This is a genomic window from Gordonibacter sp. RACS_AR49 (genome assembly GCF_030418435.1).
Lineage (GTDB): Bacteria > Actinomycetota > Coriobacteriia > Coriobacteriales > Eggerthellaceae > Gordonibacter > Gordonibacter urolithinfaciens.
In genome coordinates, this window is record NZ_JAIUDM010000003.1 from 1 (window position 1) to 56739 (window position 56739).

The window sequence follows — 56739 nt, forward strand, 5'->3', positions numbered from 1 at the left end:
GCAATATCCGGTTTTCAAGGTTCCCGCCTCCCCTTCCGGGGGGCCTCGCCGCCTCCCTTCCGGGCGAGCGGCGCAAGGAGATACTTTACCTTCCCGTTGCCATCCTGTCAAGGACTTTTTTTCGAAAACTTTCGGTCCAAGTCCCTCCGGGAGGCCCCGGGCCGCGTCCTCCTCGAAAACGCAGCCCGAATATAATACGCTCCCCGCCGCGGCTTGGCAAGGGGTGTTTCGGGAAAATCTTCGGGACGGGGGCGCCGGGAGGGCGTTTGCGCAGGCGGGGGGCGGGAAAGAAGATCCCGCGGCCTCCCCTTCCCGGGAGGCCGCGGGGCGCGGGCGGGGCGGAAGGGGGGGGATCCGGGGGCCGCGGAGGGGGGCGCGCGGCAAGCCGATGCGGCGGCATCGGGCCTTTGGCGCGCTGCCGCGGCGGCGGGCGGGGCGCAGCAGGATCCCGAAGGGGGGGGTTCCCTACAGCGCTTCCAAAAACGCGGCCACGGCGTCGATCTGGCCCTCGGGGGTCGAGGCGCCGGCGGTGACGCCGACGGCGCCGCAGCCGGCGAGCCAGGCGGGGTCGATCTCGTCGGGCGACTCTATGTGGTGGGTGCGGGGGCAGGCGGCGGCGCAGGCGGGCTTCGGCCTTCGATAATGCAACGGTGGGACTACTTCAAGAGGGCGCGGGAAATAAGGCCCCAGGGATTCACCTATACTAGTAAGGGCAACAAAGAGCGACGCAGGGAAAAGCAAGGCGGGCAAGGGCGCTCCCCGCAGGGAGCATTGGCGGGATAGGAGGTCGGCATGGAGGCACCCGGACAACTTGGCGACGAGCTGGCAGAGCGGGGGCAGGCTCGCAGCGCTGCCCCCGGAGGCCCATACCCCTGCGCGATCCCCCTGCCCCCGCAGGCCGCCTTCGCCCTCGCCGCGCTCGAGGAAGCAGGCTTCGAGGCATGGTGCGTGGGCGGCTTCGTGCGCGATGCGCTGCTCGGGCGGGCGTGCGCCGACGTCGACGTGGCCACCGACGCGCCCTGGCAGGAGGTGCAGCGCGTGTTCGAGGCGGCCGGCTGCCGCACGCACGAGACGGGCACGGCGCACGGCACGCTCACCGTAGTAGTGGAGCAAGAGGCGCTGGAGATCACGACCTACCGGGACGACGGCGCCTACGCGGACGCGCGGCACCCCGAGGCCGTTTCCTTCGTCCGCACCATCGAGGAGGACCTGGCCCGCCGCGACTTCACCATGAACGCGCTGGCCTACCATCCAAAACGCGGCATCCTCGACCCGTACGGAGGCGTGGCGGACCTCGAAGCACGCACGATACGCGCCGTGGGCGACCCCGCTCGCCGCTTCTCCGAGGACGCGCTGCGCATCCTGCGGGCATGTCGGTTCGCCTCGCAGCTGGGGTTCTCCATCGAGCCTGCCACCTACGCCGGCATGATGGCGAACAAGGGCCAGCTTCTGCGCATATCGGCCGAACGGGTGACGCACGAGCTGGAATGCCTGCTCTTGGGCGCGCACGTGCACGACGCCCTCATGGGCACGGTGGACGTGCTGGCCGCGGTGCTGCCCGAGCTGGTGGCGTGCAAGGGCTTCGAGCAGCGCACGCCCTACCATGTATACGACGTGCTCGAGCACACGGCGTTCGTCGTGCAGAACACCCCGCCCTCCCCCCTCGTGCGCTGGGCGGCGCTCTTCCACGATATGGGGAAGCCGGCGGCGTTCTTCCAGGATGCGGACGGCACGGGGCACTTCTACGGCCATGCGAAGATCAGCGTGGAGCTGGCGCGGGCGGCCATGGGGCGGCTCGCGCTCTCGCCGGCCTTCGTCGGGCGCGTGCTGACGTTGGTGAAGCATCACGATGACGTGATAGAGCCCACGCCGAAAGCCGTGAAGCGGGCCCTCGCCCGCCTGGGCGGCGACGTGGGGCTGTTCCGCGCGCTCTGCGACCTGAAGCGCGGCGACGCGCTCGCCCAGGCACCGCGGTGCGCGGGGCGCGTGGAGCTGGCCGACGAGCTCGAAGAGGTGCTGGGCGGGATACTGGAGGCGAACGAGGCCTTCACGCTGAGGAAGCTCGCCGTGGACGGCCGCGACGTGATGGCGGCCGGCGTGCGGCAGGGGCCGGCCGTGGGCGCCGTGCTCGCTGCGGCGCTCGACGCCGTGATCGACGAGCGCGTGCCGAACGAGCGCGCGGCCCTGCTGGCCTTCGCGGCCGACTGGCTCGCCGAGCAGGGCGGCCGGGATGCGGCAGAGGGCACGAAGGACCCGGAACAAGCCGCTGACGAAAAGCGGGCTGCGGGCGCAGGGAGCGGCGCCGGCGACGTGGCAGGCACCTAACGGTTGGCCCACCTGCTTGCAACGGCGCCGCCGGACGGCGCCGGGGCCGCGGCGGGCGCTCCTATACTGACGGGATACCGAGACCCCGATAGGAAGCGAGGCGCCATGGCAACGATGACGCAGGAGCGCACCGAGCGCGAGACGACCCGGCAGGCCCAGCCGGGGGACGCGCCCCAGACCCAGGGCGAGACGCCCACCCCCATGAGCATCACCATCGTGGAGAACGGCCCGTACGTGGTCAACGGCTCCGTGCCGCTGCTCGAGGAGGTCATCACGCCGGTGGGCGGCCATCGCGAGTACCGCGTGCGCCGCACGTTCCCCGCCACGCAAACCTATGCGCTCTGCCGCTGCGGGCGCACGAAGACGCCGCCGTTCTGCGACGGCTCGCACGTCACGGCTGGCTTCGACGGCACCGAGACGGCCAGCCGCGAGCCCTTCGAGGAGCGCGCCGACGTCTACCCCGGCCCAGGCGCGTACCTGCTCGACGACAACCGCTGCGCCTTCGCGCGCTTCTGCCACCGCGAGGACGGCGACGTGTGGACGCTCACCGAGCTCTCGGGCGACGAGCGCTTGAAGGGAGAGGCGATAAAGGCCTCGTCGGACTGCCCCGCCGGGCGGCTCGTGCACTACGACACCGCCGACGGCGCCCCCTACGAGCCCGAGCTGGATCCCGCGATCTCGCTTCTGGAGGACCCCGAGGAGGGCGTGAGCGGCCCGCTGTACGTGCGCGGGGGAATCCCCCTGATCAGCTCCGACGGCAGCACCTACGAGCTGCGCAACCGCTATGCGCTCTGCCGCTGCGGGGCGTCGCGCAACAAGCCGTTCTGCGATGCCATGCACGTGAGCATCGGGTTCTCGGACGGCTTGGACTGACGGAGCGCCGCACGGAAGCGCGGAGCGCCCGCAAGCGCCCTGTCGCAGCCCGGCAACGAGCGCGCCTCCCGACCCGCTGGCGGGCAAGTTCGAAATTTTCAAAAAAAGTTGGGCTGGGGCCTTGACGAAGTCCATGGCTCCCCGTAATATATGCACTCGCGCTTGCGACTGTTGCAACAAGCAACGGAAGCACATCGGTTAGCCGATGGGGTGTCGTCTAATGGCAGGACAGCGGTTTCTGGTACCGTATGTGAGGGTTCGACTCCTTCCACCCCAGCCATTTTTGCGGTATACTGCACAGCGCACTATGTGGCTCCGTCGTCTAGCGGTTTAGGACGCCGCCCTCTCAAGGCGGAGGTCGCCGGTTCGAATCCGGTCGGAGCTACCAAGCAACTTGCAGGCCGGGGCATCAGCCCCGGCCTTTTTGCTATTTCGCCCCGAGGAAAGGGAGGCCGCATGGATCGAGCGAACACGGGCACGGCAACCCCATCGAGCATGGCCGTGCCAGACCCGGCCGATGCCTGCCTGGCGGCGCCCTTCGGCATGCCGGTAGAGCTGCTGCCGAACCTGTACCTGGTGCGCGTGCCGCTGCCGCACAACCCCCTGCGCGCGCTCAACTCCTACCTGATCTTGTCGAAGGACCGCACGACCATCGTCGATGTGGGCTTCAACCACCCCGCCTGCGAGGAGGCGCTCGGCCAGGCGCTCGCCGCCCTGGGACGCACCTGGGACGGCGTGGAGATCGTGCTGACCCATTCGCATCCCGACCACACGGGAAACCTCGACCGCATCTACCGCGACGGCATGCCGGTCTTCGCGAACCTCCACTCGTTCCAAGAGGTGGAGAACCTGCAGGACATGGAGGCCCGCGTGTTCGGCCCCCTGCTGCTGAAGGCAGCCACGCCACACCAGAGCGGCTTGGGCTTCGGAAAGGGCAAGCCTACGCTGCACGTATCGGCCGAGCTGCTGCCCCTGAAGAACCAGCCGGCCGTGACGTTCCTGCACGAGGGCGACGTGCTCCGTGCGGGGTCCTATGCGTTCGAGGTGCTGGAGACGCCCGGGCACGACCCGTGGCACCTCTGCCTCTACGAGCCGTCGCGCAGGATACTGTTGGCAGGCGATCACGTGCTCGAGCGCATCACGCCCTCGATAGCCTCGTGGTTCCCGGCCTACAACGCCCTGGAGGAGTTCCTGGCGAGCTTGGGGAAGGTAAGCAACCTGGACGTCGAGCGGGTGCTGCCGGGCCACGGCGCCGTGTTCGGCGATCTGCGCGGGCGCGCCCTGCACCTCATCAGCCACCACGAGGAACGCCTTCAGGAGATATACGACCTGGTGGCCGAGGGGCACGGGGACGTCGTATCCATCTCGTCGCACGCGAAGTGGCGCTACGACAACTGGCGCTCCTGGCCGCTCGACCAGAAGTTCTTCTCGATGGGCGAGACGATGGCGCACTTGGTGTACCTGGTTTGCGAAGGCAAGCTGAAGCAGACGATCTGCGGCGACGAGTACCGCTTCGAGCTGCCGTAGCCGACGGGGCGCGATACGGCATACGGCGCTGCGAGACAAGGAGCATCCCATGCACATCGACCTGATCATCGAAAGCGAGAACGTGTTCACCGGAACCGGCGCCGCGACGAGGCCCGCCGCCGTCGCCGTTTCAGGCGACCGCATCGTGGCCGTGGGCCCGCGCGCAGACGTGCACGCCTTCGCCCGCGCGCGCAACGAGGGCGCCGCGCCCGAGGTGCGCGACTTCGGCGACGCGCTCGTGGTGCCCGGATTCCACGATTCGCACCTGCACTTCTTCCATTCGGCCGTGTACGCTTCGCCCTTGGCGACCATGTTCCTCGGCGAGAACGAAGCCGACTGCGTCGATCGCATGCGGGCGTTCGCCGCCGAGCGCCCGAACGGCTGGCTGCTGGCGCAGGGATGGCGCGAGTACCGGTGGGATCCCCCCGTGCTTCCCTCGAAGCGCTCGCTCGACGAGGCCTTCCCCGCCCGCCCCGTGGCGCTGTACTCGGGCGACGCCCACACGCTGTGGCTCAACTCGGCGGCGCTGGCCGAGCTGGGGCTCACGCGCGATAGCGTTCCCCCGGCGGGCGGCTCCTACGATCGCGACGAGGCGGGCGAGCTGACCGGCATCGTGCGCGAGGCGGCCGCCATGGAGCTGATGCCGCAGATCATGGGATCGTTCACCGACGAAGAGGTGGCGAGCGCTTACCGCGGGTTCTTCGCGCGGCTGGGCGCGTTCGGCGTGACGAGCGTCTGCGATATGTCGCTCATGGCGCATCCGGGACTCGACTTCATCCGCGACGACGTGCACGCGGCCCTGCTCGAGCGCGGCGAGCTGACCGCGCGCGTGCACCTCTTCCCCACGCTGACGGGCGACATGGGCCGCTTCGAGACGATGCGCGCGCTCTACACGGGGCCGTGTTTGCAGGCCACCGGCTTCAAGCAGTTCTTCGACGGCGTGTCGAGCCAGCACACGGCCTGGGTGACCGAGCCCTACGCGAACGCGCGCGCCGAAGGCGACTGCGGCCGACCCACGGTGGACGCCACCGTGATGCGCTCCTTGGTGCTGGCTGCCGCCAAGCGGGGCTACCCCGTGCGCATCCACACCATCGGCGACGCGGCCATCCACGCCGCACTCGACATCTTCGAGGAGGCGCGGGCGACGTACGGGCCGCTGCCGGAAGGGCGCCGCAACTGCCTCGAGCACCTGGAAAACTTCCTGCCCGAGGATCTCGGCCGTCTGGCCGAGCTGCAGGTGGTGGCCGCGGTGCAGCCGCCGCATATGACGCTCGACCCGGGCGGCCCCGAGCGCGACCTCGGCGAGGGGCGCGTGCCCTACATGTGGCCGCTGCGCACGCTGCTCGACCGCTCCACGGTGCTCGCGTTCGGGACGGACTCGCCCGTGGTGGACGTGAACTCGATGGACGTGCTGTACAGCGCCGTGACGCGCCAGGATCCGGGCACGCACGAGCCTGCGGGCGGATGGCTGCCCGACGAGCGCATCGGAATGGCGGAGGCCCTGCGCGCCTACACGCAGGGCAGCGCCGCGGCGGCGGGGCGCCGGCGCGAGCTGGGCACCCTCGAGACGGGCAAGCTGGCCGACATAGCCGTGCTCGACCGCAACCTGCTGGCTTGCGATCCGGAGGATATCCAGAAGACGAATGTGCTGGCCACGTTCATGGGCGGCCGCTGCGTGTTCGAGCGGTAGGTTCGGGGGAAGGGGACGTTGCCCCCGTCTCCTCGCCTCATTCCCACATATGATCGAGCGGGCCGCTGCCCTTCCCCAAGTCGAGGCCCGAGGCGAGGGCGCCGTGGACGTAGCCTTTCGCGGCGCGCACCGCTTCCTCCATCGGAAGGCCCTTCGCGAGGCCGCAGGCGATGGCCGACGAGAGCGTGCAGCCGGTGCCGTGGGTGTTCTCGGTTTCGATGCGCTCCGCTCGCAACCAGAGCGCCGGTGCGTCCGCATGCGCCACGAGCACGTCGTCGGCGCGCGCGAAGCTGTGACCGCCCTTCACGAGCGCGGCGCCCCGCACCCGTCCGGCCAGCTCGCGAGCCGCACGCTCCATGGACGCGTCGTCGTTCACGGGGAACCCGCACAGCACCTCCGCCTCCGGCATGTTCGGCGTGACCACGTCCGCGAGGGGCAGCAGGCGCGCCTTCAGCGCCTCGACGGCGTCCTCGCTGATGAGCCGCGCGCCGCTCGTGGCCACCATGACGGGATCGACCACGATGTTAGTCGCCCCGTGGCGCTCGAGCGCGTCGGCAACGACCTCGATGATGGCGGCCGACGACACCATGCCCACCTTCACGGCGGCGGGGCGGATGTCCTCGAACACGGCGTCGATCTGCTGGGTCACGAAGGCCGGGTCGACGTCGAGCACGCCGGTCACGCCGAGGGTGTTCTGCGCCGTGAGGGCCGTGAGGGCCGTTTCGGCGAACAGGCGATGCGCGGCGATGGTCTTGATGTCGGCCTGGATCCCTGCGCCCCCGCTGGAATCCGACCCCGCGATGCTGAGCACTGCTTCCATACGCACGTCCTTTCCTCGAGCGACGGCGCGGCTACGCGCCGAGCGCCGCCTGCACCGCCGCACGCAGGCGGCGCGTGGTCGCTTCGATATCGTCGGCCGCGAAGATGGCCGACACCACGGCCGCCCCGTCGGCGCCCGTGCCCGCGAGCGCGGGGATGGTCTGCTCGTTCAGGCCGCCGATGGCCACCACGGGAACGTCGACCGCCGCGCAGATGGCGGCGAGGCCGTCCGTTCCCACGTCGGCGGCGTCCGGCTTCGTCGGCGTGCCGAACACGGCGCCCACGCCCAGGTAGTCGGCCCCGGCGGCCTGGGCGGCCAGCGCCTGCTCCACGGTCTGCACCGACACGCCCACGATGGCGTCCGGCCCGAGCTTCGCGCGCGCGTCAGCGCACGCGGCGTCGTCCTGGCCCACGTGCACGCCGTCGGCGCCGGCGATCCGCGCCGCCTCCACGTCGTCGTTCACGACGAACGGAGCGCCCGCCGCGCGGCAGAGCGGCGCGAGCGCGCGGGCCCGCAGCACCACCTCGGCCCGGGGCGCGTCCTTCTCGCGCAGCTGCACGAAAGTGGCACCGCCCCCCAGCGCCTCCTCGACGCATGTGACGAGCGTGCGCTCCCCCAGCCACGCGCGGTCGGTTACCGCATACAGCGCCAATGCGCGGCGCAGATCCTCACGTGGGAACATCGGCCCTCCTCTCGCTTCCGCCGGCTACACCAGCTCTTCGACCTTCGCGCCCGCCTCGAGCGCGTTGCCATCGAGGTGGTACAGCGCGTCCAAGAGGTAGGTGCGGAACGACCCGTTGCCGTCCAGGCCCCCCATGCGGGTTTGCGCCTGCTGGCCCGCGAGGCCCATGCCGGCGACTGCGGCCACCTGCGACTCCAGAAGCGCGCCCGGGTTCGCCACCGCGTACGCCGTGCACAGGCACGACAGCATGCAGCCGGCGCCCGTGATGCGGCCCATAAGGGGGCTGCCGTTGCGGACGGCGTAGGCGCGATCGGCGTCGGCCACGATGTCGATGGCGCCCGTGATGGCCACGACCGCGCCCGTCTTCGCCGCGAAATCGCGCGCGAACGCCGCGCCGGCCGCCAGGTTGTCCTCGGTCACGGCATCGTCGGAGCACACGTCCACACCGCGCGTGGCCGCCGCGCCACCGGCGAGCGCCTTCATCTCCGACATGTTGCCGCGGATGACGGACACGGCCAGCTTGTCGAGCAAATCGCCCGCCACGCGCGTGCGCAAGGCCGACGCGCCCGCGCCCACCGGATCGAGCACGATGGGATGCCCCAGCTCGCCCGCGCGCTCGCCCGCCGCGAACATGCCCTCGATGGAGCGCTCGTTGAGCGTGCCGATGTTGAGCGTGAGCCCGCCGCAGATGGACGTGATGTCCTCCACGTCGGCAGGCTCGTCGCTCATGATGGGGCTCGCGCCGATGGCCAGAAGCGCGTTCGCGCAGTCGTTCACCGTCACGTAGTTCGTGATGTTGTGCACGAGCGGCGAGCCTGCCCGCACGTTGTCCAAAGCCCTCTTCAAAGCGAATGCCTCCATAGGTTACTCCTTCCCGAGATCGACCGTCAGGCCGTCCATGATCTGATTTACGGTGCGCATCGCGCACATCTCGCCGCACATGGTGCAGGTGCCCTCCGTCGAGGGCGGCGCGCTCTCGAAATACTCCCGCGCACGCGCAGGATCGAGCGCCTCGGCGAACATGCCCTCCCAGTCCACGCGGCGGCGCGCGTCGCTCATGCGGTTGTCGGCATCGCGCGCGCCGGGCACGCCCTTCGCGATGTCGGCCGCGTGTGCGGCGATCTTCGTTGCCACGAGGCCCTCGCGCACGTCGGCGGCGTCGGGCAGGCGCAGGTGCTCGGCCGGCGTGACGTAGCACAGGAAGTCGGCACCCGAGGCCGCGGCCACGGCCCCGCCGATGGCGGCCGTGATATGGTCGTAGCCCGGCGCGATGTCGGTGACGAGCGGCCCGAGCACGTAGAAGGGCGCGTCGTGGCACAGGCGCTTCTCCAGCTTCATGTTGGCGGCGATCTCGTCGAGCGCCATGTGGCCCGGGCCCTCCACCATCACCTGCACGCCCGCATCCCATGCGCGGCGCGTGAGCTTGCCGATCTCGATGAGCTCGGCGATCTGCCCCGCGTCGGTGGCGTCGTAGGTGGACCCAGGGCGCATGGCGTCGCCCAGGCTGATGGTCACGTCGTGCTCGTGCAGGATGGCCAGCACCTCGTCGTAGAACTCGTAGAAGGGGTTCTCGTTACCGGTGGCCTCCATCCAGGCGAAGATAAGCGACCCGCCACGGCTCACGATGTTCGTGAGCCGACCCGTCTCGCGGAAGCTCTCGATAGTGCGGCGGTTCATGCCAGCGTGGACGGTGACGAAGTCCACGCCGTCCTGGGCATGCGCGCGCACCACGTCGAGGAAATCCTCTGCCGTGATGGTGACGAGCGGCTTCTCCAAATAGCCGATGGCGTCGTACATCGGCACGGTGCCGATCATCGCCGGCGACCTCTCCACGAGGGCACGCCGGAACGCGGCCGTCTTGCCGCTGTTCGACAGGTCCATGATGGCCTCGGCGCCCAGTTCAAGAGCCACGTCGACCTTCTTCCATTCCTCGGCCTCGCAGGCGACGTCGCCCGAGATGCCCAGGTTCACGTTCACCTTCGTGCGCAGGCCGCCGCCCACGCCCTCGGGCGAGAGGCTCGCATGGTGGATGTTCGCGGGGATGGCGATGCGTCCGGCCGCCACGCCCTCCCGGATGAACTCGGGATCGCGCCCCTCCTTCTCGGCCACGGTGCGCATGGCCGGCGTGACGGTGCCCGCGCGGGCGTGGTCGATTTGCGTGACCGGTGCAGGATTGCCGCGCGCTGCGGCGCTGATCTGCGTCATAGAGCTCCCTTCGTTGGCATTACCCATGTCAGGTTCCTCGGGTCGAAGCGTGCTTCGGCGCTTCCTCTCAGCCTGCCCGGCCGCGCATGCGGCTTGCAAGCTCCCCGGTATGTCGAGGCCGCCTCGCGGCGGCACGGCGCCAGGCGGTGCCGCTCGGGCGATTATACCGCCCCGCCCTGCGTTTCGCGCGCCGAATCCGCCGGCGAGCTCTACGAACCGTCGATTGCACACAGGCCGAAGATGCCCCACAATGGAGGGAAAACGCGAGGCGGCGAGGAAAACCCATGGACAGCGAACGGAAAAAGCAGCTCAAGCAGGCCTACGGCGAGCGCAGGCCTGCCATGGGCGTTCTGGAGATGCGCTGCCTCGCCACGGGCGAGCGGTTCCTCATCGCCTCGCGCGATCCGCGGGCAACCGAGAACGGCCTGGTCGCCCGCTTCGACGGCGGAAATCACCCCAACAAGCGCCTGCAGGCGCTGTGGAACGAGCACGGCCGCGGGGGATTCGCGTTCGCCCTCGTTGAGGAGCTGGAATACGACGACGCCCATGAAGACCACGCCGAAGAGCTCCAGGCCCTGCTGGAGCTGTACCTGGAGGAGCATCCGGAAGCGAAGCGCGTTTGGAAGTGAGCTGCGCGCCAGAAGCAGAAAACGTGGAGCCGGGTTCGCGCGGACGCGAGAGGAAGCCCGGGCAAGGCTCTTGTGCACAGTTTTTACCGATTCCCCACAACGATGAGCCCCTCAAAACTCTACAGCATCGCTTATCTCCGCGATGAGATTTTCTGATCAGGAGAAACTCTGCAAGAAGAAAACTCTCCAGCGCCATGGGAGAGCCTGCGCGATCATGCTTGGCAAGAATCGGTGATTACTGTGCAACGACGCCCCAAACCCCTCCGGGTCATCCCGAGCGGAGGCGCGCATCGACCCGCGAAACGCCAACGGTGGTTTGAAGCGAGCAGCGCGACCGCGATCGCTCCGCAGTCCGCACTCCACCCTCCGCTCGGCTGTGTCCCCCGCCCCGTCAGGGCAGCGGGTAGAACACGTACAACGTCCCTTCCTCCACGGCGATGCGCGCGGGCTTGCCCACGAGCTCGTTGGACACGCCGCGCGACGTGCGGTTCGACAGGTCCTCGTCGTCGAGGGAGTACAGCATGCCCGTCTCGATGACGCCGCGGGCGCAATCGTTCGCAGAGAACACGGATACCGTGCCGGACTCCAGCAGGGGCAGGTCCATCACGTCGGGGCCGGTGAGCGCGCGCAGGGCGCTGCCCTCGCCCACGGCGGTCACGTAGAACTCCCGCTCGGAGAACTTCGCGAACAGCTGCAGGTTGGCGATGGTGTGGTCGAGCCGCCCGCCCAGGGCCGCATACACCACGAGGTCGTCGTAGTCCCAGGCCACGGCCTTCTCAAGCGCCAGCTCCATATCGCTTTTGTCCTTCTTCACCGGGAAGCGCGACACGCGGCGGCACTTGGGAAGGTAGCCGAGCGAGTCGAAGTCGCCCACCGCCATGTCGGGCTTCACGCCCAGCTCTTCCAGGTAGGCGAAGCCGGCGTCCACGGCGATCACGAACTCGAACATGCCCGCCTCGTAGCGGGCCTTGAAGTCCTCGGCATTGAACTCGGGGGACGCTCCCACGATCGCGCACGTCGCCATCTACCTCGCCCCTTCCGCACATCCGCCTGTCGGAGCCTGGGCCGCGAGCACGGCAAGCCGCTCGCCCTCCAACCGGTGCAGCACGAGCGCGTCGACCCGTTCGGCATCCAAGCGCTCGTAGAATGCAAGCCCCGCCTCGTTCGCGTCGCGGCAGTGCCATGAGAGGCGCCGATAGCCCCGCTCCTCGCAGAGCGCTGCCAGGCGCGCCATGAGCGCCCGGCCCGCACCGGCACCCCGGTACGCCTCGTCCACGAACAGGTCCTCCAGGTACACGCCGCAACCCCCCGTCCACACGGAGAACGCGCGGCAGAAGACCGCGCACCCCACCACGCCGTCGTCCGGATGCTCGGCGACCAGCGCCTCGCCCCCGCCTTCGTCGAACATGCCCCTCACGATATCCGCGGGCGTGGCGGCCACCGCACCTTCGCGCCCCATCGAGGCGGCAAGCCCCTGGGTCAGCCTGAGCAGTGCCGGTGCGTCCCCGCGCGTGGCGAAACGTATGGTGAGTTCCTCGTTCATGGTGCTCCTTACCTCTGCCGGCACGCGGCCCGCCCGCCGGCTGCACGCGGCCGGATCGGTTTTTCGCGCTGCTTCGCTTTTCGCGGGCGCGCGCTGCTTTCGGTTTGCTAGAATACCATATGCGAGCGGGCCAGACGATCGCGCACCTCGGTGTGAGGAAAGTCCGGGCTCCATAGGGCAGGATGCCAGCTAACGGCTGGGCGGGGCGACCCGACGGATCAGTGCCACAGAAAAGAAGACTCCCCCGCGAACACGCGCTTCGGCGCGCGGCAACGGGAGAAAAGCTGAAACGGTGCGGTAAGAGCGCACCAGCGCGCCGGCAACGGCGCGGCTTGGAAAACCCCATCCGGAGCAAGCGCAAATAGGAACGCGACACGGTGGCCCGCCGTACGTTCGGGTTGCGTGCTTGAGGCGTGCGGCGACGCACGTTCGAGATAAATGGTCGTCCAACGACAGAACCCGGCTTATCGGCCCGCTCGCATCTTCCCTTCATACAGCGACCTTTTCCGAGAATTCCCAACTGCCGATAGCGGCGATCAGCAGCGGCTACGCCGGGAACAGCGTGTACGCGGTCCCCTCGGGAGCGGCGCAGGTGCGGATGCTCACGCCGAAGGCGCGCTCGATGGCGCCGGTGGCGAGGACCTCTTCCACCGTGCCGGACGCGGTGGCGCACCCGCGCTCCATGACGAGCAGGCAATCGGAGTACCGCAACGCCAGGTCGAGGTCGTGGATGACCATGACGACGGTCTTGCCCGCCTCGACGTTCAGGCGTCGCACGAGCTCCATCGTCTCGTGGCAGGCGCGGATGTCGAGGTAGGTGGTGGGCTCGTCGAGCACGATGAGGTCGGTGTCCTGCGCCAGCGTCATGGCGATGAACGCGCGCTGACGCTCGCCGCCCGACAGCCGACGCAGCTCGTGCGCGCGGAACCGCGCGACGTTCGCCAGCTCGAGCGCGCGCTCCACCTGCTCGCGGTCCTCGCGCGAGAGCCTCCCCTGATGCGCCTGGTACGGGTAGCGCCCGCACGCCACGAGCGCCTCCACCGTCATCGCCGGCGGGCGGCTGGCCTGCGCCAGCACGGCCACGCGACGCGCACGCTCCTTCGCCTTGAGCGACAGGGTGGCCACGCCGTCGATGCGCACCTCCCCCATCTGCGGGCGCAACAGCCCGTCGATGAGCTTGATCATCGTTGACTTTCCGCAGCCGTTCGGGCCCACGACGCTCGTCACCGCGCCGCGGGGAAACGCGGCGCTCAGCCCCTCGATGAACGGCTCCTTGCCGTAGGAGAACGACACGTCGCGCACCTCGATGGCCGCGGCGTGTCCTGCGTCGGCGCTAATCAAGGGAACCCCTCCTGTTCTTCAAGATGAGGTAGATGAAGAACGGCCCGCCGAGAAACGCCATGAGGATGCCCACGGGCACCTCGTAGGGCGCGAACAGCACGCGCGACAACAGGTCGCACACGACGACGAACGCCGCGCCGCATACGGCGGACAGCGGCAGCACGATGCGGTTGTCGTGCCCGACGAAGAACCGCACGAGGTGCGGGATGATGAGCCCCACGAACCCGAGCAGGCCCGCGAAGCTCACGGCCGCGCCCGCCAGCACGGCGGCGAGGCCGAGCATGGCGAGCCTCGTCGCCCCCACGTTCATGCCAAGCGCATGCGCCGTGTCGTCGCCGAGGGCCATGATGTTGAGCTTGCCCGCCGAGAGCAGCGCCACGACCAGGCCTCCCAGAATGTAGGCCGCCGGCCACGCGAGGTCGTCCATGAGCACGCCGGCCAGGCCTCCCACGAGGAACGCCGACGAGCCGACGTAGGCGTCGGGGTTCACGATGAGGATGGTGTTCATGCCCGCGCCGAACACCGACGTGATGGCGATGCCGGCCAGCACCACGGTGAGCCTCGACGTGCTCGCGCCCAGCGAGATGCCGAAGATGATGAGCGCCGTGGCGAGCGCCCCGAGGAAGGCCGCGAGCGGCGGCAGCCACAGCACGCTGGGGAACACGCTGGCCGCGATCAGCACGAACAGTCCAGCGCCGGAGTTGATGCCGATGATGTTGGGGCTGGCCAGCGGGTTGTCCAGCACGGCCTGGATGATGGCGCCGGCCACGGCCAGCGCCCCTCCCGCCAGAAGCGCCGCCAGCACGCGCGGCAGGCGCACGTTCACGAGGATGCTCTTCGCCGACGCGCTCACGTCGCCGCCGGTCGCCCAGGCCACAAGGTCGCCCAAGCTCACCGACGTCGATCCCACGAGGAACGCCGCCGCCGTCACCGCCGCAAGGACGGCGACGGAAACGACGATGGCGAGCGGCGCCGCCTTCTCACGGTTGAACGGGGTCACCGGACAGCCTTCCGCCTACGCGTACAGCGCGTCGAACAGCACCTGGTAGCTCTCGTCCCAGCGCTCGTTCGGCTTGTACTGGAACAGGTGCGGGTCGAGCGCGACGTAGCGGCCGTTCTGCACCGCGTCGAGGGTCGACCAGGCGGGGTTCGCCGCCGTCTGGTCCTCGAGCGCCTTCATGGCCGCGGCGTCATCGTTGCCCATGGGCACCACGAAGATGAAGTCGGGGTTCATCTCGATGATCGATTCCAGGCTGAAGTCCTTGAGCAGGCTCGGGTTCTCGTCCGCCAGGTTCTTCACGCCGAGGTCGGCCAGCATGGAGCCCGTCATCGTGGAGGACGCCTGCACGCGGGTGCCGCCCGAGAACGTGGTCAGCACGAGGGCCGTAGGCGCCTCGCCGGCGGGCACCTGGGCCGTGATCGCGTCGATGCGATCAGCCGTGGCCTGGGCGTTCTGCTCGTAGAGGTCGTCGCGGCCCGTGATGTCGCAGCAGGTGCGCAGCATGCGCTCGTAGTCGGCGAACGTCGTCACCTGGAAGCACGCAACCGGGATGTTCGACGCGGCGAGGGCCGCCTTGAGGTCGGCCTGGTTCGAGTCGCCGCCGCGGCCGCCCGAGCCGCTCGTCATGATGACGAAATCGGGCTCGAGCGCGATGATGGCCTCGAGGTTCGGGTTCGCGAAGTCGCCCACCTTCTGCACGTTCTCGGATTTCAGGTCGTAGTCCGACAGCGTGAACGCGTCGTCGGAGGCGCCTGCGAGCGTGCCGCCCGCAAGCTCCCACATGCTGGCGAAGCTGCCCATGCACGCCACCACGCGCTGCGGGTTCTCCACGGTCACTTCAGCGCCCGTGTCGTCGGTGAACGTGACCGCGCCGACCTGCGAGGCCTGCCCGGCCTCCGCCTGAGGGGCGCCCGCCTCGGCTTCGGCTTCCGGCTGCGCGGTCGAGCAGCCGGCGAGGATCATCGTCGCGGCCAAGGACGCGGCGACGGCAGTGGGAACGATGCGTTGGGAGATGATGGTCATGAGGGGTCCTTTCGATAGGATGCTGCAGATTCCAGGTCCAGCAAGGTCAGCGAGGCTTTCCGTGGTGCCCGAGATCGTAGGGAGGGCGAGGGTGAAGCGTACTTCGGTACGCGATCCCTCGCACTCGCCGCGAGATCGGGTGCCACGGAAAGCCGCAGCGTCGGCTAGCTGCGCTGTTCGTCAGAACAGCGCAGCCCATGAGCGCAGTAGTCGTCCTGAGCGAGGATATCGCCTTCGTGGTAGTAAGCGGCCCGGGCGCGGCAGCCGCCGCAGCCTTGCGCGTAGTCGCATGTGCCGCACGAGCCGGAATAGGCCTGGGTGCGCAGCTTCTCGAACACGGGGCTCGTCTTCCATATCTCGTCGAAGGGCTGCGCGCGCACGTCGCCCGCCTCCTCGGTCATGTAGGCGCAGGGGCGCACGATGCCCTCGCTGCCGATGACGCAGTACGTGAGGCCCGCCAAACAGCCGCGCTCGAAGCGCGTGTCCACGCCGAGCTGCTTCGCCACGCGCGTGAACTGGGGCGCGCACGTGGGCTTCACGTCGATCGGCACCTCGGCCGCCTTGCGCATGATGTCGTTCAGCAGACGCTCGTTCTCCAACACCTCGAGCGACGTCTCCTGGATGAACTTGCCGCGACCCACCGGGATGAGGAAGAACACGTAGTGCGCGATGGCCCCGATCTCGACAGCGAAGTCGGTGATGGCGCACACCTCGTCGCGGCTCCAATCCACCACGGTGGTGTGCAGCTGGAACGGCAGGCCGGCCTGCTTGCAGGCCTCGATGCCCGCCATGGTGAGGTCGTAGGCGTGCTCCAGCCCGCGGAACTTGTCGTGCTTGGCGGCATCGAGGCTGTCCACCGAGATGCCCATGGCGCAAGCTCCGGCCTCCTTCAGCCGGCGTGCCACCTCGGGCGTGATGAGCGTGCCGTTCGAGCCGAACACGGGTCGCAGCCCGTTGCCGGCCGCGTGCGCCACGAGCTCGTAGATGTCGGGGCGCATGAGCGGCTCGCCGCCCGAGAAGATCATCACCTTGAAGCCCGCGCGGGCGATCTCGTCGATCATCTTCCTTCCCTCGTCGGTCGAGAGCTCCAAGGCGCTGGCCTCCTCGGCATCCTGGTAGCAATGGACGCACTTGAGGTTGCACTTGTTCGTCGTCATCCACGACACGAGCATGGGCGTATCCTTTCGTTCGGGCGCACCGACAGAAGGTGCGCGGGGCACCGGGTGAATGAGCAGGCAAGATGAAGGGTTTGCGCCGGACGGACAGAACACTGGGGAGAGAGCGAAGGAAGAGGTGCCGCGCCCGTCCGGCGCCGGATGAGGCTAGCCGGACGGGTCGGGCTGGCCGCGGTAAGCGGCTACCACGGCCTCCAGATGGTCGAACACCGCCTGGCGCAGCTCGTCGAACGAGCCGTCGTCGCCTCCATGGGGAGCGATGTTCTCCATGAGGATGAAGTTCCTCTCGGCCGCGGCGGCATCCTGCGACGCGTCGAGGGCCAGGTAGCGTCGTGCCAGGTCGCGGTTGGACGGGCTGTCGACGGCCTCGCCTGCCGGCATGAGGCGGATAGTGTCGGCGATGAGCTCGTGCCATTGCGATACGGACTCGCCGCGGGCGATGCGATCCTCGGCGGCCGTCTCGGCGGCGGGGGCGTCGTCGCGGATGCAGGTGAGGCGCCAGAAGAACTGGCTCTCGCCCTGGCAGCGCTCCACGGTGGAGGCGAGCGCCTCCCAGTCCGGCATTCCCTCGCCGGCCTCGTCGTGCAGGGCGCGCAGGGTGGACATGCGCCTGAACAGCGCTTGGAACTGCTCCTCGATGGCGTCCATTTGCTCGCCGGCGAGCTCCTGCAGCGCCGCCGCCTCGTCGAACAGATCTGCATCGGATTTGACCTGGGCAAGCGACAGCCCCAGGTACTTCAAGGTCAGAATGCGATACAGGTCTTTCACGTTGTCGTCGGTGTACAGGCGCTGGTTCTGCGGGCCCTTCGCCGACGGCGAGAGCAGGCCCTGCTGGTCGTAGTACTGGATCGTGCGCACCGTCACCCCGACGCGCCGGGCCAGCTCTCCCACGGTCAGGTATCGTTGATCGGTCATGCGGCTGCTCCTCATGAGGCTCCGCATCCGCTCGATGCGGCCGCCTCCTCGTCCTCGGCCGAACGCCCCCGTCCGACCGAAACCGAGCATATGCGATGACGCTACGTCGCCGTCAACGGCAAATCCCCGTCTTTCAGAAACTCGCAACAAAAACGAGGGGAAATCCCTCGCCGCCGAGCGCACTGCCCGGCTAGCAGCGCGGAAGAGATGCCAGCCACGCGTCCACCTGGGCCTGGTCGGCCTCCACGGACAGGCGCTTGCGGCGCGCCGTATGACCCGAGGCCACGCCCACGCGCGACTTCGGCACGCCGAGCGCCTCGGCCACCAGCTTGCACACCGCCTTGTTCGCCTTGCCCCCGTCGGGCGGTGCCGTCACGCGCACGCACACCTCGTCGGCGCCCGCCGCATCCGCGCGCACGCCCGAAACCTCGTCACGCCCCGAGCGGGGCGTGACGTGAACGGCTATGATGGCAGGCTTCATGACCCTTGCGCTCGGCCGACAGGCCAGCGGAGCTCGCTAGTCGATTTCCTCGAACTCGAAGGCATCGTCGGCATCGCCGAAGCCGGAGAGGTCCTTCTCCACGCGGGAGGGCGTGGGGGTGGCGGGCGCCACGGACACGGCGCCGGTCTGCGGCATGGCGTAGGCGGCGGTGCCGTCGACGTTGATGGGGGCCTGGGCGGGCGAGGTCATCACGCGGCCCGTGGCCTCCACGGTCGTCTCCGCCACGCGGGCGTGCGCGCTCGTGGGCAGGGACGGAGTCGGGATCTCGCCGCCGATCTCGGCCAGCTTGCGCGTGGCGTCGGCGATGAAGTCGGTGAGCAGCTCCTGGTAGTCCTCGCGGGCGTCCTCGCGATCGTCCTCGAGCTTCTTGATGGCGTCGAGCACCTTCTGCTTCTCGGCCTCGGCCTTGTCCACGATGCGCTTGGCCTCGTCCTCGGCATCGTTGATGGTGCCGGCAGCCGTGGCATTCGCGTTCGAGATGATCTCGTCGGCGGAGCGCTGCGCGATGATGAGCGCCTGGGCGATGGCGTTGTCGTCGGCCTTCTTGGCCTCGAGCTGGCGCTCGAGGTCGGCGATGCGCGCATCCTTCGCGGCCAGCTCCTCGTCGCTCGCGGCGGCGACGGGCGCGGGCACGTCCTCGATGCGCGCCGGCGTGTCGAAACCGGCGAACGAGGAGTCGTCCAACTGGCGCTCCAGCTGGTCTATCTGCGCGGTCATCGCGTCGATCTCGTCGGCAACGTGCTCCAGGAACACGTCCACTTCGTCGACATCGTAGCCCTTGCGGTCGATCGAGAAGCTCTGGTTGTGGATATCAGCCGAGGTGATTGCCATAGTCGGTCCCTTCGTCCTGTCCGCGCGGACGCGGTTCAAGCGCAGCTAAAACAAGTTTACTATCAAACGTACCCCGAATTGTAGTACAAGCAGGGCGATGATGGGAGTAACGTCCACCATACCTCCAAGCGGGGGAATCAGTTTCTTGAACAGGTTGAGGTACGGATCGCACACGCGGCCGAGCACCCGGTAGATGTCGGCGAGCAGGCCGCGGTCCGTGGGGAGCCACGACATGAGCACGTACACGAACAGCACCATGCTGTACACGTCGGCTAGCGATACGATGAGGTATTTCAAGCTCAGCACGAGCCCAGCTCCTTCTCTTGGTAGACGGTCGGCGCCCGGGAAGGCGCGCTACAGCACGCCCTGGTTGCGCAGCGCCAGGCGCTCGGCCTCGGTGAGCGCGGCGCCCCGCGTGATGGCGAACACCTTGTCGGCCACGGCCTCCACGCGGGCGTCGAGCGCGCTCGACACGCCGAACGAGAAGTCCAGGATGCGCTTGGCCAGCTGGTCGGGCGTGTTGCGCAGCGCAAGCACCACCACGTCGCCCGCTTTCAGTATCTTGGCCACGCGTTCCACCTCGCCGTAGCTCGCGGGCTTGAGCACCGAGATGGCGCGCGACGGGTTGTGCGCGGGCGTGCCCGAGCCGGCGTACGCCTCGTAGGGGTCGAACGAGCCGGTGGCCTGCGAGGAAGCGGGCGCCGTGGCCGTCGCGGTGGCCACGGCCACGGTGGCGGAGGCCGCAGCCGCCCCCACGGTCGCCGCAGCCGGAGAAGCCGCCTTGCCCGTTGCGGGCTCCGCCTCGGCCGCGCTGGGCTCGAACAGCGCGTTCAGGCTCTCGGAGCGCTCGCGGCGCGCGGCCGTGTGGGCCGGCGACGAGGGCGCGGGCATCGTGGCGTCCACCACCGTGCGCTCGCCCCGGTAGCTGGACGACGTGGACGACACGCGGCGCGGCGGCAGCGGGTCGCGGCGCAGGCTGTCGGGCACCTGGGTATGGGCGCGCACGTCGTCGATGGACACGAGCTTGGGGAAGTCGGAATCCGACGAGGAGCGTGCGCTGCGGCTCCCCCCGCGCGCCGGGCGCGTGGTCACGGGCGCGTACGGATCGTAGCGCGAGGCGGGCGCCCCGTCGTCGTAGCCCGGGCCGTACTCGCCGAACTCGTCGTCGTAGTCGCCGAAGTCGTCCCCGTAGTCATCGAGATACGCGTCGTCGTATCCGCCGCCGTTGCCGGCCGCGTCAGCGAAGCCCAGCTTCGACTTGATGCCGTCGAGCATCCCGCCGCCGTGCTCGGATCGCTTGATTTTGGGCAGCTCCATGTTCACCACCTGCTTCGTTTGGTTCCGGCGGTCGAGCCGCCGCTGCGTTCACCCTGCTGCGTTTTTCCGTCTGTCCTTGCTTCGCGCCGCTCGAGGCGTGCCGGCGCCCATCGGCCCTGTGCGCAGTGCCCCGGCACCCGGGCCTCAAGCCTCGAAGGCATCGTCGAACACGGCCCTTCCGATGCGCACTATGGTAGCGCCCGCGCGCACGGCCTCGCGCCAATCTTCGCTCATGCCCATAGAAAGCCCATCGAACAGGGCCGCTTGCGCGGGATCGAGCCCGGCGCGCAGCTGGGCATGCAGGTTCGCGAGGCCCTCGAACACGGCGCGCGCCGCGGCCGGGTCGCCCTGCGGCGCCATGGTCATGAGGCCGCGCACCCGCACGTGCGGAAGGCGCGCGCATACGTCGAGCAGCGCGCGCACGTCGCCGGGAGCCAGGCCGCCCTTGCTCTCCTCCCCCGACACGTTCACCTCCAAGAGCACGTCCTGCACCTTGCCCGCCACCGCGGCGGCCTCGTCGATCTTGCGGGCGTGGCGCTCCTCGAAAAGCGAGTGGACGAGCGCGGCCGACCGCACGATGTCGGGGATGCGGCGCGACTGGATGTTGCCGATGAAGTGCCAGGTTGCCTGCGGGAACGCCGCCGCCTTCTCGGCCAGCCCGTCGGGGCGGTTCTCGCCGAAGTCGCGCGCGCCGGCTGCCAGGGCGCGCGCGACGGCGTCCGGGCCCACGGTCTTCGACACAGCCACGACCGTGACCTCGGCCGGGTCGCGCCCGGCCTCGCGGCAGACGGCGGCCACCTCGGCCGCCACGTTCGCATATCGTTGCTCGATGCCCATGGCCCTATCCTTTCTGCAGCACGGCGATGGCGCCATGGCGGCCGCAGGTGCCGCCCGACGCGCGGTAGGAGAAGTAGTCGTCCAGCCGGCAGGCCGTGCACGCGCCGGCATCCGCGATGCGCTCGGCGGCGAGGCCGGCCCCGCCCAGATCGCACGCGAGGGCGCGCGCGAGGTCGACATGCCGCCCGTCAGGGGCGACGTCCGCGCCATAGCGGTCCACGAACCGGGCGCGCACCTCGGCGCCCGTCTCGAAGCATTCCGCGTGGATGTGCGGACCCAGGTAGGCGTTGAGCGCTGCGGCCGCAGAGGACGGCGCTATGCCCAGCTCGGCGGCGTCGCGCGCGGCCAGGAGCCGCACGGCCTTCCCGGCGATGCCGGCTACCGCCCCGCGCCAGCCGGCGTGGACGACGGCGAAGCGCCCCGTGGGAGAGGCGAGCACCACCGGCACGCAGTCGGCGAAGCACAGCAGCGCCGCAACCTGCGGCACGTCCACGAGCAGGCCGTCGGCCCCCTCGAGCGCGCGGGCGCGCGCGGCCTCGACGGCGCCCGGCTCGGCCGAGGCCACCTCCACGATCTCGTCGCCGTGCACCTGGCTCGGCACCACGAGGGCCGCCTCCCCCGCGCCGAGCGCCTCCAGCAAGAGCTCCCGGTTGCGCGCCACGGCCGCAGGGTCGTCGCCCACGTGCCCGCCCAGGTTGAGCGCGGCGTACGGCCCCTCGCTCACGCCGCCCGCGCGGCCGGTGAACGCGATGCGCACGCCGGTGCGCTCGAACAGGGCCTCGTCGGTGAGCGCCGATAAGCGACGCGCGCCGAAGAGGCGCGCGTCGAGATGCGGTACGGGAAGGGTTGCGGCCGATGCCATGCAGGCGGCCCCTAGCGCTGGCGCTTCAGGAAGTCGGGAATGTAGTCCTCGTCCGCGAAGCGGCCGTTGTTCGACGACGTGGAGAACGACACCGGCGGCATGGACTGCTGCGGGATGGACGGCGCGGCGGGCTCGGGCGTCGTGGACGCGAACAGGTCCTTGCGCGAGAAGTCCATGGAGGACTGCTGCTGCGCGCTCGCCTTGAAGCCCGTGGCGATGACGGTGATGCGCACCTGGTCGCCCATGCCCTCGTCCACGATCTGGCCGTAGATGATGTTGGCGTTGTCGTCGGCGCAGGCCTCGACGGTGCGGGCCGCCGCGTCGACCTCGGTGAGCGTGAGGTCCGGGCCGCCAGCGATGGAGAACAGCACGCGCGAGGCGCCCGCGATGGACGTCTCGAGCAGGTTCGAGTTCGTGGCCTGCTGCGCGGCATCGAGCGCGCGGTTCTCGCCGGAGGCCAGGCCGATGCCCATCATGGCCGTGCCCGCGTCCTTCATGACGGTGCGGATGTCGGCGAAGTCGAGGTTGATGAGGCCGGGGATGGTAATGAGGTCCGTGACGCCCTGGATGCCCTGGCGCAGCGTGTCGTCGGCGATGCGGAACGCGTCGAGCATGCTCGTCTTCTTGTCCACGATCTCCAGCAGGCGGTCGTTCGGGATGACGATGAGCGTGTCGACTTTCTGGGACAGCAGGTCGACGCCCTGCTCCGCCTGGTTGCGGCGGGTGCGCCCCTCGAACGAGAACGGCTTCGTGACCACGCCGACCGTCAGCGCGCCGATCTCCTCGCGCGCGATCTCGGCGATGATGGGCGCGGCGCCCGTGCCCGTGCCGCCGCCTTCGCCGGCGGTGACGAACACCATGTCCGCCTCGGCCAGCGCCTCGCGGATCTCCGCGCGGCTCTCCTCGGCAGCTTGGCAGCCCACCTCGGGATTCGCGCCGGCGCCGAGGCCGCGCGTCAGCTCCTCGCCGATGTGGATCGTCTTGTCGGCATCCGACATGAGCAGCGCCTGGCGATCGGTGTTGACGGCGATGAACTCGACGCCCTTCACCCCCGCCTCGACCATACGGTTCACGGCATTCGTGCCGCCGCCGCCGACGCCGACGACCTTGATGACCGCCAAATGCTCGGAACCCATTTTGTTTGGCATTGTATCCTCCACACCTGCTGCGTTTCTTTATGCTGCGTTTTCCCAACGTGGGTACAGTTCACGTGGGGTTATTGTACACGATGCTCAACCATTTGCAAATTACGCTGCGGTAATGAAAACCGCACGTCCACAATATGAAACCGGTGGGAGGAAAGGGAGGGACCGCAGCGCCTACGGCAGCATCTTCGTGAGGTCGCGAGCACCGTAGAGGAAGCGCCGGATTTCCATCACATCGTCGAATACGACGTAGAAAAACCATGTAGTTACCGACTTCGAACCAGTAATAAGGTAGAGGACGCTCTCGGTTCGTTTTATACTGCAGCGATCGGAACCGTATCCGTTCTTCGTGAGGAACACGGGACCGCTTTCCAAAACATCGAGTTCGACTTCCGAGTAGTGGTTCCTCAGATCCGATATCGGCCTGATGTTCATAGCTCCTCCCTTCATCGTGATAATATTTTAGCGAAATTACACCACACTAGGTCTTGAGCTAGCAGGACGACAATAAACCGCTCACTCACCATTCATTAACGAAGCAGTCGTGCGTATCGGTCATCGTATGCAAGTCAATGCCGACAGCTAGGGCCACCACCATGGCTGGGAATATGTCGTCTTGGGTGGACAGGCTCATGGACGAGGCCGCGTTGTTCTCCATCTCCGCACGCACCGACTCGCCGGCCACTATGCGCACCAGGTCGTTGCGCACGGCGGCGATGTTGTTGCGCACTTAGAAGTAGATCTCGTCGTAGGGGCCCGATTCGATCCAGTAGCTGCGCAGGCTGTCGTCGATGAGCGCCAGCACCACCGACCGCGGGTTGAAGCGGCGCCGCCGTGCTCGGTGAGGTAGCCGTCGTACCAGCGCTCGAGTCCCTCGTAGCCCACCCGCGCGTCGGGCGTGCTCGCGAGGTGTCGGGCGCAGAGCTCGCGCACCTCGCCCTAGGCGAAGCCGAAGAAGCGATCGTAGCGAGGATCCTCCACGGCATTGTACTCGACGAACATGTTCGGCTCGGAGCCCGTCGAGTGCTTGGCGATGGGGAGGACGCCCGTCATGTAGGCGAGCTCGATGCAGGGCTTGGTTTTGAGCAGCTGCTTCAGGAACATGAGGAACACGCACTGATCGTCCTCAGTGAACAGGGGGTTGAAGAACATGGAGTCCCATTCGTCCATGATGAAGCAGAATTGCGCTTTTCGTGACATGGTAGACGCATTCGAGCGCTGCGAACAGGCCGATCCCCGGCTCGACGCCCGCCTCAGGAGCAAACGCACGGAGATCATCGACGATGCTCGCGCGGATGGCGTCGATGCAATCTCGGCAGCTCTCGCATTCGTCAGGCAGCGCGCTGAAGTCGATGTGGATGACATCGTTGGCTCCGAGGTGCGCCATAGCCGCAGGGTCGCGGGACACCTCCAGCCCCTCGAACAGCGGAGCCGCGTCCTGGCCGCGCGCGAGGAAGCTCGCCAGCATTTGCGCGTTGACCGTCTTGCCGAACCGACGCGGACGCGTGATGCAGATATATCCCCCCGTCGCTCCCGATGGAGGGAGCGACGGGGGAAGCCATGCCCGTCTTGTCGACGAAGCAAGACGAACCCGCAATTCTTAAGGAGGCTCCCATGGCATATATCAACAGTAACGCGCCGCCGGTCGGATATGGTTAGCAAGCCCAAGTATACCAACAACGACCCAGCGATCAGGATCCTTTCACAAAGCGTAAAAGAGCAATAACCCCTTGCGGTGCTTTTTTCGCAGCGGGGAGGTGCGTCGCGCTTTTCATGTCGACCTTAATGCCGATCGATGGCGGCGACCACTTTCGCGGACTTTTTTAGCCCGTCTCCGAATCTTGCGCTTATGGTTTTTCACGTCGACCAAAATGGGGTCATTCGGAAAAGCATTCTGGGCCCTTTCGGCGTAAGTTAGAAAATTCCCTCGATCTCCGCTCTTCCCAACTCGCTCGCGCACTTTGGCATTTCTCTTAGGCTTGCGGCCCCAATCACTGTACTCCAGATAAAGTGAATCGACTCGTTTTTTTCCTGGCCTGAACTTCCATTTGTACAACCGGCCTACTCTCCTGTACATGCGCTTGTAGAAAAGACCGATGGTTCTTTGCCGCAGTCTCACCGGCGTACCGTCAAAGGAGAACCCCAGATAGTCGATAGCGCATTTCGGCTCGTCCTCCGAGTCGAGCAAGTAAACTTCTCCGTCAACCATCCTAAACGAATGCGTCTTACGTGGATGAATCTTCAACGACGGCATCGTTCCGGCCAAACGTGAAAACTCATCCCGCCCCTCTTCAAACCCTTCCTCGGTAGGCACAACGAAGATGAAATCGTCCGAATAGCGCATATATAAACCGTCGTGCCTTTCGGCTACAGCTTTGACTGCCGCATCAAATTCCAGCATGTATATGTTCGCTAGAGTGCCACTAATGGGAAGCCCCTGGGGTACACCCTTTTCTCCGTTTTCCCTCCATGGACGCTCAACCGAAGCGCCCACCATGTTTTTGAACTCATCAGAGCTTAGCACTCTGCCCCTGTTGTTGAGTCGTTTGACGCCGCTCTTCGTATAAGGAAGCCCGTAGTGGTCGAGAAGCTTTTCTATATCCCAAACCGAATGCCTGGTTGCATTCTTCAGCACATGGTAATAATCGTCCGGGATCGCACCGCCAGGGAACAATCGCCTAACCTGCTTTTTCAGATAAGCATGATCAAGCGTTTCGAAGAAGTCCTTGAAATCCCCCGCATAAGCGAAACAAGCTTCAAGATCTCTCATCTTCGAAAAAGCGCGCAACGCGAAGTCACAGTTTGACTGCCCCTTGAGATGGGCGCGATACGCGATAGCGCAATCGTCAATGCCGATTTCGGTCGCAACATCGTTGTATCGCTCATTAAGCAAGCCCGAATAGTACTGATAAATGCATCTATCGAGGTGTGCGGCGTATTTTAGAGGACGTGGGTCGTTGAAAAACTTGCCATGTCCATCGGGCTTCATGCGGCGCAAGTCCCTCTGGATGAGGGGATAAAATGCATAGCTTTTTACAAAACCAGGATCCATGACAAGGTTGGCCTTGGCGGTGAACGAAGTCCTGAAATCAAAATGAACGTACGACTTTACCGTATGCGGCTTCTTAATATAAGGAGGAATATATCTCGTCTGCCCGGCAAGCCGGCCCTATCAAGGGGCGGCGTCCATTTCAGGGTCGGCTCGCCTACATAAATGCTGCGGCCATTCCGCAGCCCTTACCGCTTCATCGCGAAACGGTAGCCGCCTTTCGGGCCAAGCCCGTAAAGCAATCTTCATCTGCGGCACAATCGCCTTAGACGAAAGGAACGCATCCATGAGCCTCGCCGCGCTGCTTGTCAGCACCATTAGCCTAGCTGATGGAGATTTCGTAAACATCCATCGATGGATGTTTACGACAATGTTCCCCCACCGTGGCTAATTCCACAGTGCAGGATCATGTTAACTCTAATTCTATCGTTCTTGAAGTCCCAAGTTTTTCAATCAACCAATAGGCGTCAAAACCACAATCATGAACCACCCCTCTAAGGTATGATTTGCACAGGGCATATAGGCCAATATCTACCGGCAGCGTGCGCTGCCTTTCGCTTCGTTCAAAAGCAGCAGAACACTTGCCTTAGAATCACAACGGTAGAACTACATTCCACCTTTCTCCCTGGTTTTCTTCAACGAGAAGCATTCGAAAAAGTAATAAACGACCAATGCGATCGAACCAAAAACGTAGCTCCAGCCGCCGTCGATCATGACAACGAAAATAAAGCAAATAGCCAATAAGAGCTCTCTAATGGAATGGGGGAATAAGTTTAGTCCAAACGATCGCGCCAGATTAAATTCTGAGATAAGGTTTCTTGTAACTATTCCTGACAGCATCGAAACGGCCAGCAGCACAAGGTTGTGGAACAAGAAGACCGAAAAAAAGGACAACACAACGCTGACACACATTGCAACAACATTTGCAATGAGTAGTTTGCTTTCCTTTCGAAGAGCCTTAAAATACGGAACGCACAGCATGCTCATTCTGCAATCAAAAATGCAGATGGGAAACAAGAGTCCTAAATATATTAGCGATTGGCTATACTGAGGAAGCCAAAACTCACAGAATATGCAACACGGAAAATAAAGCACGTATGCAATGGGTAAAAAAAGCGCAAGGATGCTTCGGATTTTGACAAAGTTTTCTTTTTGGGCTTCTTTCGAAGCTCTTTTTATATGCGGGAACAGCACCATAGAAACCTGACCGGCAAATGAAATGACAAAAGAAACAAGGGACACGGCAAAAGAGTAATAGCCAAACGTCGCTAAATCCCAGTTTGGCTCGATAAGCATCCTACCAAAACCGATAATAAAAGTACCTGCATAGTAGGAAATCATGATTTTCATGCCAGCGCCTATATCGATCTTGGTTGCATGAAGCACATCACGATTTTTTCCGGAAAACGAAAAACGAGCCTGCAGTATTTGACGACCGCTATACAACAGATACACCGTCGAAAAACACTGGCTCACAATGTAGAAAGCTACTATGACACGATAATCACCTGCACCGAGAACTAGGGCCGCCACAATCATTATGAAAAAGGAGGCCTTGGTAATAATTGCCGCTTTCGAGAAAATTTGCGTTAGATTGACCGCCTGAAAAACATAGGAAAGGTAGTTGGCCAGATTCACGACAATTGTGTATATGGACAAAGCGGCGGCAATCAGACAAAACTGGGCACTCAACCTAGCAAGCAAGGCAAAGGCAATCAAAAGCGCCGAAAAGAAGAATTCCAGGATTAGCACCAGAACCATTTGCGCTTTTATCCCGGCGTGATCAAGGTCCCCGTAACGTTGACCACCAATACGCAAATACAAGCCGTCGTTAATCCCGACAAGAAGGCACCCAGAATACCCTGCGTACAGCAAAAAAGACTGCCAATATGCATATTCCTCCACCGCAAGGATTTTGGGGACAATCAGAGACATCAAGATACTCGACAGGAGAGCAACACCTTGCGCGCTAAACGCATAGGCAAGATTTTTCTTTATTCCTTGGTTTTCCTGAGGCAGCGCCGTCATTGTGGGTTTTCTCTTTCCGCGTTGAACGAGGCAAGAATCACAGCGATGCACAGGAACAAGACGAACGTCTGAAGACCTATGTAGGACAACGACCGCTCCGCTAAGCAATAGAGCATAAAGTACGCAAGAAATGCACTGATCAATTGGTTTTGCATTTGATTTTTAGCATACCGCGATTTGTCAAACACTACAGCAAGCATCAGAAGATATGACAATACGCCTGTCAGCCCGAACATCAGCAGTAATTCGACAATCGCATTATGCGACCCCGTATGCACAGCCCCCAAACCATTCGCAGCATAGACAGATTTTATTAAGAAATAGACCGGACTCTCTTCAGACCAAAAATCACCATATCCAAAGCCGAACAACGGTGATGTTTCAAGAACGAGCTGCGAAATAGATTTCCATATTGTTGTTCTCCCTGTGAGATCTGAGGTTTTGCCCCAAATCGCTAGCACGTCAGAAAATAGCGGAAGTATCGCCGTGGCAAACAAAAGAAAACCCACGCTGAGAAGAACCCAGAAAGTCCCTTTTCGTTTTAGAGAAAGGACTCCCCTCCTATCCAAAACGACGAAAGCCGCTGGCACAACTGTGCAAATTAATCCACCAAGCGCATCTGCCGACAAGAGCATTCCCCCAAAGCCTAGAAGCATCAATACAAGAATCCACCGCGGAATAGATAGCGTTAGACTCTTGTCCTGTGGCAAATAGACCAGCAGTCCGAGTAAAAACAGAATACAGAATGCGATAAAACCCGCGCAGACATTTTTCGTTGTCCATATTCCCGTAAAGGCTCTCGTTGTTTCATAATCGACAAACCCATAGCCTGGCAGAAAAAAAGCAAGAGAGCAGCAGAGGAAGACTATCGCAACTGCAATAAACACAGATTTGAGCAGGTTTTCAAGGTTGAACGAATCGGCCACAGAAAAGGCGAATAGAGCCAACAGCGCAAGCCGAGCAACATTCCACAAACCAGAGCTAGGAACATATTGGCTGATAAAAGACGATATCCCAATGCAGAGAAAAAACAGCACGACGCTAAAAAAGGGGAAGGTAATTTTCGTTTTCAAAATGGCGCCATTAACCAAAAAATGCCAAGTAACATATGCTGCCATCATCGCATAAACAAGAGCGGTAAGTGGACTTGTCACCATACCGCCAATGAGCCTATCCAACGTTCCAGGAACCCCGAAAAGGCGGACGAGCACGACGGTCAGCAATAAACATCTGAACCCCGCCCCTTTCCCTTTTTTCGTTCTAAGCTCTATGATATGTAGATCTGCGGCACTCATCGGAATAGCACCTTTTTGTATGAATCGATTAGTATATCGCTAGACTTATCCCAGTTATATTTTTCAAGCCTCAGCTCTTCAACCGCCTTTACGCGGTTCTCGTATTCGTCGTCACAAGCATTGATCGATTTTCGAATTACCTCAGCCAGTGACTCAACATCCCCAGAACGAAACAAGTAGCCAGTTCTTCCAGAATCCGTTTCCTCCACAAATGCCGGAATATCACTGGCAATCACTGGCTTTTTATAGGAATATGCCATTAGCAAGGCTCCGCTGCCGTAAATATTCAAGTAGGGAAAAACGCAGTAATCGGCTTCCTGATGCAGATTTTCTAAATCATTTTCTTCAACGAAACCCGGCCTCACCAAAACGAACGATTCCACGGAGAGCTGTCTCGATAGCTCTAAGTAGTCTGTGGAATTGTTTTTATCTTTCGCGCCGGCGATCACGATTCGACAGCGTTTTCTGTAAGAAGGCTCCAACAAGGCCGCGGCTTGGAGCAGGATATCGATACCTTTGTTTTTTCTCATCACTCCCAGAGAAAGAAAACAAACTGGATCTCGCTTCTCGGCCTTTTTGGCTGGCCTTTTCGAGTAACAGCCGTGAGGCATAATCGTAGCCGCAGGGGCCTTGCTTGAAAGCGATTGCTCTAACTCTGCCTTACTTAGACCATTATGAACTACAAGCACATCACATTTTTCATAGAAGCGGCCATACGCCTCGGCCTCGCCGGCTTGTGCCTCATGCTGCACAACGTTATGCACCGTAAAGGCCATCGTTCCAATCAAGCCGATTTTTTTCAATGCCGCGTAAAGGGGCATCTCGATCGCATATTTCTTAAACGTCTGAATGTGCACGACATCATAACTGTTTAAGGCGATATTGACTGTAAGGCGAACGAGCCCTATCAAGTATTCGATGTAAGAGAGCACGCTTCGATTTCCATGAGAAGTGTTGAACAAAATCGGATACAGCCTCTCGCACTTAACTTCTAAATCAGAGCTCTTCATATCATGCGAAGTTGCAAGGAAAACTCTGGCCTTGGAGCCGAGCGCCATGCAAAGTTCAGCTGAATAAGAATTTCCCGGAAGCATGTGATCGATCATTAAAATCTTCATTGAAGACCCGTTTCCAAACCCTAATCAGACCACTCGATTGAAAACTCGTCCGATATTTCCGACAGAGGAATTTTTCGCCGGAAAGCTTGCTCCACAAGCCGTACTTTTGAATATCCTCGACCCATCAGAGAGTGATTGTCCCCCGTGTCGCGAACATATATGCTCGCTTTAAAAGGAAGAGGTTCGAGCGGGCGTCCGAGTTCTTTGCAAATGCGAGGGATATCGCCGTGCCTCTTACGAATAATGTGCGGATTAAGGTTATTAGACGAGGTCAACGGTTCGTAATGCTTTTCAGGCAAATCTTCAGCGGAGTATTTCACTATCGTTGAACTTCCATTTGGAAAATGAGAGCCAGACTTCACGAAGCCATTGCCAACGTGGTAGAAATAGCCATTTTTTGCATAGAACCCATTCGATGATTGATGAGAGTTCGCAAATCCAGCAATCCTGTTGCTCTGAATATCGTCTGCGTCGACAAGCATAACGAAACCGCCACCTAACGCACGCACCCTCATGGCGATCTCATGAACCTTATAGCCTTTATCCCTCATCATCGCATCGGGGTCTCCGGGAATTGACGCATCTACCTCAATAAACTCAACTCTCTCATCATAGGAATGCGCAAGATGCGGCTTTTCATGACAAGCCACTATAACCCTGAAATCAGGATCGGTCTGGTTGTATACCGACCACAAGGTTCTGTTGAAAAACATCTGAACCTTTTCCCAGTCGCTTGACGCCTTTGCACTTCTAAGGGGAATGCCGAATGTAATCATTAATATCTCCCCAAGCTGCAATATTCGTTCACGTTAATATTTTCCTTGATAATCCTCGCAGGAACGCCAGCGACAGAGCAATTGCTGGGCACGTCATGGATGACCACTGCGTTTGCTCCAATAATAACGTTATCAGAAATGGTTACTTCGCCAAGAACCTTTGAGCCGGTGGCAATGTAAACATTGTTGCCAATGACAGGCGCTCCCGGCTTATTGGAGCGCCCCCCTATTGTCACATTCGTGCCTATTAGCACATGTTTTCCAATTTTTGCGTTCCTTACAACGACCGTCCCTAAACCGCCGTATAGGAACTTGCTGCCCTCGCCAATCTCGCAGTCATATGGCACCACGCAACTATGAAACAAGTAATTGACGCCCTTTAAAATTTTAGGAAAAAAAGGAATATGCCGCAGATAGAACCATCGAGATGCTTTATACATACCATATGTGCTCATGCCACTACCTAACTATCGGAGGCTTCATTCGCCAATTACAGTCGCCACAGCGACCAACCCAAAGCAGCCGCTTCGTTGGGATTAATAAGTCCCTTCACATCAATGACGACTCGCTGCTCGACAGGAACAGCTTGGCTAAACAAAGCATCCCACTCTTCAACAGACTTCTGTTTGAATTGTTCATGAGCAACAGCAAGGACCACGCAGTCGGCCTGAACCGCCTCAAAATCCATCAAGTCGACATTGTAGAAACGCCTAGCCTCTTCCTTGTCAGCCCATGGATCCACCACCGTCGGAACAACGCCGTAGTCGGCAAGACCCGCAATAATGTCGACTACCTTTGTGTTTCTGATATCCGGACAGTTCTCTTTGAAGGTAAGCCCCATGATCACTATTCGCGCATCCTTCGGAGCTTTTCCAGCTCGCACAAGCTGCTTGATTATCGCATCCGCAACGAAACCGCCCATATCGTCATTCACCTTGCGGCCAGCAAGGATAATCTGAGAATGATAGCCCAGTTTCTCCGCCTCGTATGTAAAGTAATAAGGATCAATACCTATGCAGTGGCCACCGACGAGACCCGGTCTGAATCCCAAGGCATTCCATTTGGTATTCATTCCGTCAATTACCTCATTGGTGTCAATGCCCATGCGATCAAAAACCATTGCCAGTTCGTTCATGAAGGCAATATTGATATCTCTCTGGCTGTTTTCAACAACTTTAATTGCCTCAGCGGTCTTAATGGTTGAAACAGGATAGGTGCCAGCCGCTATAACAATGTTATAGACATTCTTGATGTCCTCAAGAGACTCCGCGTCCATACCGGAAACTATCTTACGGATCGTCGTCAAGGTATGCACCCGGTCGCCCGGGTTGATCCTCTCGGGAGAGTAACCAACTTTGAAATCAATGCCACATTTCAGGCCCGACTCTCTTTCCAAAATCGGAACACAAACATCTTCGGTGACGCCCGGATAGACCGTCGACTCGAAAACAACAACAGAGCCAGGCATCAACCTTGGCCCAAGTGTCTCACACGCACCGACAACTGGCGTCAAATCGGGTGTTTTGTCCAAATTGATGGGCGTGGGAACAGCAATGATGTGGAACAAGGCCTCTTTGAGTCTCTCAGGATCATCCGTAAACTCGACCTTGCACTCCCTCAGCGCTTCGGATCCAACCTCGTTTGTCACATCAATGCCATTTTCGTACTGGTTGATCTTCCGTGAATTGATGTCGTAGCCAACCACCTGAACATGTTTGGAGAACTCAACGGCGATAGGCATGCCCACATAGCCCAAACCGATAAGGGATAACTTTGTCTGCCCTTGCACCAACTGCTCATAAACGCTCACACTCGTTCCCTCCTATCAAGAATTGAAGCAATAATCCAGCGCCTCAATAAAGCCAGACGCCATAGCGCCGATGCTCATTTCTTTGGCGAAAGTATCCTTGCAGCTTTCGGACATCTTGCCGAGCCTTTCACGATCAACGGAAAGGCCAACTAGTTCGGAAATGAGCTGGTTCTCGTTTTTCGCCACAACCCCATTTTCCCCATCAACGACATACTCTTTTTCGGGCCCGTGAACACCTTCGCTTAACATAAAAAAGGGCAAGCCCCAAAACATGGCCTCGTTTACGGCAAGTCCAGCTGATCCGGGAACGCTAAAAACATCCGCCAACGCGAACAGCTCGCAAACTTCATCGCCATAGCGTTCTCCAAAATAATAAAAATTTTCATGGGAGTTCACGGAGGCTAATACGTCATCGGACATACCAGGCCCCGCAACAACTAGGCCTATTTGAGGAAATTCCTTTAGCCCCTCTGTAAGGAGCTCCAACCTTCGATTCTGATTGATTCTAGCCACGAACAAAACGACAAACGACTGCGATATGCCGTATTTTGCCCTCAGAGCATGGTTGTCGTACTGGGATCTATCAATTCCAGAAAAACTTAGCGTATTGGGAGCAATAAAAAGCTTGTGCTGGTTCTTTTTCTTAAAATGCTTCCGCATGCAGGGCATATACGTTATAAGGGCATCGCACTTTGAATGAACCCTATGAAATGCTGCGTTCTTGACGATGTTATTTGGATCGGCAATGTTTATGCCATGGTTCCAATAGATGACCTTTATCTGATGTTTTTTGCAGTAGCTAATCACATCAAACAGGATTCCATCTTTGAGGTGTAAAAACAAAATCACTGCTTCGGGCTTCTTGGCATCAATGGCCGCTTTCCAGTCCTTCAGCGATTCAAGTTTTACGCAATCGAACCTAATAGGATTGACGTCATCCTGAAACGAATCTCCGGCAACGCTAAGAGCATAACCGTGTTCTTCAAGTATCGGCGCGAGGTCATTGTAGACCTTGACTCGATAATGCAGCACTTTGTTCGACAAAAGGAGAACTTGTTTCATCTCTAATCAAATTCCCCCGCAAAATAGCGCTCATAACCGTCGAGCAGCGCTTGACTGGTATGCCCCCAGCTAAGTTCGTTCACAACCCGGTTGCGGCCGTATTCGCCCATGGTCTTGCGACGCTCTGGATCCTCCAAGAGCTTGACGACCTTCTCTGCCATGTTCGCAGGGTTGTTGGGCTCAGCATAGAGGCTTGCATCCTGAGCGCTAAACCGACCTTCGGTCAAATCAAACTGGACGATCGGCTTCGCAAGTGCCATGTACTCTAAAATCTTATTCATGGTCGACTTGTCGTTCATAGGATTGAACTCGTCGCTGTTCACGCAAATATCTGCTGTGTTCAGGTAACGGAGCAAATCTTCATCGCTCACCCTGCCGGTGAACTCAACACAATCGTCAAGCCCCATGTCGGACGACATCTTACGCAGCGCATCCAGATGCGGCCCGCCTCCCACAATCCCCCAGAACACGTCATTTCGGGCTTTCTTGATAATCTTCGCGGCTTCCAAGAGATATTCGATCCCCTCCTGTTGCCCGATAACACCCAGGTAGCCGACCATATACTTCTTGCCACGCTTGATGCTCTCGTCGCTAGGTTGAATACGCATGCGCTCAAGTTTCGGGCCGCTGCGCAATACGATTATGCGATTCGGATCCATTCCTCCACGCTCAATGGCGATGCTCCGGTAACTCTCATTGGTCACAAATGCAAATTTTGCGTTCTGGTACGTCTTTTTTTCCAGATAGGTCTGACTCTTGTACAGCATCTTTTTTACAAGGCCAAGCTCTTCTTTTTTTCCGAATTTGGCCTCGAAGAGTTCGGGGCAGATGTCGTGATGATCAAATACATAGTCAACGCCACGGCTCTTGAACTTCTTGGCAACCATATAGATATCATCGGGCGGGTTGCAACCATGAATGACGTCAAACCCGTGTTCCCGATAGACAATCTCCGCAAGCTCACGCTGAGCCTTAAGAGCGCCGTAGTATTCCCGCACGTACCCGACAACGCCATTGGCCTCAGGGAGGTCATGCCGGTAAATATGAACACCTTCTAACTCTTCCATCTCAGCTGTTGCGCCTTTTCCTTTCGGGCAAATCACACTAACTTCGTAGCCATTGGCCGCAAGCGTCGTCGCTTCCTGCCAAACACGGGTGTCAAAAGGAACGGGAAGGTTTTCAACAATGATTAGAATTTTTCGATTTTGCTCACTCACTTTTTGAACTCCGGGTATTTCGAGTAATCGATTTCATCAATAAGCCATGCGTATTTTCCACGCTTGTTTGTTCGCAACTCCTCGACTTCACGAATTTCAATGTCTAGGAGGCCTTCGCATTTTCTTTCAAAATAGGCGGCCAGAGTATCGCGGTCCTCTTCCGCAAAAGGCTCGTCCATGACCACGTCTAAGAACACATGGCCTGGGCGATCTTGAACATACTGATACAAGCGCACCTTTTCAAAGGGGCCGGAATGCGGTGAAACTGTTCCCTTGTATATGCGTGCGCCATTCTTTGCAATGATTCTAGCTTCCGACGTCGTATGACCACGAACCTCCATATGGCCATTCTTATCAATTACGACATAATCATCAGTCGCATACCTTACCAGAGGCATTTTCTTGCTCAGAAAACCCGTGGACACAATCCTAAACACATCCGATTCATCGGTTGGGAGCAGCTCGGTGTATCCGTATAGTCGATTAATTCTATAGCCATCCCTGTCTCTCTCCAGGAACGCACATCTCTCGGTATGGCCGTAGTAGGTAATGCATGGGCAATGAAGCACCTCTTCGACTTGCCTTCGGTCAGACTCTGACGAACCTTCTCCGTAAAAGAGGACGAACTTTAAATCTAGCTTTTTCTTGTTTCTCCTGATCAAATCACAGAGAACCGAAATAGCAGAGGGATAACCTGCCACAACTTCAGGAGAATAGGCTTCTATGATCCCCCAAACAGAATCGAATTCTTCGCTCTTGAAAAGCCTAAACGGCGAAATCACAATCTCGTTTTTCAAAGGCGAATAATAGTAATCGGAGTCCTTGTTATGACCCCAGAGAGCAAGGGTTCTGGTTCGTCGTGCGTCGTAGCCAAACTTCTCCATAAAATGGCAAACCACGGCACGCTCGCGATAGATTGACGCCCGATCGAGCAATACCCGAAACACCTTTCCTGTGCTTCCCGATGTATGCCCCTCATAACAATCAATATCTTCATCGGAGTAGAGCTTATTTCCCTGTTCTTGAGCTATAAATTTGTCAATGAGAGGGACTTTTTCAAAACCTTCGAACGAAGACATGTCTTTTGGGTTGAATCCGATACTGTCGAAAAGCTCCTTGTAATACTCCGTGTGCTGGTACGCATAGACACACTGCTTCTTCAATTCTCTAAATTGAATTGCCAGCTGATCCTCCTCAGACATGCAGTCAAAGTCCTCGAGTCTTTTATGCATCTCTTTATAGTGAGGGTTTCCAATCATTGCCTGCACGAACAATGGGGCCAGCAAATGCTTTATGCCCTTGGGCATATTTTCATACATGTTCTTAAGTTTTTCGCTATTCATTAATTTCGTCCTCCGAGCCGATGGCGAGGGCAATCATAGATAGGCAGAGAGGTCTTCGTAACACAATCCTGCAACTTTGGCAGCATCAAACAGCATTGAAACGGCAGTCATGCCTGGAAGAGTGGTTGCTCGCTTTTCAAGTGACTGGAAATAATTAGCCATACTTAACTACTCACCCTTATGGTTGATTTCAAAATTCCCGAAAAGCGGTATTTAATTTTCTTTCCAGGCTGAAGAACTCCATAATTTGCAGAAAATGATGCTTTTTCAACTGACGGATCGATACCAGAAGATTCGATTTGCCCGCTCACATCACCCAACTTAAATGCAATCCCTCCTTCCCCCCTGCTTAAAACAAGAGATTCAGGACAAGCAAAAATCGCATCCCCACAAAAGCCATCACCTGCATCATTAAATAATTCATCTCGGATCGCCAGGAATCGCCGCCCGTCAAACTCAAAGGTACGGCGGTGAACCAACGGCGCATAGCCATCGTGCTCTGCAACGAGTTCGACGCCACCGTCGTCTCTCTCCTCGTAACTCAACAACTTGCAGTTTGCCTTTCGGCCCCACAGAAAGGCGCCGAGCATTTCCGACTGGTCTTTTCCGTCAGCACAGACAGTGTTGTGGTTTGACGTTTTGCGCAAGCTGTTGCGCATGGGCAGATTGCAATGGTAGATATATGTGCCAGGGTCGATGAAGACCGGACTCCCATCTACAAACATTTGAAAGCTCAGGGCGTCTGCATGACCGTGAGCGGCAATGCTTCCAAAGCCCAAGGCAGCATGGTCGATTCCTATAAGAATGCGCCCGTCGCGACTCTTGAGAATGGTGTTGCCGCCCTCCCTGTAGCAGGCATTATGGGCGTTGTCGTAGAGCGGTTTACGCTTAGCCCCACCAATCTCGCTCTCATCGAAAAGCCAATGCAGGGTTTCATCGGTTTGCTCCATCGCGTCATAGCGCTCGTCGAGCAGCGTGCTCATGAACTGGAGGATGTAGGCATACCGGTCTGCTCCTTTTCCAACCAGATCCAGGATTTTTCCCTCGTCGTCGTCTCCAAAAACGACCACTTCGCCAAAAGCCCCGCGGCAGTCCGACACGTAGCGACACTGCTTCTTCAGCATGGAAGCCCATTCGACTGGGATGGACCCTCCGTTTTTAAGAAGCAGATTGCCGACAAGGGCGTAGGCCTCCATCGCGAAAACCTGATAGTGAAGACTGAGCTCCTTATTGACGCCATCGCCGTAGTTCTGGCGCTCGAGCTCCTCCGTCAATATCTCAATGGCCAACGTCACCCACGGCTTATACGAAAATGCGAACCCAGCGATGCCTATAGCGGCAGCCTCTACCAGCAGGTGATTGTTCGCAGAGCTGAATCGGCTCCTATGCTGCTCGATGTGGTCGACCATGTTGATTGCGCCGACCGCAAGCTTTCTCTTCAGCTCTAGCTCGTCCACATCCTCCAGGAACGCCAAGGTGTACATCCAATTGATCGCCCTGATCGCCAGCTCCATAACACTTGTCCAGCTGATGCCAACCAGGAAAGGGTTCTGCTTATCCCAATCGTTAAGCTGGTCTTTCAAATCATGAAGATATCGCTCGTCCCCCGAGGCCCTGTAGTTCTTTGCGAGAATGGCGAACTGGAAGTGCCTGTTCAATTCCCAGTTCGTTCTTGCGTCGCCTATTTCGTCTCGCTGCCTGTATTCCAGCGAATAGGCGAATTGCTGTGGCCATTCGTTCTCCGTCTGGAAGCCAGCATGCCATTTGCCCTTGAAGTCCTCGTATTTAAACCCCAGCAGGTTGATATCCTCATTCAAGCCATAGCTAGTATTCTCCAAATTCAGATGGAGCGCCGCGGCATAAAACTTGAGGCTGACATACTTGGAAGAAAGCACTTCGCCGCAGGCGCTTACGCGCGAATCTGCGAATCGCCTCTTCTCTTTGTTCTGCAGGCTCTTTTGCTGAAGCCTCCATGCAATTTCAGCAGGACTCATCGCCTTCAGCCTATTTACCAACCATTTGATGCCTACCACGTCGTAAAGTCCCTAGAACTCGGTCTTTGCCATATCAGCTTCAATGACTTCGGCTTGGGAGGCGTTGCTGTTGATGTTGCCCCAGCTAATGCCTTCATAGTTGCCTTCATAGTCCAAGCTGTCCCACATACGAGCCAAGTCAACGATGGCTTTGCCAGGATACTGCTGAGGGATGTCAGAGAATTCCTTTTCTTTGTTGGTTACGACCAGAACGTCCGATCCAGAACAAACGGCATCGAGGTCATCGGTCACGAACTCATACATGAAGGGAATCTTGGACATGATGAAGTCTTTGTTCGTGTTGGTGTCGCTGGAAACCTTCACGTTCCTATCGTAGATGCTTACCTGGTATCCCTTGCCCAGCAAGCCTTCGATAACATCGACGATTGGGCTGCAACGCAGATCGTCTGTGCCGCTCTTGAAGCTGAGGCCCAGGATGCCGACTTTGCGACGGCCCTTGGACTCAATGATTTTCAAAGCCCGCTGCTTCTGGAGCTCATTTGACGGGTTGATGGCATTTATCACTGGGACGTCAATATAGTTGTCGTGTGCCAAGGTACGCAGGGCCTTAGAATCCTTGGGAAGGCAGCTGCCGCCGTAGGCAAAGCCCGGCTTGAAATAACAGGGGCTGATGTTGAGCTGCTCGTCCTTGCAGAAGATCTCCATGACCTTATGGGAGTCGATGTCCAAAGCTTTGCATATATTGCCAACCTCGTTCGCAAAGACGATTTTCAGGCCGTGGTATGTGTTGTTCACATACTTCATGATTTCTGCCACAGGAACGTCGGTAGTAATAAATTCAGCGGGAATGTCCTTGTAAAGCTCGCGCATCATTTGCTCAGCCTTAGGGCTAGCGGTGCCCACAAGGCTCAGGGGCGGATTCAGATAATCCTTGACGGCCGTTCCTTCGCGGAGGAATTCAGGGTTGGAGACCATCGCAAAGCCGGAGCCTTCCTTCTTGCCGGAAGCTTCCTCGATGATTCGAGCCACATTGGCGTTGGTTCCCGGCAGCACAGTTGAACGGATTGCGACCACATGAAAATCGTCCTTCTTCGCAATCGCCTCACCGATCTGCCGCGCAGTTTCAAAGATGTAGTCGAGTTTCAAGTGGCCTTGCGGCGTTGAAGGTGTTCCCACGGCAATGAAGGATATGTCACTGTTAACAACGGCATAGTCAGCGTCAGTGGTAGCTTCCAGCCTGCCGGCTTCGTGCGCCTCTTTCACCAAGTCATCGATTTCAGCCTCGATTATGGTGGCGCGACCTTCGTTGATAAGGTTCACTTTGTTCTCAACAGGATCCGTGCCAATAACGTGGTGTCCCAGCTTTGCGCAACAAGCTGCTCCCACGCAGCCAACATAGCCTAGACCGAAAATGCTAATGTTCATTTACGCTTCCTTTCAAAACCGGCCTAGCGGCTAATCGTCCCAGTAATTCCCAAATCGCCGGATGTCTTCCTCTTCAAGGACATCGCCGAGCTGCACTTCTATCACGTGCAGATCCCTGAAAGCTCTCACTGAATGCTTGACTCCTTTAGCGACTTGAATCACGTCGCCGCATTTCGCATCTGCAACAACGTCGTCTAAAACCACTTGCCCGCTACCGCTCACAATGGTCCATATTTCGCTTCGGTGCTCATGAAGCTGATAGCTCAGCTGCTTTCCAGCACCAATGATCAACTCTTTTGTCAGAGCCTTATTGCCGTCTGGGTATAGGCCGACGTCTATAACTCTATATTCGCCCCAACGGCGGCTCTCGTACATCGGACGACTGGCGGCAGCTTCTTCAACCTGTTTCTTTATGTAGGCGCTTTCCTGCTTACCCGAAACAAGAATTCCGTCATGCGTTGCAATAACCACAGCATCGCTGATGCCAGCTACGACTAACGGCAACCCGGTTTCATTAATCACGTGCAGTTTTTCGCAGGTTTTCTCATCGATAACCGCACGGCCAGAATAGTTGTCGGCCATCTCCTCAGACAAGGTATTCCAGGTGCCCAAGTCTTTCCAGCTGGCGTCACAAGGAACCACAGCTACCGATTCAGCCTTCTCGACCACCTCATAGTCGAAGGAATTCTTGGGCAAGTCTGAGTAATGGGCAACAAGCTCATCAAAGTCTTTGATATCGGTATATACGGACAATATGTCCACCATGTACCGCAACTTGAAAGCAAACACGCCGCAGTTCCACAGAGCGCCTTTTTCGATAAGCTCCTGCGCCATCTCCTTAGCCGGCTTTTCCTGAAAAGTGGATACCTTCTGCACAGCGTCTTTTGAAGTGGTCGGAACGATGTAACCGTACTTCGTTGAAGGAAAACTAGGCTTCACGCCCATAAGCGTAAGTTCAGCGACGTCTTGTTGTACCGTAAAATCAAGTTTTAAGAGAGTTGCGTAGTAGCCATCATCCGCGTAGGTATCAATAGGCATTACGACTACGGTCTCATCTGGCGAAACGCCTTTTCTGTAAGCCAGGTTCGCACAAGCAAGCATGATAGCGGACGCCGTATCCCTACGCTCGGGCTCGACTACCACATCGCAGCTGTCTTCGAGCTGCATCGCGATTGACTGCACCTGGGTGGCGCACGTAGCGATAGTGATTTTTGCCGTCGGAGCGACAGAGGAAATCTTCCTGTATGTACGCTGCACCATAGACTCCGATTTACCATTGGAGTTGCGCAGGACTTTAAGAAACTGCTTGCTTCTGGAGTTGTTGGAGAGCGGCCAGAGACGTGTTCCCGATCCACCGGAGAGAAGGATTATTTGCATTACATACCGCTAGCTTCCCTGCATTGTCAGCACGACGCCGACGGTCTGAATAATGAGTTTAAAGTCGCTCCAGACACTGCACTTCTTGATGTAGAGCAGGTCAAGGTCGATCCATTCGTCAAAAGTGACGGTGTCGCGGTTGCGACGGGTCTGCCAATAGCAGGTGATGCCCGGCTTCACCAGCAAACGTTGGCGTTGATAGTCGTCGTATGTTGCCACTTCCTTCGGCAAAGCCGGACGCGGGCCTACGATGGACATTTTCCCAGTTAAAACATCGAAAAATTGGATGGTTTCGTCAAGTGAGGCCTTTCTCAGAACACGTCCCACGCGAGTGTTGCGGGGATCCCGGGCAATCTTGAAGACTGGGCCATCCTTTTCATTGAGGGCTTGCAACTCCGGCAGTTTATCCTCCGCATCCACGCACATAGTGCGGAACTTGTGCATGGTGAAGGTCTTGCCGTCCTTCCCTACACGTTCCTGTTTGAACAGCACCGGGCCCTTCGGATCATCGATCTTGATAACGATGGCAATAATGGCAAACAGCCAGCAGAAGCAGATCAGCACGGCGGCGCTGAAAACGATGTCGAAGGCGCGCTTGATAGCACAGTAGACCGGTCGGCTCTCGATGCCCGTCAGTGGCTCGTCGCCGATCTCCGCGCGGATCCTCTTGGCGCGTGCAGCGCTGCTAGGGCTAGCAGTTTCCTCGGCTCCCACGTCAAAGGCGTAACCGCGGTGATAGCTCCATTCGCCTTCGACGGCAGCCTCCTGCGTTTCTTCTTTGTCCAAGTCAGCTTCGGAAAGCTTAATAGCCCCTCCGCCATCCATGCTCGCGGCAGTTTGCGCTTCGCTCATGCCTACGTCACCGTCTGTCGACGGCCCAAGTAGTCCATGGCGCCGAAAGCCGGATAGCGAACACCATCCGTTCGCCGGGAGGAAGACACAGCACGGTGGCAGCGGTAGTCCGGCCCGCCACCCACCTTGTGCTCCTCGAGCCCCATGACGTCGTCGCCGGGCAGCAGCACCTTAAGGGCACCTCGTGGGACGGGGCTCTCGATCGCCTCATCGTACCCGATAGCACCCGACCCCATCTCCAGCACCTCATCCATCTCTATTTCGTTGTCAAGCACGTCTTCCATGTTCGCCCTACCGGGCCATCCCTGTCCTTATCGCTTCCGTACTATTCCCAGGCCGATCTTGGTCTGGATCGTCCTGCCGAACATCTCTATCTCCAAATACGCGGTGCGTTTGCGGCGGTTGATCTTCCTGATCCAGCCGGTGCGGTTCACCAGCGGGCCCTTCAGGACGACTATCTGGTCGCCTTCTATCACGCCTTCCGACATGCCGATCACGCGGTGCTCCTTCTCGGTGAAGGCGTCGATCCAAGCCACCTCGTGCGGTTCCAGGGGAATGAACGTGCCGTCGTTGTTCAAGACGCTCGCGAACTGGGGGATCTGCTTCAGCTGCGCCTGCAGCTCGGCAATATGGTCGCTCACCACGATCAGGTAGCCGGGGAACAGCACGGCGGTGCAGGTGCGCCACTCGCCGCGCAGGTGCTTCTGCACCTCGTACTGGGGGACGAAGCATTCGTCGAGCACATCGTCGCTCGCGAACTGCTCGATCTGGCGCTGGACGGCGAACTCCCGCCCGGCCATCGTTTGAACCACATACCACATACGCACACCTCCTCGCGCCATCTCGGGTCGACTGCGCGAGGCCACGGCTTCGCCCCTTGGCCCTCTCGGGCGCGGGGCATACCGCTTCAAGCTTCGCGACGGCTATTCATTCCCAAGAGGCTGGCCGAAACGCACACGTGGCATCGTTTTCGCGCATCAAGGTATGTCGAAAAGGTTCGCGCCCCTTGCGAGGCGCCTGCAGTTTCCTGCAGGGAGATCGGTGCGGCGCCGTCGGCGCCAGGACCGGCCTCCCTGCAAAAAGCTGCCTTGCCGCAGGTCAGGCTCCTGCTAGCAGCGGAGCCCCAATCGTCACGTCTTCCTGGTGATCTCGAGCCCCACCCGCACCCGCACCTGGTCGAGCAGCCCCACGTCCAGAAACGCCACCCGCTTGTGCCGGTCGATCTTGCGGATGAGGTCCTCCCTCCCCCGCAAGGGGCCGCTGCGCACCACGGTGCGCCCGTCCTCTATCACGCCCTCGGACATGCCCACCACATGCCCCGCACCCCCGAACTCGGAGACGAAGGCCGCCTCCTCGGGCGTGAGGGAGAAGATGGCGTCGCCCGCGCCCAGAAGGCGTGCGAAGGAGGTGGACAGCTTCAGGCGCTCGCGCACGGCGTCGATGTCGCCCGTGGCCAGGAACACGTAGCCGGGGAACATGACCTCGGTCACAAGGCGCCACGCGCCCTGCTGCTTCTTGAGCAGCTCATAGCGCAAGGGAAAGCACGCGCTCAGAAGCTCCGGGCCCACGAGGCTCGCCGCGCGCTCCGCCATGGACTGCTCCTGGCCGGGGACCACCTGCAGCACGTGCCAGCCCACGGACGCGGGCATGCGAACGCCGCGGGCTGCCTCGCCCGCGGCGTCAATCGATGAGGTTGTGGGAAGTTCGGAGGTGCGCCGGCTTAGCCGGCCGGGTTCGATGCGCCGCTCGCGGCACCCTCTTTCAGAGCGCCCCCCCCCGTGGGGCATTTTTAGGCGATCGGCTTCGGCGGCAGGGGCAGCCGCGGGCATGAGGGCAGAGCGATCCGCGGGCGCAAAGATGCGTCCATCGAGCGAGTCTTTTGTGGGAGTCGCCACGCTCATGTCTCGAACCTATCTGGTAAACGTCGAAGCGCCGAAGCGCACAGGATCATTCGTGTTCCGCATCAAGATGGTAACAGAGCATAAACGATCTAGCAATTAGAAAACACCCCCTCCCCCTGCTGCTTTCGCATTCATTTCGCACAGTAACCACAGCCGGGAGCAGTAAGGGCGCGGAAAAGACCGCCGGGCCGCCTTCCGCTCGCCGGCATGGGGATGCCGCTGGCTTCACGGTCCTTCCGCTCGCGCAGCGACGCAGAGCCATCCGCCGTCGACTCTTCCAGGCAACAGGTCGTCAACGGTATCTTAGAACCATGGCATTATGAAGTGCCAGCTCGCGAGCAACGGAAAATCCGCGACAGGAAGGGAGTCCCCATGGCTCCGCTCGTGCTCACCTCCTACAAGGTCTAATCGCGTCGTGCGCCTCCTCCGGCGCGATTAGACCCCCCCCCCCAGCACCGATTTTCGCCAAGCCCCAAGGGGCCGGGCGAAGCACGTCGAAAGGAAGCCTCATGCCTTGGTTCGACCAAGCGCCCTGGCTCGTCGCCCTGGCGCCGTTCCTCGGTCTGCTCCTCTCCGCGTTCACCAAGAGGACAGACCCCTTCTTATCCGGCGACCGGGTATTTCGCCACGACGCTCCCGCGCGCATCTCCCATTGGGCCCATGCCGCAGGCACGACCGTCTGCCTCGTCTCGGGCATCATCTTGGGCCTGCGGTTCACCCCCGCGTTCGTCGATGACGGCCCGGCGGCCATTGTCTGGCAGAACGTGCACTTCGTGGCCGCGGTCGTGTTCCTGTTCGGGACGTTCTACTACCTGGGCAACACGATTGTGTCTCGGTGGCGCCTGCGCGAGCACCTGCCCACGAAGAACGTCGTGTCCTACACCGTCCGTCACTACAGCCTGCTCGTGGGCATCAAGAAGTTCACGATGCCGCCCGAGGACAAGTACTTCGAAAGCGAGAAGGCCGCCTACGTCATGGCCGTGGTCACGGCCGTGCTGCTGGTGGTCAGCGGCCTGTTCAAAGCGGCGGCTCACGTGTTCCTCGCACTGCCCGACGGCCTGATGAACGTCATGTTCTGGATCCACGACATCGCCGCCGCCCTCATGCTGGTGTTCCTGGCAGCCCATGTGTTCTTCGCCGTCATCGCGCCGTTCTCCTGGAAGACCTTCCCCTCCATGTTCACGGGCTGGATGCCGCTTTCCGAGGCCGAGAAGGAGCACCGGGGATGGCTCGATCGGTTGCAGCGCGAGCATGACGAGCGCGCTGCCGGCGAGGGCTCCTGCGAAGGAACCGCGCCCGCGACAGCCCCCGACACGACGATGACCGCGGCGCCCGCAACGGGTACGCCCGGGTCTCAAAGGAGATGAGAGAGATGGCAGATACGAACGAGCGCGCGGCAGGCGCGCAGAGGAAGAGCGGCCTTTCGCGGCGCCAGTTCCTCGCCGGCATCGGCGGGCTGGGCATCGGCGTGGTGCTGGGCGGCGGCATAACGGCGCTGCTCTTGCCCGACGACGTGTACGCCATCGAGGCGAGCCAAGGCTACCTGCTGGTCGACGCGAAGAAGTGCGCCGGCTGCGAGACCTGCGTCATCGCATGCTCGCTCTCGCACCTGGGACGCATCAACACCTCGCTTTCGCGCATACAGGTGATGAAGAACGCCCTGGGCAGCTTCCCCATGAACGACGTGCAGCAGAACCAGTGCCGCCAGTGCCCCTATCCCTCCTGCGTGGAAGCCTGCCCCGTGGGCGCCATGCATGCCGATCCGGACACGGGCGTGCGTCTGGTGGACGAGGGCAAGTGCATCGGCTGCGAGCGCTGCGTGGAGGCGTGCCCCTTCACGCCGTCGCGCGTGCAGTGGAACTTCGAGGACAAGCACGCGCAGAAGTGCGACCTGTGCAAGAACACGCCCTACTGGGACGAGGCGGGCGGCGTCGGCGGCAAGCAGCTGTGCGTGGAGATCTGCCCCATGAAGGCCATCAGCTTCACGAACGAGCTGCCGGTGCAGACCGACGAGGGCTACACGGCCAACCTGCGCAACGACCATTACCTGGAGATAGGCCTGCCGAGCGACGACGAGGCGCGCATCCCGCCGGCCCGGCTCGGGTACGGCGCCGGAGGCACGGCGGCCCAGGCGGCAGCCGGATCGAACGAGAAGTAGGAGGAGCACCATGACCGAACACTACGGCTACGCCGGCAAGATACTCATCGTGAACCTGGACGACCGGACGTCCGAGACCATCGACACCGACCCCTATATCGAATGGGTGGGCGGCCACGGGATGGCCTCGAAGCTGTTCTGGGACTACTGCGAGGACAAGACCGTGGAAGCCGTCGACCCGAAGAACGTGCTCGTGTTCGCCACCACGCCGTTCTCGGGCGCCGTGGTCCCGGCCGCGTCGGCGCGCTGCGAGTTCACGGGCATCAGCCCGTTCTCGCTGCCCGAATGGTACAACCGCTCCAGCATGGGCGGCCGCCTGGCCGGCATGATGAAGGAAGCGGGCTACGACGCCTGCGTCGTGCGCGGCAAGGCCGACGCGCCCATATGGATCAGCGTGGTGAACGACCAGGTGACGTTCAACGATGCCACCGATCTCTGGGGCCTCGACGCCTTCGAGTGCCAGGAGCGCATCTGGGACGAGGTGACGCACGGCACGCCGCAAGGCTCGTGGTACGAGCTCACGGGCAGCCGCGACGGCGGGCGCACGACGCAGCGCCCCTCCGTCATCTGCATCGGGCCGGCCGGCGAGAACCTCGCGCGCGTGTCGTGCATCGTGCACGACGCCGGACACGTGACGGGCCAGAGCGGCTTCGGCGCGGTGTTCGGCGCGAAGAACCTGAAGGCCATGAGCTTCATCGGCTCTAAGAGCATCCCCATCGCCGACCCCGCCGCGCTCGTGCGCCTGCGCCTCGAGGTGCAGCAGAAGTTCGGCTACGACATCGACGCCGGCAAGGTGCCGGGCGCGCCGGGCAGCCCGGGAGCCGCATCCACCGTGCTGGACACGAGCCCCACGGTGTCGCGCGCCGAGGGCTGCCGCGGGTGCTTCAAGAACTGCCGCAACCTCTACCCCGGCGGCGTGGGCAACGAGCTGACCTGCTCGGCCGGCCTCTACTTCACCGACTCGGGCAAGATCGACGAGCAGCTGGCCGCCTACAGCCTGCTGTCGAAGCTGGGCCTGAACGGCTACGAGATCGACATGCCCGTGTACTTGCATAACCTGTACAAGATGGGCGTCATGGGCAAGGGCAAGGACATCGACACCGACCTGCCCTTCGAGAAGTACGGGACCTACGCGTTCATCGAGGAGCTGCTGATGCGCATCGCCTACCGCCGCGAGATCGGCGACGATCTGGCCGAGGGCATCGCGCGCGCCGCGCAGAAGTGGGGGCGGTGGGACGAGGACACGTCCTCGGGCCTGCTCGCACGCCCGAACTGGGGCTACTGCGAGCACAACGAGCCGCGAGCCGAAGTGGAGTGGAGCTACGGCAGCATCTTCAGCGAGCGCGACATCAACGAGCACGGCGTGCACAACGCGGTGTACAACACCTCCATCATGGCGGTGCTCACCGGCGCCGAGCCGCCCGTGTCGGCCGAGAACATGGCCAAGCAGCTGGCCGACCAGTCCGGCCTGGGCGACCCGCTGTGCTTCGACTGGAGCGAGGAGGGCATCTACACCGACGCGCGCGTGCGCGAGATCCACTGGAACCGGGCCTACGGGCGTTTCTGGCTGCAGTCGCTCGGCATGTGCGACTGGGTGTGGCCGAACTTCGTCAGCCGCAAGCACACCGCCGAGACGGGCTCGACCTACGGCGCCACGCCCGAGTACGAGGTGAAGTTCTTCCAGGCCGTCACCGGCCGCGACCTCTCCTACGAGGAGAGCATCGAGCTGGGGCACAAGTTCTGGGTGCTCGACCGCGCCATCTGGGCGCTCGAGGGACGCCACCGCGACCAGGAGGTGTTCGCGAACTACGTGTACGACGTGAAGACCACGAAGCCCTTCCCGCTCGTGGTGTGCGAAAACGGGACGTGGAGCTATTCGCTGTGCCAGGGCCGCACGCTCGACCGCGAGAAGTTCGAGGACTTCAAGTCGCGGTTCTACGTGCACGAGGGCTTCGAGGAATCCACCGGGCGCCCGACGCGGGCCGGCCTGGAGACGTTGGGGCTGGGCTTCGCCGCCGACGCGCTCGAGGCCGCCGGGAAGCTGGGATCGTGAGCGGGGCGGACGTCGCCGAGCGCGCCGTCGGAGAAGAGGGAGCGGACGTCGCCGCTCCCTTCCCGCCCGGGGACGACGGCGCGATGCTCGAGGAGATTCCCGGTTTGGCCGAGGCATGCCGGCGCTTCCCGATGCCCGACGGCGCGCAGGCCGAGCGTGCGCTGCGGGAGCTCTCCTGGGGAGAGCACTTCGTGGCGGGACGCATGGTGCCCTCGAAAGGCGGGTCCGACCTGTACCTTTACAACCTGAAGAGCGCCGCCGTGTTTCTGCTCGATCGCGACCAGGCGAACATCGGCAAGGCGTCGGACCAGATCATCAAGCTCATCGACGTGGATGCGTTCGCCGCATGGGTGCGCGGAACGGTGGGCGACGAGGCGCTGGCCGACGCGCTGGCCGAGGAATGCCCGGCGGAGGACCCGTACCACGACCGACTGCAAGGCGTACAGCGGCTGCTCGCGCTGCGCATGGTGCAGTACGGGGCGTTAGAGGGAGCCGGGGGCGGCGCCGAGGGCGACGAGCACGACAGGGCACCCCTTGGCGAAGGCGCGGCATCGCTATGACGCGGGAGGGCGCGCATCCGTCGCCATCCTCCGGCGCGCTCGCCGCGCCGGAGGACTTCCCCTTGCTCGCGCACGAGGCCGCCGGGGACGGCGGCCTCGTGTACCTGGACAGCGCCGCCACGACGCAGAAGCCTTCCTGCGTGCTGGAGGCCCTCGACGCCTTTTACCGCACGGCCAACGCGAACCCCCACCGCGGGGCGCACCGCTTGGGCACGGCGGCAACGGAGGCCCTCGAGGCTGCGCGGCACGATGTGGCCCGCCTCGTGGGCGCCGACGCCGACGAGATTGCGTTCACGAGCGGGACGACGTGCGCCCTCAACCAGCTGGCCTACGGCCTGGCGGGGCTGCTGCACCCAGGCGACGAGGTTGCCGTGTCGCTTCTGGAGCACCACAGCAACCTCGTGCCGTGGCTCACGGTAGCACGGATCGCAGGGGCGAAAGTGCGCCATATCGTGCCCGACCGGCAAGGGCGCATCCCCGACGACGAGATCGACCGCGTCATAGGTCCGCGCACGCGCATAGTTGCCGTGTCGCACGTGTCGAACGTGCTCGGCTGCGTGCAGCCGGTGGAGCGCATCGTGCGCGCCGCGCACGATGCAGGCGCGCTCGTCGTGCTCGACTGCGCCCAGAGCGTTGCCCACCTGCCCGTCGACCTGCACGCGCTCGGCGCGGACTTCGCGGCGTTCTCGGGCCACAAGATGTACGGCCCGATGGGCACGGGGGCGCTGTACGCCCGGCGCGGTGCCGCCTCCGCGCTCGAGCCGCTCCTGCGCGGAGGCGGCATGGTGGAGGCCGTGTTCGAGCAGGGTTTCACGTTCAAGGGCTTCCCCGCAGGTCTCGAGGCGGGCACGCCGAACGCCGCGGGCGCCATCGGGATGGCCGCCGCGGCGCGCTTTCTGGAGGACCTGGACATGGAGGCTGTGCACGCCCACGGCGAGACGCTCGCCCGCCGCATGGCCGACGGCCTGGCGGCCATCCCGTCGGCGCGCCTCTACGGCCCCGGACCGGGCGGGGCGGAGGGGCGCTGCGGCATCGTGGCTTTCAACGTGCACGGCGTGGGCGCCGACCTGGCGGCGCACGCCCTGGACCGGCGCAACGTGGCGGTGCGCTCGGGCGCCCACTGCGCCCAGCCCCTGGTGCGCCACCTGGGCGCGGAGGCCGTCTGCCGCGCCAGCACCGGCGTCTACACCTCCGAGCACGACGTCGACCGCTTCCTCGAGGCCGTGGAGGCGGCGCGCCAGGACGCGGCGCGCCTCATGGCGGCGGCGATGCTGTAGGGAGGGAAGCGGCGGCGCCTCCCTCCCTACAGCGCCCTCCACGTGGGGCGGTCCACCGCGCGCACGTTGATGTAGACGACCGTGGGGTTCTCCTCCATGATCTTCAGCACGACGCGCTCCTTGTCGCGGATGTCCTCGGCCTTGCCGAAGGCTATCTCCACGTTGTCGTCCAGCGTGAGCGTGGTGCCCTCGGCATCGGTGGCCGACACTTTCGTCACGCGGCCCGCGAGCTCGGTGGTCATGCCCGACACGATGTCGAGCGCGTTGTTCACGTTGTCGTCGGAGCAGTACGTGCCGATCTCGGCCTTCGTGCCGTAGGGCACGTCGGTGATGGACAGCACGGCCGCGGCGTCCTCGTAGACCTTGGGGCTGGTCCTCTTGCCCGCCTCGGAGTCCTGGTCGGGGATGGGCATGAGCCACATATGGTCCGACGCGATGGCCCACTGCTTCACGGACTTGGCGTCCTCGGTAGGCACGGCCACCACGGCCGCGATGGTGCGCTCGGTCACGGCCAGCTCCAGCGTGTTCGGGAACACGCGCTTCACCTCGGCGTCGGCCACCCAGGCGTTCTTGAGCAGGCGCTCGCGGATGCCGGCGGCGTCCACGCGCAGGAGCGTGGTGTTCGCGGGCACGTTCGCCATGGCCGTCATGTCCTCGGTGGTGAGATGCTCCACGCCGCTCACGGTGACGTTCTCCACGGCGAACAGGCTGGAATTGTACGCGACGACGACGCCGATGACGAGCGCGGCCACGAGCGAGGCGACCACGGCGAGGCGCACGACATGGCGGCGGTACGTGCTCTGCGCGCGGCTCGCCCTCTCGGCGCGGTCGAGGTCGCCCACGCGCACCGAGGTCAGGCGCTGCTGCGGGTATCCGCCGGAGCCGGCGGCGGGATAGCGCCCGCCGGGCATGGCGCGGTAGGCGCCCTGCTGCGAGGGGCGAGAGGACCGTCCGGCCGGGGCGCGGCCAGCGCTGCTGCGGGCGGCACCGCGTCCCGACGGCCGGGACGCAGACGACGACGCGCGGGCGCCCCGGCCGGGCGTCGACGCCCCGCGGGCCTTACGCGAACCCGAGGAAGCGGACTTCCGGTTGTAATTCGATGCCATACGTTTCGCTTACCTTCGCCTGTACGAGTTCGATGAGGTCCTTCACGTCGCGCGCCGTGGCGTCGCCCGTGTTCACGATGAAGTTCGCATGCAGCTCCGACACCTGGGCGCCGCCGATCCGCATGCCCTTGAGCCCGGCGCGCTCCACGAGCGACCCGGCCGACTCCCCCGGCGGGTTGCGGAACACGCTGCCGCACGAGGGGTCCGTGAGCGGCTGCGTCTTCTTCCGCCGCGCCAGCGACGCCTCCATCTTACCGCGGATGAAGAACGGATCGGCCGGCTCTACGGAAAGTTCGCATTCCACGATGACCTCGTCCGGCGCGAACGAGCTGGTGCGGTAGTCCCAGCCGATCTCGTCGCCGGCGCGTCGCGCGAGGCCCCGCCCGGGCGAGAGCGTGGTCACGGATGCCACGCGCGCGCCGATCCACTCGTCGCGCGAGCCGGCGTTCATGCGCAGCGCGCCGCCCACGGTGCCCGGCGTGCCCACGGCGAACTCCAGCCCTGCAAGCGAGCGGCGGAACGCCTCCTGCACCACCGACGACAGCGGCACGCCCGCACCCACGCAGAACCGGCCGGCCTCCTCGTCGAAGCGGCAGGTGCGGAAGTCGCGCCCGAGCGTGACCACCACGCCGGGAAAGCCCTCGTCGGCCACCAGCAGGTTGCTCCCGCGTCCCACCACGACCCAGGGCACGCCCGTGCGCTCGCACACCTCGACAAGTCGCACGAGCGCGCCCACGGAGGCCGTCTGCACGTAGAAGCGCGCAGGGCCGCCGATGCGGTACATGGTATGGCGCGCCATGGGCTCCGCCGGATAGACGTCGCCGTCGAAGCGGTCGTCCACGAGCAGCGCCTCGAGCTCGGTGGTATGGCGTGCGGACACGGCCCGCCTCACCTCCCGGCAGCGCCGGGAGCGCCGGCCGCCCCGGCGGCCCCGGCCGCGAGCGCGTCCACGAGCTGCGGCCCGATGGCCGTCACGTCGCCCGCGCCCATGGTGATGACCAGGTCGCCCTCCGCGGCCTTCGCCGCCAGGTACGGCACCACCTCCACGCGGCGCGGCACGTAGGCCGCCTCGGGGTGCCCCGCATGATCCAGCACCACGTTCAGGAACGTCTTGCCGCTCACGCCGGGCACGGGCGCCTCGCCCGCCGGGTACACGTCCATGAACGTGACGGTGTCGGCCGCGTCGAACGCGCTGCCGAACTCGTCCTTCAGCACCTCGGTGAACAGCGGCACGCGCGAGTAGCGGTGCGGCTGGAACAGCACGTGCACGTGGCGGAAGCCCAGCTGCGACGCCGCGCCGATGGTGGCGGCGATCTCGGTGGGATGGTGCGCGTAGTCGTCCACCACGGTGATGCCGGCGGCCTCGCCCACGAGGTCGAAGCGGCGGCGCACCCCGGCGAACCCGGCCATGGCGCGGGCAGCGGCCTCGGCGTCCATGCCGAGCGCGTCCGCGAGCACGATGACGCCGGCGGCGTTCAGCACGTTGTGGCGGCCCGGGTTCTGCTTGACGTGGGCGGACAGCTGGCGGCCGTCGGGCAGGGCCAGCACGAAATCGCTGCCCACGCCCTGCGGCTCGAAGGACACGATGCGCGCGTCGCAACCCTCGCCGAAGCCGTACGTGACCAGCGTGCGGCCCGCGGCGCGCGCAAGCGCCGCAAGCTGCTCGTCGTCGCCGCAGGCCACCACCACGCCGCCGTCCGCGGGCACCGAGCCGATGAACGCGGCGAACTTCTCGTAGATCTCGTCGAGGTCGCGGTAGTGGTCCAGGTGGTCGGCCTCGATGTTCGTCACGAGCACCGCGCTCGGCGACAGGTACGTGAACGACTTGTCGCTCTCGTCGGCCTCCACCACGTAGTGCCGGCCCGACCCCGAGTGCGCGTTCGTGCCGTAGGAGCGCACGATGCCGCCGATGAGGAACGTGGGGTCCTCGCCCATGGCGTCCAGCACGCTGGCCAGCATGGACGACGTGGTGGTCTTGCCGTGCGTGCCCGCCACGGCAAGCGTCTCCAGGTCGCGGCCCAGGTGCGCGAGCATCTGCGCACGGTGCCAGATGGCCAGGCCCCGCTCCTTGGCGGCGATGAGCTCGGGGTTGTTGTCCAGGATGGCCGTGGACACCACCACCACGTCGGGCGCGGCGTCGTCGCGCCCGGGGCCGCCCGGCAGGTTGGCCGGGTCGTGGCCGATGCGCACGTCTATGCCGGCGGCCTTCAGCTGCTTGGTGTAGCGGCTCTCCTTGAGATCCGACCCGCTCACGCGCAGGCCCTGGTCGAAGGCGACGCGCGCGATGCCGCTCATGCCCACTCCGCCCACGCCGACGAAGTGAACCGATTCTATGCGCTGTGTGTCCATGATATCCTTAACTGCCCTTCCCTCGGGTGCGCTTCCATGGTAGCCAACGTTCGCTACCGCGCGGCCCCCATCACAACATCTGCCAATTTGGCGGCCGCGTCGGCCGTCTTCTGCGCGCGCGCCGCCGCGGCCATGCGCTCCCGCACGCCCGCGTCGTCCAGGAGCGAGCGCACGAGCCGCGCGAACTCCGGCCCCTCCACGTCGGCGTCCGCCAGCATGTAAGCGCAGCCCGCCTCCACGTAGGCGCGCGCGTTCGTGGTCTGGTGGTCCTCCGTGGCGAACGGGAACGGAACGAGCAGCGCCGGGATGGCCCGCGCCGATATCTCTGCGAGCGACGTGGCCCCCGCGCGCGACACGATGGCGTCGGCGGCGGCCATGGCCTCGCCCATATGGTCCGTGTAGCCGAACAGGTGCCACCGCTTCTCCTCGGCGGGCGTGAGCGCCAGCTGCCCGGCGACGGCGTCGAGCTCCTTCGGGCCCGTCACGTGGACGACGTGCACGTCGCCGGCGGCCAGCAGCTCGTCCTTCAGCGCGCAGACGGCCTGGTTCAGGTGGCGCGCTCCCAGGCTGCCGCCCGTCACCAGCAGAAGGCGCGCGTCCTCGGGCACGCCGAAGCGCGCGCGCCCGTCCTCGCGCGTGGCGTCGAACACGCTCTTGCGCACGGGGTTGCCCGTGACGGCGATGCGCGAGTGCGCGCCCTCGTCGAGGGCGCCGGCCGCATGCTCGTAGGTCAGGCACACGGCGGCGGCCCGCTTCGCCAGGTACTTGTTCGCCATGCCCATGACCGAGTTCTGCTCGTGCACCACCACGGGCACGCCCAGCTTCTCGGCCGCTCGCCCCACCGGGATGCACACGTAGCCGCCGAAGCCCACCACGACGTCGGCGCCGAGCTCGGCGAGCCACGCCTTCGCGCGCCCGGTGCTCCGCTGTATCTTCGCCACGGCCTTCGGCAGCGTGAGCGGATGGTTGCGGTTGAACCCCGCCGCCTCGAACGGCGTGAACGGGATGCCCGCCTCGGCCACGAGCCGCGCCTCCACGCCCTGGGGTGTGCCGGCGAAGCGCACGTCGCAACCGCGGGCCCGAAGCTCGTCGGCCAGCGCGAGCGCCGGGTTGATATGGCCGGCGGTCCCGCCGCCGGAAAGTACGACCAACATGCTTACCTCCTGCCTCGGCGCGCCGACGAGCCGGATGCACCCGACCGCCCCGCGCCCGCGTTGTCGCGCCGCCTTGAGCGCGAGCTCACCGCGTCCCACCCGATGCCGCCGGACGATGCCGACGACGAAGCCGTCCCGCCGCGCTTGCCCGCACGCCCGGACCCTCCCGCGCCCGCGCCTCCGCGGCTGCCGCCGGAGCGCGGCTCGTCCGGCTCGGCGCGCACGATGCGCAGGTCGGCGCGCCGCCGCGCGGGCGCGAGCGAGTCGTCCACCGCCCCCTGCGACACGGACAGGATGAGCGCCACCATGATAAACGTGGCGATGAGCGACGAGCCTCCCGACGAGATGAACGGCAGCGGCTTGCCCACGACGGGGAACCAGCCCATGACCATGGCTATGTTCAGGAACGCCTGGAACACGATCATGATGGTGCAGCCGCCCGCCACCATGGTGCCGAAGTTGTCGGGCGCCGTGCGCGCGATGCGCATGCCCGCCCACAGCACGAGCAGGAACAGCGCGATCACCGCGACCGCCCCCACCAGGCCCAGTTCCTCGCCGATGATGGCGAAGATGAAGTCGGTGTCGGACTGCGTGAGGTACAGGTACTTCTCGTGCGAGTTGCCCAGCCCCACGCCGAAGAGCCCCCCGCCGGCAAGCGCGTAGAGCGAATGGATGAGCTGGTAGCCGTTGCCGTAGCCCCCCTCGCCGTCGTTCCACGGATTCAAGAAAACCATCAGGCGCTCGCGGCGGTACTCCGTGCCGAAGATGCCCACCATGCCCAGCGCCACCACCACGCCCACCACGACGAGCATGGTCCGCGCGGGAACCTCGCCCAGCCACATGACCGCAAGGATGCCCACGACGCAGATCATGGCCGTGCCCAAGTCGGACTGGGGACCCAAGATGACGAGCACCGGCGCCAACACCAGAAGAAACACCATCACGAAGAACTGCGGTACCGAAAGCGTCCCCTCGCGGAAGTCGTCGAAGAGCCGCGCAGCCACCAGCACGAGCGCGATCTTCGCGAACTCCGAGGGCTGCAGGCTTGCCGGACCGAGCACGAGCCAGCGCTGCGCGCCCCACTCGTCCTCGCCCGCCCCCGAGAACATGGTGGCCACCAGCAGCACGAACGCGAGAAGCCACACCGCCCACACCAAATTGCCGCGCCAAACGGAATAGGGGACGAACTTCCACACGGCCAGCGCGACCACGATGCCCACGACGGCGAACTTGATCTGGCTGAGCGTGTCGGCCATGGGATCGACCGTCGCCACCGCGTCGGCCGACGCGGAAGCCAGCGCGATGACCGACGACGTGGAGTAGATCATGACGAAGCCGAGCAGCGTGAGCGCCAGCACGGACAGCATGAGGACGAGCCGGGGGCCCATGATATGCGCAGGTATCCCCTGCCTGTCGACGCGTGCGGCGGCCATGGAGGCCCTTACGCTTCCACGCGCGCGGAGCGTTCGGCCACGAGCGCCTTGAACGCACGCCCGCGCTCCTCGTACGAGCCGAACTCGTCGAACGACGCGCAGGCCGGCGACAGCAGCACGACGTCGCCCGCACCCGCGATGGCAAGCGCCGCGTCGAGGG

57 protein-coding genes, 2 tRNA genes, 1 other RNA gene and 1 riboswitch (1 of these 61 only partly in view) are annotated in these 56739 nt (G+C 62.5%); of the genes, 13 read left to right on the plus strand and 47 right to left on the minus strand.

Going from position 1 to position 56739, the window contains the following annotated elements:
* Nucleotides 1-465 precede the first annotated feature (465 nt).
* A complete protein-coding gene (locus tag LB310_RS07510; protein WP_301154837.1) occupies nt 466-648 on the minus strand; it encodes a hypothetical protein in 183 nt (60 codons plus the stop codon).
* Between the two features lie 144 nt (nt 649-792).
* Between LB310_RS07510 and LB310_RS07515 the strand changes: the two genes are divergently transcribed.
* From LB310_RS07515 to LB310_RS07540, 6 genes are all read left to right on the plus strand, one after another.
* Complete coding sequence (locus LB310_RS07515) at nt 793-2325, plus strand: CCA tRNA nucleotidyltransferase (protein ID WP_301154838.1); 1533 nt, start codon at nt 793-795, stop codon at nt 2323-2325.
* Between the two features lie 105 nt (nt 2326-2430).
* The gene (locus LB310_RS07520; protein ID WP_301154839.1) at nt 2431-3198 is read left to right on the plus strand and encodes a CDGSH iron-sulfur domain-containing protein; all 768 of its coding nucleotides are present in this window, start codon (nt 2431-2433) and stop codon (nt 3196-3198) included.
* A gap of 206 nt (nt 3199-3404) precedes the next feature.
* Nucleotides 3405-3478, plus strand: a tRNA-Gln gene (locus LB310_RS07525).
* Between the two features lie 31 nt (nt 3479-3509).
* Nucleotides 3510-3586, plus strand: a tRNA-Glu gene (locus LB310_RS07530).
* A 68-nt stretch (nt 3587-3654) separates the two neighbouring features.
* On the plus strand, nt 3655-4725 hold the full coding sequence (locus LB310_RS07535) for an MBL fold metallo-hydrolase (RefSeq protein ID WP_301154840.1): 1071 nt from the start codon (nt 3655-3657) through the stop codon (nt 4723-4725).
* 49 nt (nt 4726-4774) lie between these two features.
* A complete protein-coding gene (locus tag LB310_RS07540) occupies nt 4775-6415 on the plus strand; it encodes an amidohydrolase (protein ID WP_301154841.1) in 1641 nt (546 codons plus the stop codon).
* Nucleotides 6416-6452: 37 nt separating this feature from the next.
* Here the strand turns inward: LB310_RS07540 and thiD are convergent, their stop codons facing one another.
* The 4 genes from thiD to thiC form a co-directional block, all read right to left on the minus strand.
* Nucleotides 6453-7235 carry a bifunctional hydroxymethylpyrimidine kinase/phosphomethylpyrimidine kinase gene (gene thiD / locus LB310_RS07545; RefSeq protein ID WP_301154842.1) on the minus strand — a complete coding sequence of 261 codons (783 nt, stop codon included), beginning with the start codon at nt 7233-7235 and terminating at the stop codon, nt 6453-6455.
* Nucleotides 7236-7266: 31 nt separating this feature from the next.
* Entirely contained in the window at nt 7267-7917 is a 651-nt protein-coding gene (thiE, locus tag LB310_RS07550; RefSeq protein ID WP_301154843.1) for a thiamine phosphate synthase, read from the minus strand.
* Between the two features lie 24 nt (nt 7918-7941).
* On the minus strand, nt 7942-8778 hold the full coding sequence (thiM, locus tag LB310_RS07555) for a hydroxyethylthiazole kinase (protein WP_301154844.1): 837 nt from the start codon (nt 8776-8778) through the stop codon (nt 7942-7944).
* Nucleotides 8779-8781: 3 nt separating this feature from the next.
* Nucleotides 8782-10122, minus strand: a complete 1341-nt coding sequence (gene thiC, locus LB310_RS07560; protein ID WP_301154845.1) for a phosphomethylpyrimidine synthase ThiC — start codon at nt 10120-10122, stop codon at nt 8782-8784.
* Nucleotides 10110-10239: riboswitch (TPP riboswitch) on the minus strand. It overlaps the preceding gene by 13 nt.
* 167 nt (nt 10240-10406) lie before the next feature.
* Here thiC and LB310_RS07565 point away from each other — a divergent pair.
* A complete protein-coding gene (locus LB310_RS07565) occupies nt 10407-10751 on the plus strand; it encodes a GIY-YIG nuclease family protein (protein ID WP_227114983.1) in 345 nt (114 codons plus the stop codon).
* Nucleotides 10752-11142: 391 nt separating this feature from the next.
* On the opposite strand, the gene LB310_RS07570 is transcribed toward LB310_RS07565, so the two are convergent.
* Together LB310_RS07570 and LB310_RS07575 are read right to left on the minus strand one after the other, a co-directional pair.
* Nucleotides 11143-11775: a thiamine diphosphokinase gene (locus LB310_RS07570; protein WP_087192079.1), complete on the minus strand. Its 633-nt coding sequence runs from the start codon at nt 11773-11775 to the stop codon at nt 11143-11145.
* Nucleotides 11776-12294, minus strand: coding sequence for a GNAT family N-acetyltransferase (locus tag LB310_RS07575; RefSeq protein WP_096226880.1), 519 nt, complete (start codon nt 12292-12294; stop codon nt 11776-11778).
* 122 nt (nt 12295-12416) lie between these two features.
* Here LB310_RS07575 and rnpB point away from each other — a divergent pair.
* An RNA gene (rnpB, locus tag LB310_RS07580) (RNase P RNA component class A) lies at nt 12417-12777 on the plus strand.
* Between the two features lie 63 nt (nt 12778-12840).
* On the opposite strand, the gene LB310_RS07585 is transcribed toward rnpB, so the two are convergent.
* The 34 genes from LB310_RS07585 to loaP (LB310_RS07750) form a co-directional block, all read right to left on the minus strand.
* Complete coding sequence (locus LB310_RS07585) at nt 12841-13635, minus strand: ABC transporter ATP-binding protein (RefSeq protein ID WP_301154846.1); 795 nt, start codon at nt 13633-13635, stop codon at nt 12841-12843.
* A complete protein-coding gene (locus tag LB310_RS07590) occupies nt 13628-14635 on the minus strand; it encodes an iron ABC transporter permease (RefSeq protein WP_096226881.1) in 1008 nt (335 codons plus the stop codon). The genes LB310_RS07585 and LB310_RS07590 overlap by 8 nt, the downstream gene beginning before the upstream one ends.
* Nucleotides 14636-14650: 15 nt before the next feature.
* Nucleotides 14651-15658 carry an ABC transporter substrate-binding protein gene (locus LB310_RS07595; protein WP_301154847.1) on the minus strand — a complete coding sequence of 336 codons (1008 nt, stop codon included), beginning with the start codon at nt 15656-15658 and terminating at the stop codon, nt 14651-14653.
* 164 nt (nt 15659-15822) lie between these two features.
* Nucleotides 15823-16830 carry a putative heme d1 biosynthesis radical SAM protein NirJ2 gene (gene nirJ2 / locus LB310_RS07600; RefSeq protein ID WP_301154848.1) on the minus strand — a complete coding sequence of 336 codons (1008 nt, stop codon included), beginning with the start codon at nt 16828-16830 and terminating at the stop codon, nt 15823-15825.
* Nucleotides 16831-16980: 150 nt separating this feature from the next.
* Entirely contained in the window at nt 16981-17748 is a 768-nt protein-coding gene (locus LB310_RS07605; protein WP_096226884.1) for a MerR family transcriptional regulator, read from the minus strand.
* A 190-nt stretch (nt 17749-17938) separates the two neighbouring features.
* Entirely contained in the window at nt 17939-18229 is a 291-nt protein-coding gene (locus LB310_RS07610; RefSeq protein ID WP_015539748.1) for a DUF167 domain-containing protein, read from the minus strand.
* Between the two features lie 36 nt (nt 18230-18265).
* Entirely contained in the window at nt 18266-19081 is an 816-nt protein-coding gene (locus tag LB310_RS07615) for a DivIVA domain-containing protein (RefSeq protein WP_015539749.1), read from the minus strand.
* Nucleotides 19082-19126: 45 nt separating this feature from the next.
* Nucleotides 19127-19387 (minus strand): YggT family protein, encoded by a 261-nt coding sequence (locus tag LB310_RS07620; protein WP_041239409.1) that lies wholly within the window; start codon nt 19385-19387, stop codon nt 19127-19129.
* A gap of 48 nt (nt 19388-19435) precedes the next feature.
* Nucleotides 19436-20398, minus strand: a complete 963-nt coding sequence (locus tag LB310_RS07625; protein ID WP_096228559.1) for a cell division protein SepF — start codon at nt 20396-20398, stop codon at nt 19436-19438.
* 144 nt (nt 20399-20542) lie between these two features.
* Nucleotides 20543-21235 (minus strand): YggS family pyridoxal phosphate-dependent enzyme, encoded by a 693-nt coding sequence (locus LB310_RS07630; protein WP_096226885.1) that lies wholly within the window; start codon nt 21233-21235, stop codon nt 20543-20545.
* 4 nt (nt 21236-21239) lie between these two features.
* On the minus strand, nt 21240-22097 hold the full coding sequence (locus LB310_RS07635) for a polyphenol oxidase family protein (RefSeq protein WP_096226886.1): 858 nt from the start codon (nt 22095-22097) through the stop codon (nt 21240-21242).
* 11 nt (nt 22098-22108) lie between these two features.
* Entirely contained in the window at nt 22109-23245 is a 1137-nt protein-coding gene (ftsZ, locus tag LB310_RS07640; RefSeq protein WP_041239412.1) for a cell division protein FtsZ, read from the minus strand.
* Nucleotides 23246-23416: 171 nt separating this feature from the next.
* Nucleotides 23417-23677: a hypothetical protein gene (locus LB310_RS07645; RefSeq protein WP_227153985.1), complete on the minus strand. Its 261-nt coding sequence runs from the start codon at nt 23675-23677 to the stop codon at nt 23417-23419.
* Between the two features lie 85 nt (nt 23678-23762).
* Nucleotides 23763-23972: a hypothetical protein gene (locus LB310_RS07650; RefSeq protein WP_301154849.1), complete on the minus strand. Its 210-nt coding sequence runs from the start codon at nt 23970-23972 to the stop codon at nt 23763-23765.
* A 209-nt stretch (nt 23973-24181) separates the two neighbouring features.
* Nucleotides 24182-24394 carry a hypothetical protein gene (locus LB310_RS07655; RefSeq protein WP_301154850.1) on the minus strand — a complete coding sequence of 71 codons (213 nt, stop codon included), beginning with the start codon at nt 24392-24394 and terminating at the stop codon, nt 24182-24184.
* Complete coding sequence (locus LB310_RS07660) at nt 24369-24839, minus strand: AAA family ATPase (RefSeq protein WP_301154851.1); 471 nt, start codon at nt 24837-24839, stop codon at nt 24369-24371. Before LB310_RS07660 ends, LB310_RS07655 begins: the two co-directional genes overlap by 26 nt.
* 174 nt (nt 24840-25013) lie before the next feature.
* On the minus strand, nt 25014-26294 hold the full coding sequence (locus tag LB310_RS07665) for a reverse transcriptase domain-containing protein (protein WP_301154852.1): 1281 nt from the start codon (nt 26292-26294) through the stop codon (nt 25014-25016).
* Nucleotides 26295-26897: 603 nt separating this feature from the next.
* Nucleotides 26898-28319: a lipopolysaccharide biosynthesis protein gene (locus LB310_RS07670; protein ID WP_301154853.1), complete on the minus strand. Its 1422-nt coding sequence runs from the start codon at nt 28317-28319 to the stop codon at nt 26898-26900.
* Entirely contained in the window at nt 28316-29614 is a 1299-nt protein-coding gene (locus tag LB310_RS07675) for an O-antigen ligase (protein WP_096226892.1), read from the minus strand. Before LB310_RS07675 ends, LB310_RS07670 begins: the two co-directional genes overlap by 4 nt.
* A complete protein-coding gene (locus LB310_RS07680) occupies nt 29611-30720 on the minus strand; it encodes a glycosyltransferase (protein ID WP_157780531.1) in 1110 nt (369 codons plus the stop codon). Before LB310_RS07680 ends, LB310_RS07675 begins: the two co-directional genes overlap by 4 nt.
* Nucleotides 30721-30752: 32 nt before the next feature.
* Nucleotides 30753-31508, minus strand: coding sequence for a hypothetical protein (locus LB310_RS07685; RefSeq protein WP_096226894.1), 756 nt, complete (start codon nt 31506-31508; stop codon nt 30753-30755).
* Complete coding sequence (locus LB310_RS07690; RefSeq protein ID WP_096226895.1) at nt 31508-31963, minus strand: serine O-acetyltransferase; 456 nt, start codon at nt 31961-31963, stop codon at nt 31508-31510. The genes LB310_RS07685 and LB310_RS07690 overlap by 1 nt, the downstream gene beginning before the upstream one ends.
* A gap of 35 nt (nt 31964-31998) precedes the next feature.
* The gene (locus LB310_RS07695; protein WP_096226896.1) at nt 31999-33318 is read right to left on the minus strand and encodes a nucleotide sugar dehydrogenase; all 1320 of its coding nucleotides are present in this window, start codon (nt 33316-33318) and stop codon (nt 31999-32001) included.
* Nucleotides 33319-33333: 15 nt separating this feature from the next.
* Nucleotides 33334-34380: a glycosyltransferase family 4 protein gene (locus LB310_RS07700; RefSeq protein WP_096226897.1), complete on the minus strand. Its 1047-nt coding sequence runs from the start codon at nt 34378-34380 to the stop codon at nt 33334-33336.
* A gap of 2 nt (nt 34381-34382) precedes the next feature.
* Nucleotides 34383-35597, minus strand: a complete 1215-nt coding sequence (locus LB310_RS07705; RefSeq protein ID WP_123674514.1) for a glycosyltransferase family 4 protein — start codon at nt 35595-35597, stop codon at nt 34383-34385.
* The gene (locus tag LB310_RS07710; RefSeq protein WP_096226899.1) at nt 35594-36940 is read right to left on the minus strand and encodes a phenylacetate--CoA ligase family protein; all 1347 of its coding nucleotides are present in this window, start codon (nt 36938-36940) and stop codon (nt 35594-35596) included. Before LB310_RS07710 ends, LB310_RS07705 begins: the two co-directional genes overlap by 4 nt.
* Nucleotides 36941-36973: 33 nt before the next feature.
* Entirely contained in the window at nt 36974-37102 is a 129-nt protein-coding gene (locus LB310_RS07715; RefSeq protein WP_301154854.1) for a hypothetical protein, read from the minus strand.
* Nucleotides 37103-37104: 2 nt separating this feature from the next.
* A complete protein-coding gene (locus tag LB310_RS07720; protein WP_123649922.1) occupies nt 37105-38973 on the minus strand; it encodes an alginate lyase family protein in 1869 nt (622 codons plus the stop codon).
* 12 nt (nt 38974-38985) lie between these two features.
* Entirely contained in the window at nt 38986-40359 is a 1374-nt protein-coding gene (locus LB310_RS07725) for a UDP-glucose/GDP-mannose dehydrogenase family protein (protein ID WP_301154855.1), read from the minus strand.
* A 30-nt stretch (nt 40360-40389) separates the two neighbouring features.
* A complete protein-coding gene (locus LB310_RS07730; protein ID WP_096226902.1) occupies nt 40390-41736 on the minus strand; it encodes a sugar phosphate nucleotidyltransferase in 1347 nt (448 codons plus the stop codon).
* Between the two features lie 9 nt (nt 41737-41745).
* Nucleotides 41746-42588: a sugar transferase gene (locus tag LB310_RS07735; protein WP_227153982.1), complete on the minus strand. Its 843-nt coding sequence runs from the start codon at nt 42586-42588 to the stop codon at nt 41746-41748.
* 2 nt (nt 42589-42590) lie between these two features.
* Nucleotides 42591-42872: a hypothetical protein gene (locus LB310_RS07740; RefSeq protein WP_096226903.1), complete on the minus strand. Its 282-nt coding sequence runs from the start codon at nt 42870-42872 to the stop codon at nt 42591-42593.
* A gap of 27 nt (nt 42873-42899) precedes the next feature.
* Nucleotides 42900-43409 (minus strand): antiterminator LoaP, encoded by a 510-nt coding sequence (loaP, locus tag LB310_RS07745; RefSeq protein ID WP_096226904.1) that lies wholly within the window; start codon nt 43407-43409, stop codon nt 42900-42902.
* Between the two features lie 309 nt (nt 43410-43718).
* Complete coding sequence (gene loaP / locus LB310_RS07750; protein WP_096226905.1) at nt 43719-44237, minus strand: antiterminator LoaP; 519 nt, start codon at nt 44235-44237, stop codon at nt 43719-43721.
* Nucleotides 44238-44998: 761 nt separating this feature from the next.
* Here loaP (LB310_RS07750) and LB310_RS07755 point away from each other — a divergent pair.
* From LB310_RS07755 to LB310_RS07775, 5 genes are read left to right on the plus strand one after another with little or no spacing between them, the layout of a single operon-like run.
* A complete protein-coding gene (locus LB310_RS07755) occupies nt 44999-45856 on the plus strand; it encodes a cytochrome b/b6 domain-containing protein (protein WP_301154856.1) in 858 nt (285 codons plus the stop codon).
* A 5-nt stretch (nt 45857-45861) separates the two neighbouring features.
* Nucleotides 45862-46647 carry a 4Fe-4S dicluster domain-containing protein gene (locus LB310_RS07760; RefSeq protein ID WP_278805315.1) on the plus strand — a complete coding sequence of 262 codons (786 nt, stop codon included), beginning with the start codon at nt 45862-45864 and terminating at the stop codon, nt 46645-46647.
* 10 nt (nt 46648-46657) lie between these two features.
* Nucleotides 46658-48700, plus strand: coding sequence for an aldehyde ferredoxin oxidoreductase N-terminal domain-containing protein (locus LB310_RS07765; protein WP_301154857.1), 2043 nt, complete (start codon nt 46658-46660; stop codon nt 48698-48700).
* On the plus strand, nt 48697-49260 hold the full coding sequence (locus LB310_RS07770) for a hypothetical protein (RefSeq protein WP_278805313.1): 564 nt from the start codon (nt 48697-48699) through the stop codon (nt 49258-49260). Before LB310_RS07765 ends, LB310_RS07770 begins: the two co-directional genes overlap by 4 nt.
* Nucleotides 49257-50537 carry an aminotransferase class V-fold PLP-dependent enzyme gene (locus LB310_RS07775; RefSeq protein WP_278805312.1) on the plus strand — a complete coding sequence of 427 codons (1281 nt, stop codon included), beginning with the start codon at nt 49257-49259 and terminating at the stop codon, nt 50535-50537. The genes LB310_RS07770 and LB310_RS07775 overlap by 4 nt, the downstream gene beginning before the upstream one ends.
* A 26-nt stretch (nt 50538-50563) precedes the next feature.
* Here the strand turns inward: LB310_RS07775 and LB310_RS07780 are convergent, their stop codons facing one another.
* The 6 genes from LB310_RS07780 to murD form a co-directional block, all read right to left on the minus strand.
* Nucleotides 50564-51448: a cell division protein FtsQ/DivIB gene (locus tag LB310_RS07780; RefSeq protein WP_301154858.1), complete on the minus strand. Its 885-nt coding sequence runs from the start codon at nt 51446-51448 to the stop codon at nt 50564-50566.
* Nucleotides 51449-51596: 148 nt separating this feature from the next.
* A complete protein-coding gene (gene murB, locus LB310_RS07785) occupies nt 51597-52523 on the minus strand; it encodes a UDP-N-acetylmuramate dehydrogenase (RefSeq protein ID WP_087192000.1) in 927 nt (308 codons plus the stop codon).
* An 8-nt stretch (nt 52524-52531) separates the two neighbouring features.
* On the minus strand, nt 52532-53992 hold the full coding sequence (murC, locus tag LB310_RS07790) for a UDP-N-acetylmuramate--L-alanine ligase (RefSeq protein WP_301154859.1): 1461 nt from the start codon (nt 53990-53992) through the stop codon (nt 52532-52534).
* A 53-nt stretch (nt 53993-54045) separates the two neighbouring features.
* Nucleotides 54046-55146 carry an undecaprenyldiphospho-muramoylpentapeptide beta-N-acetylglucosaminyltransferase gene (gene murG / locus LB310_RS07795; protein WP_301154860.1) on the minus strand — a complete coding sequence of 367 codons (1101 nt, stop codon included), beginning with the start codon at nt 55144-55146 and terminating at the stop codon, nt 54046-54048.
* Between the two features lie 2 nt (nt 55147-55148).
* Nucleotides 55149-56579 carry an FtsW/RodA/SpoVE family cell cycle protein gene (locus LB310_RS07800; protein WP_087191997.1) on the minus strand — a complete coding sequence of 477 codons (1431 nt, stop codon included), beginning with the start codon at nt 56577-56579 and terminating at the stop codon, nt 55149-55151.
* Nucleotides 56580-56587: 8 nt separating this feature from the next.
* Nucleotides 56588-56739: the final stretch of a UDP-N-acetylmuramoyl-L-alanine--D-glutamate ligase gene (gene murD, locus LB310_RS07805; RefSeq protein ID WP_301154861.1), read on the minus strand. It continues 1570 nt past the right edge of the window; 152 of the gene's 1722 nt are visible here — the last part of the coding sequence; its start codon lies off the right edge, out of view; it ends in the stop codon at nt 56588-56590.

Excerpts from the sequence above, each read along its gene's own strand:
- LB310_RS07565 (WP_227114983.1), top strand. The coding sequence starts at position 10,407 with ATGGACAGCGAACGGAAAAAGCAGCTCAAGCAGGCCTACGGCGAGCGC.
- LB310_RS07540 (WP_301154841.1), top strand. The coding sequence starts at position 4,775 with ATGCACATCGACCTGATCATCGAAAGCGAGAACGTGTTCACCGGAACC.
- LB310_RS07760 (WP_278805315.1), top strand. The coding sequence starts at position 45,862 with ATGGCAGATACGAACGAGCGCGCGGCAGGCGCGCAGAGGAAGAGCGGC.
- LB310_RS07780 (WP_301154858.1), bottom strand. The coding sequence starts at position 51,448 with ATGCCCGGCGGGCGCTATCCCGCCGCCGGCTCCGGCGGATACCCGCAG.
- LB310_RS07680 (WP_157780531.1), bottom strand. The coding sequence starts at position 30,720 with ATGATCGATCACATGCTTCCGGGAAATTCTTATTCAGCTGAACTTTGC.
- LB310_RS07725 (WP_301154855.1), bottom strand. The coding sequence starts at position 40,359 with ATGAACATTAGCATTTTCGGTCTAGGCTATGTTGGCTGCGTGGGAGCA.
- LB310_RS07535 (WP_301154840.1), top strand. The coding sequence starts at position 3,655 with ATGGATCGAGCGAACACGGGCACGGCAACCCCATCGAGCATGGCCGTG.
- LB310_RS07595 (WP_301154847.1), bottom strand. The coding sequence starts at position 15,658 with ATGACCATCATCTCCCAACGCATCGTTCCCACTGCCGTCGCCGCGTCC.
- LB310_RS07665 (WP_301154852.1), bottom strand. The coding sequence starts at position 26,294 with ATGGATCCTGGTTTTGTAAAAAGCTATGCATTTTATCCCCTCATCCAG.
- LB310_RS07775 (WP_278805312.1), top strand. The coding sequence starts at position 49,257 with ATGACGCGGGAGGGCGCGCATCCGTCGCCATCCTCCGGCGCGCTCGCC.
- thiM (WP_301154844.1), bottom strand. The coding sequence starts at position 8,778 with ATGGAGGCATTCGCTTTGAAGAGGGCTTTGGACAACGTGCGGGCAGGC.
- LB310_RS07730 (WP_096226902.1), bottom strand. The coding sequence starts at position 41,736 with ATGCAAATAATCCTTCTCTCCGGTGGATCGGGAACACGTCTCTGGCCG.
- murG (WP_301154860.1), bottom strand. The coding sequence starts at position 55,146 with ATGTTGGTCGTACTTTCCGGCGGCGGGACCGCCGGCCATATCAACCCG.
- LB310_RS07735 (WP_227153982.1), bottom strand. The coding sequence starts at position 42,588 with ATGAGCGAAGCGCAAACTGCCGCGAGCATGGATGGCGGAGGGGCTATT.
- LB310_RS07610 (WP_015539748.1), bottom strand. The coding sequence starts at position 18,229 with ATGAAGCCTGCCATCATAGCCGTTCACGTCACGCCCCGCTCGGGGCGT.
- LB310_RS07630 (WP_096226885.1), bottom strand. The coding sequence starts at position 21,235 with ATGGGCATCGAGCAACGATATGCGAACGTGGCGGCCGAGGTGGCCGCC.
- loaP (WP_096226905.1), bottom strand. The coding sequence starts at position 44,237 with ATGCCCGCGTCCGTGGGCTGGCACGTGCTGCAGGTGGTCCCCGGCCAG.
- LB310_RS07800 (WP_087191997.1), bottom strand. The coding sequence starts at position 56,579 with ATGGCCGCCGCACGCGTCGACAGGCAGGGGATACCTGCGCATATCATG.
- loaP (WP_096226904.1), bottom strand. The coding sequence starts at position 43,409 with ATGTGGTATGTGGTTCAAACGATGGCCGGGCGGGAGTTCGCCGTCCAG.
- LB310_RS07740 (WP_096226903.1), bottom strand. The coding sequence starts at position 42,872 with ATGGAAGACGTGCTTGACAACGAAATAGAGATGGATGAGGTGCTGGAG.
- murC (WP_301154859.1), bottom strand. The coding sequence starts at position 53,992 with ATGGACACACAGCGCATAGAATCGGTTCACTTCGTCGGCGTGGGCGGA.
- LB310_RS07635 (WP_096226886.1), bottom strand. The coding sequence starts at position 22,097 with ATGGCATCGGCCGCAACCCTTCCCGTACCGCATCTCGACGCGCGCCTC.
- thiE (WP_301154843.1), bottom strand. The coding sequence starts at position 7,917 with ATGTTCCCACGTGAGGATCTGCGCCGCGCATTGGCGCTGTATGCGGTA.
- LB310_RS07670 (WP_301154853.1), bottom strand. The coding sequence starts at position 28,319 with ATGACGGCGCTGCCTCAGGAAAACCAAGGAATAAAGAAAAATCTTGCC.
- nirJ2 (WP_301154848.1), bottom strand. The coding sequence starts at position 16,830 with ATGCTCGTGTCGTGGATGACGACGAACAAGTGCAACCTCAAGTGCGTC.
- LB310_RS07685 (WP_096226894.1), bottom strand. The coding sequence starts at position 31,508 with ATGATTACATTCGGCATTCCCCTTAGAAGTGCAAAGGCGTCAAGCGAC.
- LB310_RS07570 (WP_087192079.1), bottom strand. The coding sequence starts at position 11,775 with ATGGCGACGTGCGCGATCGTGGGAGCGTCCCCCGAGTTCAATGCCGAG.
- LB310_RS07615 (WP_015539749.1), bottom strand. The coding sequence starts at position 19,081 with ATGGCAATCACCTCGGCTGATATCCACAACCAGAGCTTCTCGATCGAC.
- LB310_RS07715 (WP_301154854.1), bottom strand. The coding sequence starts at position 37,102 with ATGGCTAATTATTTCCAGTCACTTGAAAAGCGAGCAACCACTCTTCCA.
- LB310_RS07520 (WP_301154839.1), top strand. The coding sequence starts at position 2,431 with ATGGCAACGATGACGCAGGAGCGCACCGAGCGCGAGACGACCCGGCAG.
- LB310_RS07655 (WP_301154850.1), bottom strand. The coding sequence starts at position 24,394 with ATGTTCTTCAACCCCCTGTTCACTGAGGACGATCAGTGCGTGTTCCTC.
- LB310_RS07515 (WP_301154838.1), top strand. The coding sequence starts at position 793 with ATGGAGGCACCCGGACAACTTGGCGACGAGCTGGCAGAGCGGGGGCAG.
- LB310_RS07710 (WP_096226899.1), bottom strand. The coding sequence starts at position 36,940 with ATGAATAGCGAAAAACTTAAGAACATGTATGAAAATATGCCCAAGGGC.
- LB310_RS07605 (WP_096226884.1), bottom strand. The coding sequence starts at position 17,748 with ATGACCGATCAACGATACCTGACCGTGGGAGAGCTGGCCCGGCGCGTC.
- thiD (WP_301154842.1), bottom strand. The coding sequence starts at position 7,235 with ATGGAAGCAGTGCTCAGCATCGCGGGGTCGGATTCCAGCGGGGGCGCA.
- LB310_RS07700 (WP_096226897.1), bottom strand. The coding sequence starts at position 34,380 with ATGAAACAAGTTCTCCTTTTGTCGAACAAAGTGCTGCATTATCGAGTC.
- LB310_RS07755 (WP_301154856.1), top strand. The coding sequence starts at position 44,999 with ATGCCTTGGTTCGACCAAGCGCCCTGGCTCGTCGCCCTGGCGCCGTTC.
- ftsZ (WP_041239412.1), bottom strand. The coding sequence starts at position 23,245 with ATGCCAAACAAAATGGGTTCCGAGCATTTGGCGGTCATCAAGGTCGTC.
- LB310_RS07625 (WP_096228559.1), bottom strand. The coding sequence starts at position 20,398 with ATGGAGCTGCCCAAAATCAAGCGATCCGAGCACGGCGGCGGGATGCTC.
- LB310_RS07690 (WP_096226895.1), bottom strand. The coding sequence starts at position 31,963 with ATGAGCACATATGGTATGTATAAAGCATCTCGATGGTTCTATCTGCGG.
- LB310_RS07645 (WP_227153985.1), bottom strand. The coding sequence starts at position 23,677 with ATGAACATCAGGCCGATATCGGATCTGAGGAACCACTACTCGGAAGTC.
- LB310_RS07675 (WP_096226892.1), bottom strand. The coding sequence starts at position 29,614 with ATGAGTGCCGCAGATCTACATATCATAGAGCTTAGAACGAAAAAAGGG.
- LB310_RS07765 (WP_301154857.1), top strand. The coding sequence starts at position 46,658 with ATGACCGAACACTACGGCTACGCCGGCAAGATACTCATCGTGAACCTG.
- LB310_RS07575 (WP_096226880.1), bottom strand. The coding sequence starts at position 12,294 with ATGAACGAGGAACTCACCATACGTTTCGCCACGCGCGGGGACGCACCG.
- thiC (WP_301154845.1), bottom strand. The coding sequence starts at position 10,122 with ATGACGCAGATCAGCGCCGCAGCGCGCGGCAATCCTGCACCGGTCACG.